Genomic DNA, 56,054 nt, shown 5'->3' with positions numbered 1-56,054 from the left:
GGCGCGTGTCACCGCGCAAGCGTGAAGGTCGCACTTGCAAGGGTTTCAAGCGGCGGGATGAGTTTCGCGGTATCTAGCGATCCAATCCCTGTTGGTGGCGTCTGCCAATTTGCGCACACCGGGGGTGGCGCTATCCGCGCAGGCCGGGTCCTGACCGATAAAGCGGAGAACATCGCGCAGGGTGGCGATGGGATCCTCTGCCAGCGCTTCATAGGTCAGGCGCAGCGGCGTGATCTCTTCCGCCGCGAACCAGTCGCGCCACTTCTGGTCAAAGCCGCTCAGCAGCTGCAAAAGCGCGGTGATTTTGTCCGCGTCATATCCATTGGGCTCGGACGGGGCGATTTGCTCCAAGCTGGTGCCATCGGGCCTGCCATGCCACAGGCCGGTCTGCTCGGCACGCAGATAGGAGACGGCCTCGGCCACTTTGTCTTGCCGCGACAGATGGATGAAGCGCGTGGGGCCAAAGGCGGCCTCAAACCGAGCCGCACATGAGAGGGCATTGGGGTGCCGCCGCCCAAGCCAGTCGCACGCCACGTCCAGGTCAGGACCCATGATGCGGACGCCCAGAACGCCGTTTTCCCCGCGTCTGTGGTGCTCCACCGCGGCAAAGTATTCCGACGTGAAGGCGGCATCCTGCAGATCAACAGGCTGTGTGATCTGCCACTCCGCACACCAATCCTCAAAGCTCTTTTGTCTGAAAAACGAATTTGGCCAGCCCGCCACCCCGGTTTGGGTCAGCAGATCGCACAGCAGGGTCGTGCCACTGCGCGGCGCGCTGCACAGAATGTATGCTGAGCGGGATGCGGTCATGCGCTAGGGGTAGCATTGGCGCTGCGTGCATTCCAACAGATGTTCACAATCATCATGAGAATATTGACGCCCCCTGCCCCTCGTTCTTGGTCGCTGGCTCACCTAGGGTGCGCTTGGTCGCGGATGAAGCGCCGGAAGTCGAAAAACGGCGCTGTGATTGGCTTTGCAACCGATACACAGCGAGAAAAGCAAGCAGAGGAATCACCATGCCTGACGTCACCATCGTTTACTGGCGCGACATCCCCGCCCAAGTGATTGTGGGCAAGGGGCGCCGTGGGTCAAAACGTCAATTGCCAGAACGGTTTGAGCAAGCGATTGACCGCGCGGCGATGAAGGTTGGCGCAGAGGATACAGATGCCTATCTGGCCGAATGGCGCAAGGCTGATCCGGTCGCCGTGGAAGGGGATCCTGACGCCATCGCCGATGCTGAGGCGGCGCGCCTGGATGCTGAATACGACAAAGAGCGCATCAAAGCGCTGATCGCAAATGACGGTTGGGCCGCAGGCGCTGACGCCTAAGGCTTTTCGGATGATAAGGGAGACCATCATGGCTTTATTGAACTTCCGCCGCAAAGATGCGGCAGAGGCCCCTACCGCTGGCGCTGAGGTTGAGGCGTTTCTCAAGGAGTATTCCATTGAGGTGATGCCCCGCACGGCGGAAAAGGTCGAAGATTTCCGCGCGATCCTGCCTGCGCAGACCCGGGTCTATATCGCTCACATCGAAGGCACCCCCATTGAGGATATGGTGGCGACGGCCAAGCGGTTGAATGCGGATGGGTTCAAGGTCATGCCGCATTTCCCTGCGCGCATCATCAAGGACAAGGCCACACTGGCCGACTGGATTGCCCGGTATCAGGGCGAAGCGGATGTGAAACAGGCGCTGTTGCTTGCCGGTGGCGTGAGCAAGCCGCATGGCGATTTCACCGACTCCATGCAGTTGATGGAAACCGGGTTATTTGATGAAGCAGGCTTTGAACGCCTGCACGTCGCGGGCCACCCAGAAGGCAACCGCGATATCGACCCTGATGGCGGTATGGCCCAGGTGGATGCGGCGTTGAAATGGAAGAACGATTTCCAGACCCGTACAGACGCTGAGATGGCGATTGCCACCCAGTTCGCCTTTGATGCAGGCCCCATCATCGAATGGGCCGACAGCCTCAAGGCCCAAGGCATCACCCTGCCCGTCCACATCGGCATCGCGGGCCCTGCCAAGCTGCAAACGCTGATCAAGTTCGCCATTGCCTGCGGTGTTGGTCCATCGCTGAAGGTGCTGCAAAAGCGCGCGATGGATGTGACCAAGCTGCTGCTGCCATATGAGCCGACCGACGTGCTGAACGCGCTCGCCGCGCACAAGGCGGCGAACCCTGATTTCAACATCTCCCATGTGCACTTCTTCCCGCTGGGCGGGATCAAGACCAATGCCAATTGGGCCATCGAAAACGGCGGCAGCTCTGCCGTCCCTGCAAACGCCGCATGAAGGACCGCCCATGACACGGACAATTGTCAGATCCAAAACCAAGACCGCAGTAATCGGCTTTGACGAGCCTTTTTGCGTCATTGGTGAGCGGATCAACCCCACAGGCCGCAAGATCCTGTCAGAAGAGCTGGAGCGCGGCGATTATTCCCGTGTTGAGGCGGATGCCGTGGCGCAGGCCAACGCGGGTGCCACCGTATTGGACGTGAACTCTGGCGCGGTCTTTTCCAACAAAATGGCTGAAGACCCCCGCTATGCGGACAACAACTTTGTTGAGCCAGTGTTGATGCCTGAGCTGATCAAACGTGTGCAAGCCGTAACCGATCTGCCGATTTGCATCGACAGCTCAGTCCCCGGCGCGCTTGAGGCGGGGCTTGAGGCCTGTGAAGGCCGTCCTCTCTTGAACTCTGTCACCGGCGAAGAAGAGCGGCTGGAGCAGGTGCTGCCGCTGGTCAAGAAGTACAACGTGCCCGTTGTGGCGATCTCTAACGATGACACTGGCATCTCTGAGGACCCGGACGTGCGTTTCGCCGTGGCCAAGCTGATTGTGGAGCGTGCCGCAGATCACGGCATCCCGGCCCATGACATCGTGGTGGACCCGCTGGTCATGCCCATCGGCGCGATGGCGACAGCCGGTCACCAGGTCTTTACGCTGGTGCGCCGCCTGCGCGAAGAGCTGGGGGTGAACACCACCTGCGGCGCCTCCAACATCTCATTCGGTCTGCCCAACCGGCACGGCATCAACAACGCCTTCCTGCCCATGGCTATGGGCGCCGGCATGACCTCAGCGATCATGAACCCGGTGGCCTTGCCGGTGAACGCCAAGAAGGTCGCAGAAAAGCGTGCTGAGGTCGAAGCACTGGGTGTTGTTCTGCCCGAAGGCATGGACGATGAGGCCTTTGTTCAGCTTTTCGGCATGGGATCGACCCTGCCCCGCCCTGGCAAAGAGATGGAAGCGATTCGTGCGGCGAACTTCCTGTTTGATCGCGATCCGCATGGGGGCGAATGGATCCGCTTTAACAAAGCGCCGCCAAAGCCCGGTGAAGAAAGCAGCGGAGGCCGTCGTGGCCGCGGTGGCCGTGCCGGTGGACGCCGCAGAGCGTAACGAAACCTGAGTTTTCCCGATGAAAGCCCCGCCATTGCGCGGGGCTTTCGCGTCTGTTGGGGTAAAATGATCCTGAGCCCGCTGACAGTAACCCGGAATTAACAGCCTGGCCCCTAGAACCTGCGCAACCAAGTCCGATGCGGAGCGTTCTATGCAAGAAACTGTCCCCTCAACGCCTGATCCTGCAGCGGACAGCGTTTCCCCGGTCGGGAAGCTTGATCTGGTGGCCGCAAAATCCTTTCACGCTGAAATGCTGGACCGTTCTGGCGGTGATATCCGGCTGGATTTGTCCGGTGTGACACTGCTGGGCGCGCTTTGCGCGCAGATTTGTCTGGCAACGGCGCAAAGTCTGCAGCGCGCGGGCCACACCCTGACCATCACTGACATCTCAGAGGCGGCGCATGCGCATCTGGTCAGCATGGGGTTAAGCCCTGAGAAGCTTTGTGCAGGTGCGCCATGAGCCTTGAAATCCTTGCCGTCGACGACAGCCGCACCATGCGCGATATGATCCGCCTGGCGCTCTTGCCCTCAGGGTTCACGGTGCACACCGCAGATGATGGGGTGCACGGCATTGAGGTGTTGGACGGGATCACACCAGACGCGATCATCACTGACATCAATATGCCCCGGATGGATGGATTTGGCTTCATTGACGCCGTGCGCGAACAGGACAAACACCGCGCGACACCGATCCTCGTCCTGACCACCGAAGCCGCCCCAGAGCTTAAGCAACGCGCCCGCCTTGCCGGGGCAACCGGGTGGATTGTGAAACCGTTTGACCCTGAAAAACTGGTCAAAGCCCTGCAAATGGTCGCGGGATAGGAGGCAACGATGTCAAACGATCCAATGGCAGAAATCCGCGCCTCCTTCTTCATCGAATGTGAGGAATTGCTGGAAGCCCTGCAAGATGGCTTGCAGATGATGGAGGACGGCGAAAACGATGCTGAGACAATCAACATCGTCTTCCGCGCGGTACACTCGATCAAAGGGGCGCTGGCGCCTTTGGCCTGGAAGGGTTGGTGCGGTTTGCTCACCGATATGAAACGGTTCTGGATGAGGTGCGCGCGGACAGGTTGCAGGTGTCGCCGGAGGCGCTGAAGGTCTTCTTTCAAGCCGCAGATCACCTTGGCGATCTGGTCCGCATTTCCCGCGATGGCGCAGCCTTGCCTCAGGAAAAGACCGCCAGTCTGCTGGTCGCGCTGGATGCCTTCCTGGGGGATGTCCCGGCGGAAGAGGACGCACCAGAGGAAGAGATTGAGTTTCAGCCCATGGGCTTGTCTTTGGATCTGGGGTTGGACGATGGCGCCAATCAGGATGCACCCTTCCAGCTTGATGACCTGCCGCCGCCAGAACCGATAGGGACCGCAGAAGATGCCGCTGGCGTCTATGAGATCGAATTCACCCCGCAGGCCGACCTTTTTGAAACCGGCAACGAACCCATGCTGCTCTTGCGCAATCTGCAAGAGCTGGGGGAGGCAGAGGTGACATGCACGCTGCGCGACCTGCCTGATCTTGCCCAGCTGACACCGGAAGTACCGCATCTGTCATGGCGCATCGCGCTGCGCACTGACGTTGACGAAAGCGAAATCGCCTCTGTCTTTGAGTTTGTTGAGGGGTTGTGCACCCTCACCATCGAGCGGCAAGCCTCTGAGGCCGCGCTGCCAGACCCCGATGCGCTGCCTGATCCGCTCCCAGATGCGCCCCAGCCCGTAGAAGATCCCGGGTTCGAGGCGGCCCCGCCGCCAGTGGTGCCCCTTGCGGAGGCTCCTGTGGCGGCTGAACCGGCCCCGGATCCCGAACCAGCTTCCGCGCCCGAACCGGCCTCCGCCCCCGAAGCCAAAGCGGCCAAATCGACCCCTCCTGCCGCGAAATCTGTGGTGCGTGTGGATCTGGACCGCATTGAACGTTTGGTAAACCTCGTTGGGGAATTGGTGATCAATCAGGCAATGCTGAGCCAAAGCCTGGAGCAATCCGGCCTCTCCCCCACTCCGACGCGATGAGCGGTCTGGAAGAATTCCAGCGGCTCACCCGGGATATTCAGGACAGCGTGATGATGATCCGCGCGCAGCCTGTGAAATCACTCTTTCAGCGCATGTCGCGCATCGTGCGCGAAGCCTCCTCAGCCGTGGACAAGGACGTGCGTCTGCACACCTTCGGCGAAGCAACAGAAGTCGACAAAACCGTCATTGAGCGCCTCGCCGATCCGCTGACCCATATGATCCGCAATGCGGTTGACCATGGTCTTGAGACCAAAGAGGAACGCAAGGCTGCAGGCAAACCCGAACAGGGGCGCGTCAACCTTTCTGCCGCGCACCGCTCTGGCCGGGTGATCATTGAGGTGTCGGATGATGGCGGCGGCATCAACCGTCCTAAGGTGCAAAAGCTCGCCGTTGAGCGCGGGCTGATCCCCGCCGACTCGGTTCTCAGCGACAGTGAGATTGATAACCTGCTGTTCCTGCCGGGCTTTTCGACCGCTTCTGTGGTGTCAGACCTATCTGGCCGGGGTGTTGGCATGGATGTCGTGCGCACCGCGATTCAGGCCCTTGGGGGCCGCATCACCACCACGTCTGAGCCAGGCAAGGGCACGACCTTCTCCATTTCCTTGCCGCTGACGCTGGCGGTTCTGGACGGCATGGTGATCGAAGTGGCCAAGGAAACGCTCGTCTTGCCGCTCAATCTGGTGGTTGAGACGCTGTCGCTAAAGCAATCGGACGTGCAAATGGTGCGCCCCGGTGCCCATGTTGTTGAGGTCCGCAATGGTTTCGTACCGATCTTCGATCTGGGTGCCGCCCTGGGCTACCGGCCCGTCACAACGGATTTCGATGGCGCGGTGGCGCTGCTGATCGCCTATGACGATGAAAGCAGTGCTGCTCTGGTCATCGACGACATCCTGGACCAGCGCCAGGTGGTGATCAAAGGGCTGGAGGACAGCTTTTACCGCGCCCCTGGCATCGCCGCTGCGACAATCCTGGGCGACGGCCAAATCGCGCTGATCCTTGATCCATCCGACATCATCAATAACGCGGGCAAGGTGATGCCACCCCTGTCGCCGCCCGCTCAAGAAGGGCTTTCCGCATGACCAAATCCGCCGCGCACATCGAACTGCTCACGTTCTGGATCGCTGAACAAGAATACGCGCTTGATATCATGTCCGTGCGCGAAATCCGGGGATGGACACAGGCCACCGCCCTGCCCCATGCCCCCCATTACATGAAGGGTGTGATCAACCTGCGCGGCACCGTGCTGCCGGTGATGGACCTGTCCAGCCGGTTGAACCTGCCCACCCGCGAACAGACGGAGCGCAATGTGATCATCGTCGTCAAACAAGAAGACACGATGACGGGGCTTTTGGTCGATGCGGTTTCAGACATCATCACGCTGTCCCAAGACGATCTGCTGCCCCCGCCTGAGCTGTCGACGACGGCGGCTGAAGCAGTGGTCAGCGCGCTCACCCTGGTGGATGAACGCATGATCCGCGTTCTTGACCTGAGCACGACAATCAACGCTGTGGATGGAGTTGCTGCATGAACCCATCCGCAACAGCAACCAAGCTGGATCCAGAGAGTTTTCGGGCAATTGCTGAGCTGGCATACGCCGAAAGCGGCCTGACGCTGGTTGAAGAAAAGAGCTCCATGATCTGTTCGCGCCTACGCCACCGTTTGCGCGCGTTGGAATTGGCCGATTTCAGCGCCTATACGGCGCTTTTGAAATCTGATCAGGGACAGGCGGAGCGGCGCCATCTGATATCCGCGCTGACAACCAACGTGTCCCACTTTTTTCGCGAAAATCATCATTATGAGACATTGGCCCAAGAGATCACAAAACGTGCCGCCGACTTGAGATCTGGGAAACAGATGCGGATCTGGTCTGCAGGCTGTTCCAACGGACAAGAAGCCATCTCAGCCGCCATCACCGTGCATGAGACCGTGCCAGATTGTGCTGCCCAGGTGAAAATCCTAGCCACGGATATCGACCCTGAGGTGATCCAGTTTGCCAGCACCGCCCGCTATCCAGAGCGGTTGATGAATGGTGTCGTTGGCCCGCTGCGCAGTAAATATTTCAAACGTGATGACACTGACCCGAGTGAGCCGCACTTCACCCCACTGCCCGCATTGCAGCAGATGGTGCATTTTAAGAAGCTGAACCTGCTGGGGGCCTGGCCGATGTCGCGGCGGTTTGATGCGATATTTTGCCGAAACGTTGTGATCTATTTTGATGCCGAAACCCAGGCCAAACTTTGGCCCCGGATGCACAAGGCGCTCGCCTCGGATGGGGCCTTGTTTTTGGGCCATTCGGAACGCATCGGCGATCCTGAGCAGCTTGGCTTTACCTGCACCGGCCCCACCACCTACCGCCCCCTTTCACACTGACCCAAACATCAAAAGGACACCGCTATGGCATTGCGCGATCAAATACGGATCATGGTTGTGGACGATATGTCCACCAGTCGCGGTTTGATCACCCAGGCGCTTGACGCTTTTGGTGTCAGTCACGTGACAACGGCAGAGAATGGCAAGGATGCCTTGCAAATCCTGGCGCAGAAACCGGCGCATCTGGTGATTTCTGACTACAACATGCCAGAGATGGACGGGCTGCAGTTGCTGCACTACCTGCGCGCCTCTCCCAAAACCAAGGGGGTTGGGTTCGTGCTGATCACCGGGCGGGCGGAACAGCAGATTATTGATCATGGCAAAAAGCTGGGCATGAACAATTATCTCAAGAAACCGTTTCAACCCGAAGAGCTGCGCAATTGCATTGAGGCGGTTGTTGGCCGTTTGTGATGCCTGCAACCGATTTGTCCCTTCAAGACATCCTCAGCCGTGCGTCCGAACATCTGGACAGCCTGGCTGAGGAAGTGCTCGCCGTGGAGCATGCGTTAGGCGAAGAACTGGGGCTGATGCCTCAGAAGCCTGACAATATAGGCCGCTTGCAGCGGCTCGATTATCTGCGGCAGTCTTTGGAAGATGCCGCGATGCTGATGCATATCCTGTCAAAAGAGGGTCAGAACGGTGTTGCCGATGATGTGCAGGGAAAGTTGCGGTTGGAGACAACCCGTGCGCTGCTACGCTCTGGCGTATCGACGGCACCGGCTGCGGCTGCGGGCCAGGTGGATCTTTTCTAAGGCGTAAAGCCGGTCAGCCGTACCGGCAATGTGAAACAACTTCCATTCGTCAGGGTATTGGGCAATTATCTAAAGGCTGTCGCCTTCATCGCTTCACTGGGAAACACACCTTCAGCAACACCGATTTGCACAGTGCAAAGCGTCCAACCCACGGCGAATGCCAGCCACACAGACGTTTGCCAAACGCGCGGCGCATCTAGCCCCGCGCCACAAGCAGCTCCGTTTCAGAACAGCTCCAAATCGTTGCCGGCCGCCGGTTGCGGGACAGCGACCGGTTCCACGACCACTGCTTTGTCCATCTTCAGGCGGACACCGCCCGTTGTGGGTTGAAACACGATCTGCCGCGCCGCTGAACCGCCCAGAGATTCTGAGATGCAGGCGATCCCCTCTTGGGTCAGAAACTGCTTAAGGAACGCTGCATTCTGGGGGCCGATGTCTGACAGGCCCGAAACCATCTGGGCGCCGCCAAAGGCCTTGGCTTGCAACCGCTTGCGATCAGCACCCAGCTTCAAAAGCCCGTTGATCAGCAGCTCCATCGCGTTCACACCGGCCAGATCAGGCGTCGCGCCCGCCCGGCCAGCGCTGCGGGCCAGCAGGATGTGGTTCATGCCGCCCACTTTGGCGATCGGATCCCACAGACAACAGGCCACGCATGATCCCAAAGGGTCACGATCGTCGCCTCGGCGTCTGCGCTGATGCATTGCTCGCCCTGGGTGATGACATGCCGCATCGCTACACCTGCCCCGCCCGCGCCCGGATGGCACGGTTCAGCGCGGTGCCAAACTCAGGCAGGGCCACCTGACGCTCCACCCCGCCAAGCTCATGCGCCACGCGGGGCATGCCGTAGACAACACTGCTGGCTTCATCCTGTCCCAATGTAATGGCCCCCGCATCGCGCAGCGCGCGCATGCCTTGGGCCCCGTCACTGGCCCAACCCGGTCAGAATGCCGGCAATGACCCGTTTGCCACTGGGGCACAGCTGAGCGAAACAGCACATCCACAGAGGGGCAATGCAGCGCATCGGCTGGTTCATCGACAAACCGGCAGGTCCATCGCCCGCCGACGCGTGCCAGTTCCGTGTGTTGGCCCTGTGCGAGGGCCAGTCTGATCTGACCGGGGCCCAATTCCTCATTCGGGCGGGCGATTGCGACGTCTTGGGGCAATTGCCGGTTCAACAACTGGGCGAAGCTGACCAGAAACGCGGCCGGCATATGCTGGACAATCACGATAGGCGGTGCGTCGGGTGCCAGATCGCTCAGCACGCATTCCAATGCGGCCACGCCGCCGGTTGAGGCGCCGATCAGGATGATGGGCAACGGGCCACTGCGGAATGCGGCCACGCCGCCGCGGCGATTTTGCGGTTTGCGCATCACCTGAACAGAGCTGCAAGCAGCAGAATGCACCCGTCTGGTGATGTCCCGGTGCACGGTCTGATCCGCCAGCGTGCTGGGTTTTAGGATGCAATCCACGGCCCCCAATGACAGCGCTGTGATCGTGGCATCCGAATTGGCGCGTGTCGCCCCCGAGATCATGACAACCGGCAAGGGGCGCAGCGTCATGAGCTTTTCCAGAAAAGCCAGGCCGCTCATCCCCGGCATTTCGATGTCGAGTGTCACGACATCGGGGTTTGTCTGTTTGATGATGGTGCGGGCTGCGGCGGCGCAATCGGCCTCGCCCACAACGACAAGCTTGGGGTCCGCTTCCAGGATCACCCGCAGCCATCCCCGGATCGTGCGCGAGTCGTCGACAATCACGACCTTCTTTTTGGGGTAATGCCCTGCCGCTCGGTGGGTCATGCCGAAATCACTTGTCATATGCCCCTCACACGCCGTTTTGGCGTGGTATGTCTGACAAGAATGAATGGCGGGTTAAAAAGTTCGAGCGGACGTATCACGCGGGGGCATTGGCCCCCGCACGCCGTTACCCAGGGCGTAGCCCGCGCCGCGCACGGTGCGGATGGGATCCTCAGCAACCGCTTGGGTCAGCACCTTGCGGAGCCGGGCGATGTGCACGTCAACGGTCCTTGTGTCCACATAGATATCGGTGCCCCAGACCAAATCCAAAAGCTGATCACGGCTAAAAACGCGGCCTGGTTTTTCCAGCAAGGTCACCAACAGCCGGTATTCTGTCGGCCCCAGCTTCAGCTCTTGTCCTGCACGGGTCACTCTATGGCGTTCAGGATCAAGTGAGATGTCCTGATAGTTCAACGTTTCACCGCTGGCCCCGGGGCGCGAGCGGCGTAGCTGGGTGCGCACCCGCGCCATCAGCTCGCGCAGGCTATAGGGTTTGACCACATAATCATCCGCGCCAGTTTCCAGCCCGCGCACGGTGTCCACTTCTTCGGACCGGGCAGAGAGCATGATGATGGGGATGTTGCGTGTCGCTTCACGGGTTTTGAGCTGCCTGCACACCTCAATCCCGCTCATCAGGGGCATCATCCAATCCAGGATGACCAGATCGGGCGTGATTTCGGCCACTTGCAGCATCGCGTCTTCGCCGTTCTCCGCCCGGCTCACGGAATAGCCTTCGGCCTCCAGGTTATAGGCCAAGACCTCGCGTTGCGCAGGCTCATCTTCAACCAACAACACATGGGGTTGGGTGACGGACATGACTTACACCTCAGTGGAGACAGACGTCTTATCGGCCTTGGGTCGGTTTTCTTCGGGGTGTTCCCCCGTCACCAGATAAACGACCTGTTCCGCGATTGAGGTCACATGATCGCCCATGCGTTCCGTGTTCTTGGCGATGAAATGCAGGTGCATACAGGCGGTGATGTTGCGCGGGTCCTCCATCATGAACGTCAGGAATTCGCGGAAGAGCGCGTTATACATCTGATCGACGTCTTCATCGCGGCTGATCACATCCAGCGCCAGTTCCGCGTCGCGTTGGATATAGGCATCCAGCGCGCTTTTCAGCATCCCCTCCACCGCTTGCGCCATGCGCCGGATGGATCCTGCGCTGTCGTTCACGGGCGGCAGGCTGGCCAGCACGCCTGTGCGCTTGGCCATGTTTTTGGCATAGTCACCGATGCGTTCGAGGTTGGCGCTGATCTTGATCACGCTCAGCACCAAACGCAGGTCAATCGCCGTGGGTGCCCGCAGGGCGATCACGCGGGCCGCACTTTCGTTGATCAGATCTTCGAGCGCATCAATCGCTTTGTCATTGGCGCGCACGGTTTCGGCCAGCTCTTCGTCGCGGGTATCAAGCGATTTGGCGCCGAGGCGAATGGCGTCTTCGACCATGCCACCCATCTTCATAATCTGGGCCTGAACGGCCTCCAGGTCGCGGTCAAAGGCTGAGGCAATGTGTTGATCTTGCATGAGGATTATCCAATCCGTCCAGTGATATAGCTTTCGGTGCGGTCGTCTTCGGGCGCGGTAAAGATCTTGTCGGTATCGCCAAACTCCACCAGGTTCCCGAGGTGGAAAAAGGCGGTCTTTTGGCTTACACGCGCGGCCTGTTGCATAGAGTGGGTCACGATCACCACGGAATAATTCTGCCGCAGCTCATCAATCAGCTCTTCGACCTGGGCGGTGGCGATCGGGTCAAGGGCTGAGCATGGCTCATCCATCAACAACACCTCAGGCTCTGTCGCTACAGCCCGCGCGATGCACAGACGCTGTTGCTGGCCACCCGACAAGCCGGTGCCGGGGGCGTGCAAGCGGTCTTTGACCTCATTCCAGATTGCACCGCGTTTCAGCGCGCGTTCGACGATCTCATCCAGCTCAGCCTTGTTGCGGGCCAGCCCGTGGATGCGGGGACCGTAGGCTACGTTGTCATAGATCGACTTGGGGAAGGGATTGGGTTTTTGAAATACCATCCCCACCTTGGCACGCAGCTGCACCGGGTCGACCTCTTTGGCATAGATGTCTTCGCCGTCGATGTGGATGTCCCCCTCAACCCGGCAAATGTCGATGGTGTCATTCATCCGGTTGATACAGCGCAGAAACGTCGATTTGCCACAGCCCGAAGGGCCGATAAAGGCGGTGACGGTCTTGTCCTCGATGTCAACGTCTACGTCTTTGATGGCGTGGTTGTCGCCATAATAGACCTGCACGCCGCGGGCCGCGATTTTCACGGTGTCTGTGGTCACGTCGTCTGTCTCCGCTTGCAAATTGTCTTTCATCACTGCGTCTCCTTACCAGCGGCGCTCAAAACGGCGGCGCAGGATGATGGCGAGTATGTTCATGGAAAGCAGGAAGATCAGCAAGACGATGATCCCGCCCCATGCCTTTTCGTAAAACCCCGCATCCGCGCGCGCAGCCCATGTATAGATCTGGGCGGGCATGGCAGAGTTGGGATCGGTAAAGCCCGCGATCACCCCCTCAGGGTAGCCGCGCGCGACAAAGCCCACCATCCCAATGAGCAACAGAGGTGCTGTTTCACCAAGCGCCTGCGCCAGACCGATGATCGTGCCCGTCAGGATGCCCGGCATCGCCAGGGGCAGCACATGATGGAACACCGTCTGCATCTTGGAGGCCCCAACGCCAAGGGCCGCTTCGCGGATGGAGGGCGGCACCGCCTTGAGAGAGGCGCGCGTTGAGATGATGATCGTGGGCAGCGTCATCAGTGTCAGCACCAGACCACCGACCAGGGGGGCGGATTGCGGCAGGTGCATGAACTGGATAAAGACCGCCAGCCCCAGGATGCCAAACACAATCGACGGCACCGCCGCGAGGTTTGAGATATTCACCTCAATCAGGTCGGTGAAGCGGTTTTGCGGGGCAAATTCTTCAAGATAGATGGAGGCCGCAACGCCGATGGGCAGCGACAGCACCAGCACCACCAGCATCATGAAAAACGACCCCACCACAGAGGCCCCGATGCCAGCACCGCCTGGGTTGTCCACGCCTGAATCCGCACCGGTGATAAAGTTCCAGTTAAACACCCGCTTGATCACGCCCGCCTCAACCATCGCGTCAATCAGATCGAGATCAGACAGCATCATGAACCGGCTGTCTTGGAGCGTGTCGCGGGTGACGCGCCCGGTCAGATAGCCATCCACGCGCGAGGCTGCGGCCAGCTCAAAGTCCACTGGCTGACCCAGATCGCCCGGATTAGCGCGATAATGCTCGCGCAGCATTCCGCCGGGCTTGCCCAGCAAGCGACCAATCGCCTTGGCATCCACGGCCACATCCAAACCAGCGCTCGACAGGGCGGCGGTGATCTCTTCGATCAGTAGCCCCTCATAGGCTTTGGTTTTGAAAAGCTGGCCTTCGGCGTCGTCAAATTGTTCCTGGCTCAGCGTGAACTCCACCCCCACCACCGTGTGGGTAAAGGCAGGCAGGCCCGAGCGGATGATCGAGAAGGCCAGCACCACCAGAAAGAAAACGCCCACTGCAATCGCGGCAATCCCGTAGGCGCGAAAGCGTTTTTCGGCCGCGTTGCGTTTGCGGGTGCGCGCGTCTTCGGCCAAAAGCGATTTGGCCTTGGGGGCTGCGGGGGCCGCGCTGTTCATGCTTGCATCAGACATCAGTCATATTGCTCCCGATACTTGCGCACGATGAAGAGCGCGAAAACATTGAGCGCCAGGGTGATCACGAAAAGCGTCATGCCCAGGGCAAAGGCCACCAGCGCCTCGGGGCTGGCAAAATCCGCGTCGCCCGTCAGCTGGCTTACGATCTTGGCGGTGACGGTGGTCATCGCGTCAAAGGGGTTCATCGACAGCCGCGCTGCGGCCCCTGCCCCCAGCACCACGATCATCGTCTCGCCAATGGCGCGGGAAGCGGCCAGCAGGATCGCGCCCACAATGCCCGGCAAAGCGGCGGGCAGGATCACCTGTTTGATCGTCTCCGACTTGGTCGCGCCCAGCCCGTAAGATCCATCGCGCATGGCCTGAGGCACTGCGTTGATGATGTCGTCTGACAGAGAGCTGACAAAGGGGATCAACATCACCCCCATCACCAGACCCGCCGTCATCACCGCCGTGCCCGCCTGCATAATGCCCAGGCCGTCGCGCCCAAAGACCGACACCAAAAGCGGGCCCACCGTCAGCGGGGCAAAAAGCCCGTAGACGATGGTGGGAATGCCCGCCAGCACCTCCAACAAAGGTTTCGCAACCGAGCGGACCCGGGGGCTGGCGTATTCCGACAGATAGATCGCGGCGAAAAGGCCAATGGGGATCGCCACCGCGAGGGCCACAAGCGAGATGTAGAAGGTCCCCCACAAAAGCGGCAGCACACCAAGGTCAGAGGCCCCGCCCCGGCCCGAAAAGCTGGGGGCCCAGTTCAGACCGAAAAAGAAATCAGACGCGGGATAGAGCCGGAAGAACTCAACCGTGTTGAACACCAGCGACAGCACAATCCCGATCGTTGTCAGGATCGCGATGGAGGCTGCAGCGATCAGCAAATAGCGCACCGCCTGTTCAACCACATTGCGCGCGCGGTAGGCGGGATAGGCCTGGCGCAGGCCCCAAAGCGCACCAATCAGGGCGATGACGATCACAGCCAGGCTCATCGCAGAATACCCTGCAGCAGTCATCGCGCGAAAACGCTGTGCGGCCTGCAGGATCGGCGCGGTCAGCTCTGAGGTGATGATGGCACCTGCCTCTTGCAGGGCGGCGCTGATGTCGGCCAGGGGGGCCGATGGGTTGGCGGCTGCGGTCTCATCCATCACACCTGCGGCGACGGCCATGTCCAAACCATCCGCGGTGCGCCGCACCTCAGACAGCACCAGGCTGCGCGATGAGCTGTCGGCAATGGCGCTGTCCGGGATCAATGCAGAGACGGCGTTGTTGACGTAGAGCGGCTGCGCCAGCAACCACAGGATCATCAAAAGAAACGCAGGCACGGCTGCTTTGATCGCGACGTTGCTGCCGTAATAGCTGGGCAAAGAGTGCATGGTCCGCTGGTCGCCGCCTGCGTGTTTCATCACCCGCGCCCGGCCCAGCACATAGCCGCATGAGGCCACTGCCAGCACACTCAAAAATAGCCAAAGTAACGGCATCTTGCCCCCGCCCGTTTCTTCGAACCTAGGTCCGTTTCGTCACTCAGGGGCGGCACATTGGCCGCCCCTGACATCTTGTTCTCAGCTTAGGCTTTAAGAGCCTGCGCCGATGGTCTCTTCGTTCTCAACCAGCGCCTGTGTGTCGGCCAGCTCTGGGTCAGAGACCAGACCGTAGGTGGCCAAAGGACCGTCCGGGCCTGCCAGCTCATCCGCGACAAAGAACTGCGCATAAAGCTTCAGGCCTGGGATCACGCCGATATGCGCCTTCTTGACGTAGAAGAACAGCGGGCGTGACACCGGATACTGGCCAGAGGCAATGGTCTCTGTAGACGGTGCTACACCGCCCATGGTCGCCACTTTCAGCTTGTCTGTGTTGTTTTCATAAAACGCCAGGCCAAAGACACCGATGCCATTGGTGTTGGCGTCGATGCGGGCCAGGGTTTCGGTGTAATCACCGTCGATGTCCACGGATTTGCCATCTTGGCGCACGTCCAGGCAGGCATCCTCTGCGTCATCTTCGGACATGCCAGCGGCCATCATGGCCTCCATGGCACCGGTGGCCTCACAGCCTTTGAGCAGCACCTTGTCTTCGAACACTTCGCGTGTGCCGTGCTTGGTGCCGGGGATGAACATCGCGATCTCTGCATCGGGCAGGTCGCTGTTGAACTCAGACCAGCTGCTGTAGGTGTTTTCAACCAGCGCGCCGTCTTTGAGGACCTTGGCGCCGATGGCGTTAAAGATGTCGGCGGCTTCAAACGCGGTAAAGGCCGGACCGTTCGTCTGAGAGGCGAAGACGATGCCGTCATAGCCGATGCGCACTTCGATGATGTCGGTTACACCGTTCTCGGCGCAGGCCTTGATCTCTTTCTCGCGGATCTGACGTGAGGCATTGGCCACGTCGATGGTGTTTTCGCCCACCCCCTCGCAGAACCGCTTGAGCCCCGCAGAAGAGCCGCCGGATTCAACAACTGGTGTTGGGAAGTCGGTGTTTTCGCCAAAGGCTTCCGCAACGATGGAAGCATAGGGCAGCACAGTGGAAGAGCCTGCAACCTGCACCTGGTCGCGCGCAGCGGCGGTGGTGGCGGAAAGGGCGGCAATTGCCAGTGCGGATGTGGTGAGTTTTGTCAGTGACATGATGTCTCCTGTCAGTCGGTAAAGATGACCACCCCCATGGTGATCTTGATGCCCGATTTAGGCAGCGGGTACGCAGCTTTTGTGACAGTTACATTACAGTTTTATGACAGCCCTTAGGGCATTGATTTTTAGCGATTATTTCACTGGTTTCCTGCGCCGGGATTCGCAGTCGGCAAGATCACGGTAAACGCAGCCCCCTCGCCCAGCTCGGAACTGATCCGCAGCCGTCCCCGGTGCCGGTTGAGGATGTGTTTCACAATCGCCAGCCCCAGCCCCGTACCGCCCAAGGCGCGGCTGCGGTGGCTGTCGGCGCGGTAGAACCGTTCGGTCAGACGCGGCAGATGCAGGGGATCAATGCCCGGGCCATAATCGCGCACCGTAACCTGCACCGAAGCCATGCGAAGTGCGGGATCCCGGTCAAACCTTTCGACACTGATGTCCACCCGCCCTTGCTGGCCGCCGTATTTGATCGCGTTCTCGATCAAATTGGTAAAGACCTGCTGCAACTGGTCCGCATCCCCCAGCATTTCATCCGGGGCATCCTCAAGCCGGGGTTGCAAGGTGACGTCGTTCTCCACCGCCAGCGGGTTGAGGTTGCGCAGCGTGGCCTCCAGAATGCCGCGCAGATTGACCACATCGGTGGGTCTGACCCGTTCCTCTGCCTCCACCCGGCTGAGCGACAAAAGATCGCCTACCAGCCTGTTCATGCGCCCCGCCTCGCCCGCCATGATCCCCAAGAACCGCTCCCGTGCGGCGGGATCGTCCTTGGCCGGGCCGTTCAGCGTCTCAATAAAGCCCATGAGCGCAGTGAGCGGCGTGCGCAATTCATGGCTTACATTGGCCACGAAATCGCGCCGGATCTGCCCGGCCTCCGCTTGATGGGTGATGTCATCAAAGCTGAGGATAAGGGCCGGGCTGGCAGGCACAGCGCGCAGTGAGACCTGATAGGTCAGCTCTTTGCCCACATCACCTGCCAGATAGGTGGCCGTGCGGGGCTGAAGATCCCGCAAACACTGCTCCACCGTTTCCACAAGCGTGGGCTGGCGCAACGCGGTTACAAAGTGCCGTCCCCGCGCCCCGGTTCCGATCAGCGCCTCAGCAGCGTCATTGATCGCCACAATCCGTTCAGCAGGATCAATCGCCAAGGTGGGCAGCGGCAAGGCCGCCAGCAGATCAGAAAGAAGATCACGCTCTGCCATGGCCTAGACCTGGCGCAGATCCTTGCGGAACCTTTCGGCGTTTTGCTGATAGGACAGCGCGCTCAACGTCAGGCGTTTGGCCGCGTCCTCATCCAAGGTGCGCACCACCTTGCCCGGCGCGCCCATCACCAGTGAATTGTCCGGGATTTCCTTGTTCTCCGTGATCAGCGCACCCGCGCCAATGAGGCAGTTCTTGCCAATCTTGGCGCCATTCAGGATCGTGGCCCCCATGCCGATCAGCGTATTGTCCCCAATGGTGCAGCCATGCAGCATGACCTTGTGGCCGATGGTGCAATTCTCACCAATTGTCAGGGGAAAGCCCATATCGGTGTGCAACACGCAGTTTTCCTGAATGTTGCTGCCCTTGCCCAGATGGATCACTTCGTTGTCCCCGCGCAATGTCGCGCAGAACCAGACGGAGGACTGAGCCTCAAGCACGATTTTGCCAATCACATTGGCATCTGGCGCGACCCAAGCGGTTGCGTCCACGGTGGGGCTGGCATCGCCCAGGGCGTAAAGGGTCATTGCAGTTCCTCAAATTCAGTTTGCAGAGCGCGCACATGGTCGGACAAGCGGGGTTGCTGCGCGAACTTCAGGCGTTCCGCCATGATAATGGTTTTAAGCCGTTCTTCCGTCACATCCAGATCGTCATTCACCAGCACATAGTCATAGCCATCCCAATGGCTGATTTCATCCCAAGACTTCTGCATGCGCTTCTGGATCGTCGCCTCATCATCCTGACCGCGAGAGACCAGCCTGCGGTGCAATTCAGCAATCGACGGTGGGAGAATGAAAATGGACAGGGTGTTAGAGCCCAGCACCGAATTGCGGATCTGTTGGGCACCCTGCCAGTCAATATCAAACAGAACATCCCGCCCCGCGCTGATCGCCTCTTCCACCGGCATCATCGGTGAGCCGTAGAAGTTTCCGAAGACATGCGCGTGTTCCAGCATGTTGCCGTCCGCCACCCAGTTGCGAAAGGTCGCGTCATCAACAAAGTGGTAGTGCTGGCCGTCAACCTCACCTGGGCGCATGGCGCGGGTGGTGGCTGAGACCGAGAATTGCAAGGTTGCGTCCCAGCTCATCAGCCGACGCGCCAAGGTTGATTTGCCAGCCCCAGAAGGAGAGCTGAGGATGATCAAGAGGCCCCGGCGGTCTGCACTCTTCTTGCTCATGGTCTATTCCACATTCTGAACTTGTTCGCGCATCTGGTCGATCACAGCCTTCAGCGATAGACCTACCTGCGTCAGGGCCTGATGCTGGGCCTTGGAACACAGGGTGTTGGTTTCGCGGTTGAACTCTTGCATCAAGAAATCCAGCTTGCGCCCCACCGGACCGCCTTCGGCCAACAAGGCACGGGCCGCATCCACATGGGCACCCAGGCGGTCAATTTCTTCGGTGATGTCAGCCTTGACCGCGATCAAGGCCAGTTCCTGTGCCACGCGATCAGGGTCAAACCCATCGGTGTTCTGAGCGACCTTGGTCAGATTGGCTTTAAGACTGTCGGCCATGTCAGACTGGCGGGCGGGCACGAGGCCTGCAGCCTCAGCCGTCAGGGCCTCAATCTGGGCCAGTTGGTCGGACAGGACGTCTTTTAACGCCTGACCTTCGGTATGCCGCATCGCAACAAAATCCGCGAGCACGGGGGCAAAATCCTTGAGCAGCACTTTGCACAAGGCGGCGGCATCGTCTTCGGCCGCACTTTGATCCAAAACGCCGCGCATGGTGGCGATGTCCGTGGCCTTGGAGGGGGCAAGCGAGACGCCTGCGTCCATGGCTTGCGCTTCGATCTCATGCAAGGCGGCCAGAATGGCTGTCAGATGATCGCGGTTAACCGTCAGACTGCCGCCGCCGTCTTCGCGCGACAGGCGCAGATTGCAGGTGACATTGCCCCGGTCTGCTGCCGCACCTATGGCTTTGCGCAACCCGGCTTCCAGCCCATCGACCCAATCAGGCACCCGCAGGCGCAGATCCAGGCCCCGCCCGTTCACGGAACGCAATTCCCAAGTCCAGCTAAAGGGGCTGTCCGCCCCGCTGGCAGAGGCAAAAGCCGTCATCGATTTGATCATCGCGTCCCCCCGATTTGCGGTTGCACCGCAATAGGGCGAAACCCGCCACCGGGGCAAGCCCCAGGCGTCTTGGGCTGGGTGATTAACCAGTCTGACAGGTTGGCCATGAATTTCAGCAAATTTAGCGTATTAGTAATTTGGAAAGGGTACTAGGACGGTTCCCACACCCCCAGACGCGTGCCTTCGGCAGAAGTCGCAAAAACGCGCTCAAGTTGAACCGTTAAGGGAAGGCTCATGGACAAGCCGCCAGAGAATGCGCAGAGTGTAATTGCGATGTCTAATCATCTTACAGAAACCGGCTATGCCGCCATTGCCCAGGTCGATGCTTATTGGGACGCGCTGAGGGGCAGCAGATTGTTGCCCAGCCGGTCCGATATTGATCCGCGTGGGATTGAGCAAGCGCTTGAATATGCTTTCATATTAGAGCGTATCGCGCCCGGTGTGGCCCGCCACCGGATTGCGGGCAGTCATCTGAATGATCTGCTTGGGATGGAAGTGCGGGGCATGCCGTTGACGGCGTTCTTTACCGCCGCCGCGCGGGCAAGCGTTTCAGATCTGCTTGAGGACGTGGCCCAGAGGCCTGCGAAATGCACGCTCAGATTGCGCAGTGGCGCAGTTGGAGCAAGCCCGGTCCTGGAAGGCAAGATGATTTTGCTGCCGCTCAAGAGCGATCTGGGCGATGTCAGCCGCATTCTGGGATGTCTGGTCACAAAAGGCCCCATCGGCAATGCGCCGCGCCGTTTTGATATCCAAGGCAAACAGCTGGCACCGATCCTGCCTGGGGCCGCGGCCTTGCCACAAGACCTCTCTGCAGAGCAGCCGGGCGTGCCGACACCGGCCCCCGCCCCCGCGCGCGGCTTTGCTGAGACGCAGCAGTCTTTTGCGCCTAAGGGGCCGCAAAAGGGCCGCCCCCCTTATTTGCGTCTGGTGAAGACGGACGAATAGAGGGGCCTGCGGTGAGGTCATTTGGCGCTAGGTGCCGGTGAATGCGCTGTCCTCGCCTGAGAAGGTATCCGGGCGTGAGGGTAGATTAAGTTATAGTGGAAAGATGAAGCGCGGGGTGGTTTTCTGCCCCGCGCTTGGTCGTTTGGCGCGCGCCTTGGGTGTTGGTGCTTTTAGCTGTCGAGGTGGAGATAGACGCGGCGGTTCATCCGGCCTTTCTTTTCAATCTTGCCCAGACGCAGCGCACCGATTTCACCGGTGCGGGCCACATGGGTGCCGCCGCAGGGTTGGATATCAATCCAGTCATCCTCTGGCCCGATGCGCACCAGCCGGATCTTCCCGGCCCCCCGTGGCGGTTTGACGGCCATGGTTTTCACCAGCTGCGGGTTGGCGTCAAGCTCAGCCGAGGTGATCCAGTCTTCGTAAACGGGTGCGTCGAAGGTGACAAAGCTGTTGAGCACATCCTCAATCTCATCCCGGTCTGTGGGGGCTTCGGGCATGTCAAAATCCAGCCGTCCGTAGGTGGCTGAAATCTGTCCGCCAGTCACGCCAAAGGGAATGGCCACCGACAAAAGATGCAGGGCGGTGTGGACGCGCATGTGTTTGTGGCGGCGTTCCCAATCCAGCCGCTGGGTGATTTTGGCCCCAAGGGGCGGCAGCTGGCTGGCTTCTGCGGGGACCACGACGATGTCGTCTCCGTCGCCCTTCACGGTGGTGGCGATGGGCATTTCCAACCCGTCCCAGGCAATCCAGCCGGAATCGCCCGGTTGCCCGCCGCCTGTCGGATAGAACAGGCTTTGCGACAGGATGATACCGCCCTCAGGGGTGATGCCGGTGACGGTGCTGGGGGCTTCTTTCAGGTAGGGGTCCGCGCGGAACTGCATTTCAGTCACGTCTCGTTCTCCTTACTGTCTGGGGCCTTGGCCTGTTGCAGGGCTTCGGGGTTGCGCAGCCACAGATCCCGCTGGGCAAAGGGGATTTCAATCCCTTCCGCGGCAAAGCGTTCGGCGATTGCGTGGTTGATGTTGTTTTTCACCACCATCATCCAGTTCACATCCCGCAAGAAGCACCGGACCTCAAATTCCAGCGCATCTGCCCCGAAGTTCAAAAACAGAACCGCCGGGGGTGCTGAAAGCACCATGGGCTGGGCTTCTGCGATCTCTTTCAGGATGGCCTCAACCTTGCGGGTGTCGGTCCCGTATGCCACACCAACCGACACGATGACCCGGCCGATGGTGTTGCCGCGGGTGTAGTTTGTGACCGTGCCGCTGATCAGATCGGCGTTGGGCACGATGACATCGGACTTGTCAAAGGTCTCAATCCGGGTAGAGCGCACGGAGATGTTGCGCACATAGCCCATCTTGCCGCCCACATCGATCCAGTCGCCTTCTGAGATCGGGCGTTCGATCAGTAGGATGATGCCAGAGACGAAGTTGTTGACCACGTTTTGCAGGCCAAAACCAATGCCCACCGACAGCGCGCCCGCCACGATGGCGATGGAGCTAAGATCAATGCCCGCCCCGGTGATGGCCGCCAAAGCAGCAAGGAAAATACCGACGTAGCCCAGACCCGCGACAATGGCGTTTTGCCCGCCCACATCGATGCGTGTCTTGGGCAGCACATTGGTGCGCAGCGCGGATTGCACCAAACGGGTCAGCACATAGCCAATCGCAAAGATCACCGCAAAGGCCAGGAAATCCGTGGGCGAGATCCGGCTTTCGCCAATGGCAAAGCCACGCCCCAAAGCGGCCCAAAGCTCCGTCAGGTCGGTGACCCGCATCCCCCAGACCAGCGCCAGCACCGGCAGCGTGCCCAGCAACAGCACAATGCCCAGCAGAACAGGCATCAAGGTATCGCGCGCCGCAGCCCCTGCCCTGTGATGGCACCAAAGACATCTGCGCCAAAGCGTTGCAGCACGATGACCAGCCCCAGCATCACCAGCGTCATGATATAGGGGGGCAGCAGCCCATCGGCGGCGTTAAAATAGCCAGCCGCCATCATCAGCGGTGCCGCACAGGCCACAACGATCCCGCCGGTGCCCAGGGTCCGCACCACGCGGCTAAAGCTCGTGGTGCGCTGTTCGCTGGGGTCTTCGTCTTCTTGTACCGGGTCGCGGAAGGCGCGCAGCAGGACGCTGATCCGAAAAAGCGCGATGCTGGAGACCAGAAAGAACGGAAATACCAGCGCTGATTTGGAGGCGGCGGCCGGATAGCCGCTGTCAACGACAAGCGACGCCAGCTCGGACAGGATGATCATGAAGGTGATCAGGCTGACGTAGAACCGGACCTCTGCGCGGTTGCGCATCGGCAAGGCGATCAGCGCCTCATCGTCATCGCGCGAAAAGACCCGTTCAGTCACCCAGCGCACCACCAGCATGACACCGGCCAGGGCCGAGATGGTCAGGATGATCTCATTGCCAGAGGGGCCAAAACGTTCGGTGGAGATGACAGCGATGCCCAAAAGCCCGATGCCCGCCACCGGCAGCGCAATGCTCAGCAATGAGACAACGAACCGCCAGATGCCAAAGCCGCGCGCGCCCCATTGGCGCATCCGCCGCACAATGCGGTGCGACCACAGCCGCCCGCGCCACACCAGCACCAGGCCGATGAGGCCAAAGATGATCGCCAGCGGCAGGTCTTCGCGCAGATCGGGCGTGTCGTCATCCACATCGCTTTGTGGCGGTTCCAGCCACAAAAGCCGCGCGCTAGCCATCAGATCATCCAGCGCGCGGGGCCACACCGCTGGGTTCAGCGGTGTTGGCGTGACCTCAAACAGCTGATCGGTTTGCCGGTTGCGCAAAATGCGGTCGATTTCGCTCACAATGGCTTCGGCGCGCACAAAGGCGGCTTCGGCGCGCTGCACCGGCACCAGCGCGGTGTTGAGCTGTTCGTTTAGGTCCGCGCGGGTTGCGGCCACATCAATGGGCTCTTGCAGATCACCTTCGGGCGGCGGCCCCAGGGCTGCAATCTGTTCGCGCAGCGTGCTGATGCGCGTGGCGTTCTGGTTGCGGGCCTGTTCAAACTGGGTCCGGTACTCAATGACCGAGCTGCGCAGCGTCTCAAACACCGCGTTGCTGGTTTGCCCCCGGTCCACGGCGGCCTCGGCGCGGGTGGCCAGCGTTTCCCAGGCGTCAAAGTTCTGGGCCAGACCAGCTGTCACCAAACACCATAGGGCCAGGATGGCCCCCAGGATCAGTTTCAGGTGGCTGCGCATCAGCTGTCTTCGAAAACCGTGGGCAAGCTCAGCGGCGCGCTGTCCAGCCATGCGGGCACGGGCAAGCCCTTTTCCTTTAGGAACGCCGGATTAAAGAGTTTGGATTGATACCGGGTGCCAAAATCACAAAGGATCGTGACAATCGTATGCCCCGGCCCAAGTTCTTTGGCCAACCGCATCGCCCCCGCCACGTTCACGCCAGAGGACGCGCCAAGGCAGAGCCCTTCGTTCTGCAAAAGGTCAAAGACGATGGGCAAGGCTTCGGTATCTGGAATGTTATAGCTGAAATCGGGCTTTAACCCTTCAAGGTTCTTGGTGATGCGCACCTGGCCAATGCCTTCGGCGATAGAGCCGCCTTCGGTGGCCAGCTCACCTGTGGTGTAATAGCTGTGCAGCGCCGCGCCATCCGGATCGGCCAGCGCGATTTTCACGCCTTTGGGCTGCAGTGCCATCGCGATGCCAGCAAGCGTGCCGCCAGACCCTACGGCACAGCAGAACCCATCGACCTTGCCGCCGGTTTGTTCCCAAATCTCGGGGCCGGTGGTCTCAATATGGGCCTGACGGTTGGCCACATTGTCAAACTGATTGGCCCAGATCACCCCTTCGTTGGTGTTGCGCGCCAGTTCATTGGCCAAACGCTCAGAATAGCGGACAAAGTTGTTGGGGTTTCGGTACGGGGCTGCGGGTACTTGCACCAGTTCGGCGCCCGCAAGCCGCAGCATGTCTTTCTTTTCCTCAGACTGGGTTTCCGGGATCACGATCACTGTCTTGAACCCCATCGAGGATCCCACCAGCGCCAGACCGATGCCGGTATTGCCTGCCGTGCCTTCCACGATGGTGCCACCGGGCTTCAGGGTGCCTTTTTCAATGGCGTCCCTGATGATGAAAAGTGCGGCACGATCCTTGACCGATTGACCGGGGTTCATGAACTCAGCCTTGCCCAGGATGTTACATCCCGTTGCCTCACTAGGGCCGCGGAGCTTGATGAGTGGTGTTTTGCCAACAGCGTTGGCCAGATCGGATGCGACGTGCATGATGCCCCCCGGGGTCGTGTGATTACCCTGTCGGTGTAACGCCCGGCCCTTCGGACCTCAAGCGGTCGCGGTGATGGGATAAATAGTAAGCCGCCAGCGCCAGCGGTGCATTGGCCACGTCAAGCTGTGCCACCCGCGCCATTAATGCCTCAAACGACATCAGGTGGGAGCGGATATCCTCATGCTCCGCCTCCAACCCGCCCGCGCCAGCGCTGTGGTCCGGCAGATCCGCCAGGCCAAGGTAGAGATAGTAAAATTCCGTCGAGGTGCCGGGGCTGGGATAGACCTCGGCGATGGTTTCCAGCCGGTCCAGCGTGATCCCCGCTTCCTCCTCCGCTTCGCGGCGCGCGGCGTCTTGCGGGGTTTCGCCCGGGTCGATCCGGCCCGCGATGGGCTCCAGTTGCCAACAGGCGCGGTCGCCCCGGCCAATTGGGCCCAGACGAACCTGCTCCACCAGCAGCACCCGGTCGCGTAAGGGATCATAGGGCAGCACCAACGCCGCATCTGCCCCCACAAAAACCGCACGATCCAGAACTTCTGACATACCGCCGCCAAACTGTGCGTGGCGCAGCTCCAGATCATCCAGCGCATAGAACTTGGCATAGGCGCGCACCCGTGAGAGCACTTCAATCGTGCCCTGAAACCCATCCCTGCTGTGATGTGAGCCTGCCGCACGGACCTGAGACGCCGCCCGCGCGCGGATCATCGGGAACATCTGCGCCACCTCTTCGCGGCTGCGCGCGCCGTAGTATCCCATCACCTCGGTCGCGGCATAGAGCGTCATGTCACCCCAAGCGTCCAACCAATCCTGCAAAGACCACGGGCCATCCGGCGTCCACAAACCCGGCGTTGGCAAATAGACCTCCGCCGCTTCTCCGTCCTCAAGCGTCACAGCCGCCAGATCATAGGCAAAGCTGCCTTCGTAGAAATTGAGCCGGTCCACATCCTGCGCAGATAGCCCGCGCACCACCAAGCCATTGGCCACAGCATCCGTGCAGGCGGCAATCATAGGAAACGGGCCTTCGGCCACCGCAGACACGGTATAGTCGGTCAACCGGGCTGGTGCCGCGTCGATCTTGGCGGCGGACCGCCCCAAGACCAGCTCCAACAGCGGCATGTGCCGCAGCGTGCCGTAAAAGAACAGTGTTTTCATTCAGCTACCGCCAACGGTTGCCTGCAAATTCCGTCAGCAACCCCGACACCAGCGCACCGGCCAGAAAGGCGATCCCGATCGTTGGTGTCGCGATGATCAGCGCGTATTCGGCCCCAATCTGGAAGATGGCGATGATCGCTTCAAACGGGCCATCGTAGCGGTTGCGCATGGCCAGGCGCATCATCTCATTGATCGCTTGCACGCCGATGCCCCACAAAAACAGGACAAACATCCCCGTCAGCCCGTTGTTAATGGCGTTGGTGGTCCCGCGTCCAACGCGGGGGCCCATCACGCTCCAGCCGACAACAAGGCCGATGATCAGGTTCACATAGACGAAATAGCCGAAATTCGTGCTCTCAGGCATCAGGGGCATGACCAGGAATGAGATGCAATACCCTGCCACTGCCAAACATATCGCAGCCATCAATCGCGCGGCGGTGGGCATGGAAAGCTCCCTTAGGTCTGGTGTCTAGCCGGGTCGCCTAATCGTAATCTGCGTGACGTCACAATTTCCACTGTCAAATGTGGCCGCGCAGGAAGTGAGGTAAAAATTCCACATGCGACGGAACCGGTCATCAAAGCCAAGCGCGGTGATCTGGTCCCATTTGGCATTGAAGGTCTCATGCCAACGGCGCAGCGTGATGTCGTAGCTTTTGCCAAATTCGATGGATTTGTCCACGACCAGTCCCGCACGCTCAACCTGTTCACGCAAGACCTTAGGGGACGGCAGCATCCCACCGGGAAATATGTATTTCTGGATGAAATCGACACCGCGTTTGTAGACATCCCAACGGGCATGATCGACGGTGATGATCTGCAACGTGGCCGCGCGGCCCGGTTTCAGCCGCTCACGTACGGTGTCAAAGTAGACGGGCCAGTATTTTTCGCCCACGGCTTCGAACATCTCAATGCTCGCAATGCCGTCATAGTGCCCGCGTTCATCCCGGTAGTCTTGAAGTTTAAAATCAACTTGGCCCGAAAGCCCCGCCTTTTCAATGCGTTCCTTGGCGTACTTGAACTGCTCTTCTGAGATGGTCAGCCCAGTGACCTTGAGCCCGCGTTCCTTGGCAGCGTATTCGGCAAACCCGCCCCAGCCGCAGCCGATCTCCAGCACATGATCGCCGGGCTTGACGCCCATCTGGTCCACCATGCTTTTGTATTTCGCCGTTTGCGCCGCCTCTAACGATTGTTGGGCGTCTTTTTCAAACAAGGCTGAGGAATAGGTCATCGTTTCATCCAGCCACAGGCTGTAGAAATCATTCCCCAGATCGTAGTGATAGCTTATGTTCTTGCGCGCTTGCGTCTTGGAATTGCGCTGCAGCCAGAAGCGCAACTGCTCAAACCGGCGTACCAGACCCATGCCCGGAAAGCCATCATAGACGTTTTCATTGCCGTGATGCACCAGATCCATAAAGGCCTGCAGATCCGGTGTGGACCAATCCCCATCCAGATAGGCGTCACAAAAGCCCAGATCGCCCTCGCGGATCAGCCGGGCGAAAAGATCCTCGCTTTTGATCTGAAGCTCAGCCACATGGCCGGGCTTGGCCCCTTCGGCGCGAAAAACCCGGCCGTCGGGCAGAACAAAGTCGATGCGACCGTTCTGCATTTCCTGCGCCATGCCAAAAACACGCGCAAAGTAACGCGGCAGATTTTTCTGCCCCTCGGTACTTGTCAAAATCATCGTGCCACTCCCCGTGGATTTGCGACAGTTTAGCCTGTCATTTTTCATTTACAAACCTTAAAAGCCCCGGTTTTCATAGGCTTCCAAGGCGCGCTTGCGTCCGTCTTCTGGGGATACGACGGGGCGCGGATATGGATCACTTGGCGCCAGCCCCAGGATTTGGGTATGGCGTCAAAGTAGGAACGCGCATCTTCATGCGGGTTGGCATAGCCTTCGGCGATCCACCGGCTGACATAGCGGCGGTCTTTGTCGAATTTATCCAGCTGCGTCACCGGATTGAACACCCGGAAATAGGGCGTTGCATCGGGGCCAGAGCCTGCCGACCATTGCCAGCCCATCGCGTTGCTGGCCGGATCCCAATCAATCAGGCAGTCTTCGAACCATTTCAGGCCAATGCGCCAATCGGTAAGCAGATGTTTGGTCAGATAGCTTGCGACAATCATGCGGCCCCGGTTGTGCATGCGCCCCGTGACATAAAGCTCTCGCATCGCGGCATCGACAAAGCGAATGCCGGTGCGCCCCTGTTTCCAGGCCAGCACATCCGCGCGGTTTTCATCGGTGTTCCAGGGAAAGGCTTCCCATTCCTCGCGCCAATTGCTTTTCAGGATGCGGGGCGTGTGGTGCATCAGGTGATAGGCAAACTCACGCCAGACAAGTTCTTTGAGAAAGGTCTCAGCCCCTGCCTTGCCCTCTTCACGGGCGCGCTGACCGGCGTGCCAGCACTGATGCGGGCTGATCTCACCCAAAGCGAGGTTTTCAGACAGGTTGGAGGTGCCATCCATGCCGGGGATGTCGCGGTTGCTCTGATAGCCCGCGACGCCAGCCTCCAGGAAATGCGCGAGCCGGTCCTGTGCGGCATCCTCGCCCAGTTGCACATAAGGGCGGACCACCGCAGCCCCTCGGCGCATGGCCGCTCCCATGGCCCAGCTGTCCAATGCGTCACTTTCTGGCCAGGCGTTCGGGGCCGCGATATTGGCGGGCGCGATGAGCGGCACATCGACAGAGCGCCCTTTCACCGCATTCCAGAAGGGGGTGTAGACCTTGTAGAACCCGCCGGTCTTTGTCTCAACCGTCCAGGGTTCAAACATGACGTGACCGCCAAAGGACCGCGCATCAACACCACCCGCCTTCAGCGTCTGTTTGACGGCCGTGTCCCGCGCCACGCTTTCAGGATCATAAAGCCGTGACCAATAGACCCCCTGCGCCCCGGTCTCCGCTCTGAGCTGTTGCAGTTCGGCGAGGCTGTCTGTGGTGCGCCGCAAGATCAGCTTGCTGCCGCGCGCCTCAAGTGTCTTTGCCAGCGCAGACAGCGCCAGCCCCAAGCGCCACTTTGGCGCCGCCCCCAGTGCCGCAACGCTGTCGTCATGCAAAAACACCGGGATGACAGGCCGCCCGGTTTCGCAGGCCGCGCTTAGCGCTGCGTGATCAGACAGGCGCAGATCGCGTCGAAACCAAACCAATACCGGTGCGCTTTGTGACATGATGGGGCCTTTTCTGCTGCTCTTTGAGGCAGATAGCTCTGAAGTGCGGCATTCAAGGCGTGGTGCTTACAAAACGTCGTCCAGCGCGTTGAGAAGCTGATCCATTTCCGCCTGGCTGGTGTAATGCGTGAAACTCAGGCGCAGCACGCCCTTGTCCATGTCCACACCCATCGCAGACAGCGCACGACCGGCATAGAAATCACCACCCCCGCCATGATCCCGCGCGCGGCCAAAGCCGTCGCGGCCTCAATCCCCGGCACGTTGAGCGCCAGTGCCACGGTCGGCGCACGGCCTTCCGCAGCCTCTGGCCCCACCAGACGCACAGCATTGCGGTTCTTCATGGCATCCAAAAGCGGTTGCAGCAGGGCTGTTTCATGGCCGCGCATCAGATCATGCACCGCGGTGGCGCGCCCTGCGGCATCCGCCTGCCCTGCGATATGGTGGGCATAGGCGGCATCGATATAATCCGCCATCCCGGCGCAGGCCGCGACCTGCGCATGATCCGGCCCCGCAGGGGTGAAGCGTTTGTAAAGCGTGTCGCCGTTAAAGCTGTGGCCCTGATTTGGCAAAAATTCCCCCAAGGCGCGGCGGATGACCATGATGCCCTGATGGGGCCCATAGGTCTTGTAGGCAGAGAACAGGTAGATATCCGGCCCCAAGGCCCCCACATCCGCAAACCCGTGCGGCGCATAGGATACGCCATCAACACAGACAAAGGCCCCAGCGGCATGGGCCAGTGCTGTGATTTCGACCACCGGATTGACCTCGCCCACCACGTTGGAGCAATGCGGGAAACAGACCAGACGCACGTTTTCATCCAGCAGATTGGCCAGATCATCGGTATCCAGATGCCCCGTATCGGGGTTCATCTGCCATTCGCGCACCTCAATCCCGCGCTCAGCCAGACGCCGCCAGGGGCCGGAGTTTGCCTCATGGTCCTGGTTGGTGACCACAATCGCCTCGCCCGGTTGCATCATCTGGCCAAAGGCCTGTGCCAGCACATAGGTGTTTTGCGTGGTGGAGGGACCAAAGCTCAGCTCATCCGTCTCCACCCCCAGCATGGCCGCCAGGCGCATGCGCGCCTCGTCCATCTCTTCACCGCCCAGCGTGCTGGCGGCATAGGGCGCATAGGGTTGGACTTTGCGCTCTGTATAAAACCGGTGCAGCCGGTCGATCACCGGACGGCAAGCATAAGAGCCGCCTGCGTTTTCAAAGAAGGCTTGGCCCTGCAAAGCGGGCACATCAAAGGCGGGGAATTGGGCGCGCACCCAAGGCGTATCAAGCGTTGTCGTATCAAGTGTCATGGCGCGACCCTGTGCCGAAACGTCTGGGGCGTCAAATGCAAAAGCCCCGGCGCGCGATGGCACCGGGGCTTTCCTTTGGATCTGTCAGATCAGGTTATTCCGCAGGCACGGACCCGTCGATGTCAGAGGACAACGTGGGCACGCCCGCCGCTTCGCGACGGCCATCGTTCCAGATCGCCTTGATCAGCGACAGGCACATCAGCACCATCACGATGGAGAAGGGCAACGCCCCGATCACCATCGCCGTCTGAATGGCCGATGTCCCGCCTGAGATGAGCAAACCGCCCACCACCAGCGCCAGCGCCGCACCCCAGAACAGGATGTGTGGACGCGCCTTGGGGCCTTCATCACCGGCCGCATTGATCGTGTTCACGATCAGCACCGCAGAGTCAGCAGAGGTCACCAAGAAGGTCATCAGCAGCACCACGATCATCAGCGCAAAGCCCCAGGCCAGCGCCTGGCTGATGGGCGACAGCATGAATTCGGTCATGGCAAAGATCTTGTCGCCATTGGCCGCATCCAGGATCAGGCCACCGGCCCCGCCGTTCAGTTCCAGGTCAATCGCTGTGCCACCGGCCCAAGCGAACCAGACAAAGCACATCAGCGCCGGTACGATCATCGCGCCCAGCACGAATTCACGGATGCTGCGCCCGCGTGAGATACGCGCCAGGAACAGACCCACGAATGGTGCAAATGCGATCCACCAGGCCCAGTAGAACACAGGCCACCAGCCCTGCCACTGCGCCAGCAAGAAGGCTTCAGAGCCGTCCACACCATCAGAGCGGTAGACGTTGAAGCTCAGCCAAGGCAGCGCGATGAGGTATTCATAGATACCTACAAAGAACGCCCAAGCGCCAAACCAGGTTGCGCCAAAGATGATGAAGAAGCCCAAGAGGACAATCGACAGCACCATGTTGATGTTGGACAGCCACTTGATGCCCTTACCAACCCCTGACAGCGCCGACAGGGTTGAGGCTCCCATGATCACCAGAAGGGCCACGATAATGCCCAATGTGGTCGCACCGCCATCTGCCTGCATCAAGCCGCCAATGCCGATCCGCGTGAGGCCCGCAACAAACTGCTCAACGCCAAAGCCCAGGGTCTGCGCCACACCAAGGATGGTCGCCACAACTGCCACGATGTCAATCAGGTGACCCAGCGGGCCAGAGAGTGATTTGCCGAACAGTGGTGTCAAAGAGGACCGGATGGTCAGCGGCAATCCGCGCCGGTAGCAGAAGAACGCCAGGCCCAAACCAGCAACCGCATAACACGCCCATGCGCCCAGACCCCAGTGCAGATAGGACCAGACGTAGGCAGGCAGCAGGTTGTTTTCGCTCAGCGCGTCTGACGCCCCTTGGATCACTGATGGGTTGTTTTTGAAATGCGCCACAGGCTCAGCCACGGCCCAGGTCAACATGCCCACACCGATACCGGCACCGAACATCATAGAGAACCATGAAAAGTTGCTGAACTCTGGCTTTTCGCCGTCCTGGCCCAGGTTCAAGCGTCCTGCTGTTGGCCAAAGTGCAAGCCCCAGACAGGTGATCACGAAGAAGGCCACAACCCAGATGTACCAGGCGGCAAAATTCGCCAAAATCGTTGAGTTCCAAGCGCCCAGCACCTTGCCGGCCCACTCTGGCCAGACGATGGCCCAGACCACCAGTACGGAGATAATAATCTTACTGATAACGGTAACGCTAACGCTGAAACCGCTATAAAAGCCCTTGTCCGCCGTGTTGATCGGCAGATCTGTAAGGGGTGGTTTGATAGCCATAACACATGTCCCTGTTGTTTTTATGGTAAAGGAAAGCCTACTGCGACAGAACGTCACCACCAAGTTAATTAACCCATTGAAAATCAATGAGTTGCGATAAATTGATGATTCTTGCTCAACGGGTATGCTGAGATTTTGGGCAATCTTAAGATGGCGGTGCCAGGCGGCGAGCGGGGTGGGCTGAAAACACCCTTTGGCCAGTGTCCATCAGTGTCGTAGCTCCCTGCCCGCAACCGGGCCGCTTGTTGGCCTTTGCGGATGCGGTCGCCGCCCCGTATCGGCGCTCAGCCGCGGTCTTTCCACCGCACCATCTGGCGCATCATGCCGTGCAGCATCTGCACATCCGCACGCGTCAGCGGCATGCGCGACCACATGTTGCGCAGATTGGTTTTCATCGACGCAGCCTTGTGTTCAGGGAAAAAGAACCCTGCCTCGTCCATACGGTCCTCATAATGACTGGCCAGATGCTCCACCTCGGCACCTGTGGCCCAGTCCGTACCTGCAAGCCCGTCGTCCTGCGCTAGCACCTCACCGGTTTGACGCATCCATTCATAGCCCACAAGCAGCACACATTGCGCCAGGTTCAAGGACGGAAAGGCCGGATTGACCGGCACGGAAACAATCGCATTGGCGCGCGCGATGTCGTCATTTTCCAATCCAGCGCGTTCCGGTCCAAAAAGCACGGCAACCCGCTGGCCTGCGGCAATCCGCTTGGCCGCGTCTTGCATGGCAGCCTCTGGGCTGAACACCGGTTTGGTCAAATCGCGGTCCCGCGCGGTGGTGGCAAAGACGTAATCGGCATCGGCCAGCGCCTCTGGCAGGTCCGCGCACAGCCGGGCCTCATCCAGCAACCGCCCAGCACCTGAGGCCATCGCCACTGCAGCAGGGTTCGGCCATCCGTCGCGGGGGGCGACCACGCGCATGTGATCCAGGCCAAAGTTCCACATCGCGCGCGCAGCGGCACCGATGTTTTCACCCATCTGCGGGCGGACCAGGATCATCGCGGGGATGGCGGGGGCGTGAACGGCTTGAGACATGTGCGCGGCATAGCTCGGTCCTGCCAGCCCCGCAAGCCAGGACACACCTGCGGCTTGATTGTGCCAAGGGAGTTTCTTTTTGTCCGCCCTTGGGTTACTCACCGCGCAAGAGGTCAAAGGAAGCCCCCATGGACGCGCCAGAACAGCCGCAAATCTATTTGATTACCCCCGCAGAGATTGACCTAAACAGCTTTTCCCAAAGTCTTGCCGCCGTCTTAGACAGCCATGACATCGCCTGCGTGCGTCTGGCCCTGTCCACGCGGGACGAAGACCGTCTGTCGCGCGCAGCAGATGCGTTGCGCGAAGTGGCCCATGCGCGGGACGTGGCGCTGGTGATCTCTGATCATGTGATCCTGGCGGAACGGCTGGGGCTCGACGGCGTGCATTTAAGCGACGCGGCACGCTCAGTGCGGCATGCGCGCAAAGAGCTTGGCGAAGACGCCATCGTCGGTGCGCATTGCGGTCCTTCCAAACACGACGGGATGACAGCTGGTGAAGCGGGCGCTGACTATGTCAGCTTTGGCCCGGTGCAGGCGCATGCCTTGGGCGATGGCTCCTTTGCACCGGCGGATCTGTTCCAATGGTGGTCTGAGGTGATCGAAGTGCCCGTGGTTGCCGAAGGCACGCTGGACGCGCAGATGGTGTCAGAGCTGGCCCCATACACGGATTTCTTCGGCATCGGGGATGAGATCTGGGGCGAAGATCAGCCCGCAGAGGCGCTGGCCGCGCTCAAGGCCGCCATGGCCTGAGGGCCATCAGGGTAGCGCATCAAAGACCCCTAACACCCGCTGCGCACAAAGCAGGTGATGCCCCGCCACATCCGGCCAAATACCGTTTCAGACGTGTTCCGACCGGTGCCAACCGCAATCTCGGGGCTGGCATCGCCGCCATAAAGATAGCCGGTGAAAGGCGCATCCACCCCTTGCTGGCGCAGCACCATTGCACCACTGCCCTGAGGCCAGGACACCACCGCAACGGCGGCATTTGCAGGCACGGGCCCCGTCAGCGTCCATTCCGACACCCGCGAAAGCTCAAACCCCAGCCCTTCTGGCACCACCACGCCCGCACTTGTCAGCACCACGCCAGTTCCATCCACGCGCAATAAGGGCTGCGCGTTCCATGCGGCCAAAAGCTCTGGCGCGCGGGCGGCGATCTCATCAACGGTGAGCGCGCGCAGCGCATCATAATCAGCCGCATTTTCCGCATCGTTGATGTCATCCAGCGCATCCAGATTGACCTGCGCCAGAAACGCTTCGATATTCAGACGCAGAACCAGCGTTGCCGTACCATCAGCGACGCTCAGATCCGCAATCGTTGGCTGCACTTCATGCGCCCGCAGGCTGCTTGCCATGCCCAGCGTCAGCGTTGACAATGCCAGCAAACAGACCAGCTTAACCCCGGCAAGAATGAGAGATTTCAACATGTTCCTATCCCGTCTACTGCCGTTGGTGTTTTGCGTTTTGCCGCTTGGGGCCATGGCGCATGAATTCTGGATTGAGCCTGAGGCCCACGTGGTGCCCTCGGGCGGCACGCTGAAGGGGTATTTCAAGAACGGCGAGAACTTCAAGGGGGCGACCCTGTCTTATTTCGATCGCAGTGCTGCGCGTTTTGATATGGCTGCGGCAGGCGAGGTGACAACGCTGTCCCCGCGCGCAGGAGATTCCCCCGCCCTCGACGTGCCCGCCCCAGTGGCTGACGGCCTTGTCACTGTGGTGCATGAAACAACGCCATCGTTTGTGAGCTACAAAGAATGGCCCAAGTTCATGAAATTCGTGGCTCACAAGGATTTCGCCACGGCTGAGGCTGATCACCGCGCGGCGGGGTGGCCTGAGCAGAACTTTCGCGAACGCTATACCCGCCATGCCAAGGCGCTTTTTGCGGTTGGCAGCGGTGCAGGGGCTGATCAGGTGATGGGGCTGAAGACCGAATTCACCGCGCTCAGCAATCCTTATGCCGAAGGTTTTGACGGGGTCATGCATGTCGCCCTCAGCTTTGAAGGTGCGCCGCGCCCCAATGCCCAGGTTGAGGTCTTTGCGCGCGCGCCGGACGGCGCTGTGGCGGTCACGCTGCACCGCACCGATGCGGACGGACAGGCCCGGATCCCGGTCAACCCGGGCCACCAGTATCTTTTCGATGCGGTGGTGCTGCGCCCGTCGACCGATGTGGGCGACAAACCCGAACGTCCGATCCTGTGGGATACCTTTTGGGCCGCACTGACCTTTGCGGTGCCGCAGCAATAGCTTGCCTCTTGCGTTTGCGCATCCTACCACCGCGCTATGACATACGTACCTGAAATTCTTTGCATCGGCTCTGTCCTGTGGGACGTGATTGGCCGGTCAGAAACCGCGATGCGCCAAGGCTCTGACATGCCGGGCCGCATCACCCGCCTGCCCGGCGGTGTGGCCCTGAACATCGGCATGGCGCTAGCGCGCTTTGGGCTGAAACCTGCCCTGCTGAGCGCGGTGGGCCGGGACGCCGAAGGCGATGAGCTGATCACAGCCTGTGCGGCCCGCGCGCTGATCACCGATTATATCTACCGGTCTGAGGATCTGCCAACAGATCGCTATATGGCGGTCGAAGGCTCAAACGGGCTGATCGCGGCGATTGCCGATGCGCATTCGCTTGAGGCTGCGGGCGACAAGATCCTGCGTCCTTTGCAAGACGGCACCCTGCCCGCGCCCTACCGGGGGGCGGTTGCACTTGATGGTAACCTCACGCTTGATCTGCTCAGCCAGATGGCACAAAGCCCGCTTTTGGCCTCGGCTGATCTGCGCGTGGCCCCTGCCTCACCCGGCAAAGCGGCGCGGCTGGCACCTTTCGTGCAAGCGCAACGCGGCACGCTCTACGTTAACCTCGAAGAGGCGGGCGGCTTGTGCCAGACCACATTCGCCCATTCCCGCGACGCGGCTGAGGCGTTGCTGGCGCGGGGGGCCAAACGCGCGGTTGTCACCTCAGGCGGGGCCCCCGCCACTGTGGGCAGCAGCGATGGGCTGATCACCCAAACACCCCCCGATGTGCATGTCGCGCGCATCACCGGGGCGGGCGATACCTTTATGGCCGCGCATATTGCGGCAGAACTGAAAGGCCTGGGCGCTAAGGCGGCCCTCGATGACGCGCTCAAAGCCGCGGCGCTTTATGTATCAGGAGAGACCAAAATATGATCCAGGTGACATACAGCGCCGAGGTGGCAGAAGCGCGTGCAAAAAACGGACCCGTTGTGGCGCTGGAAAGCACGATCATCACCCACGGCATGCCCTACCCGCAGAACCTTGACGTGGCCCGTCAGGTTGAAGCGGACGTGCGCGCGCAAGGGGCTGTACCGGCCACCATCGCGGTCATGAACGGCAAGCTGCATGTCGGCTTGGAAGACACTGAGCTTGCCAGCTTGGCGCAGGCGCAGGGCGTGGCCAAGCTAAGCCGGGCCGATATGGCCGTGTGCATCGCCACAGGCGGCACCGGTGCCACCACGGTGGCCGCGACAATGATCGCGGCACATCTGGCGGGCATCGCAGTCTTTGCCACGGGCGGCATTGGCGGCGTGCACAAAGGGGCCGAGCACAGCTTTGACATCTCCGCCGATCTGATGGAGCTGGCGCAGACCCCGGTGACCGTCGTGGCCGCCGGGGCCAAGGCCATTCTGGATGTGGCCAAAACACTCGAAGTGCTGGAAACCCAAGGCGTGCCGGTCATTACCTACGGCCAAGACAGCTTTCCTGCTTTCTGGTCGGCCAGTTCCCCTTTGAAATCACCGCTGCGGCTGGATGACGCCGCAGACATCGCCCAAGCGCACGCCACGCGCGCGGCCATGGGGTTGCCGGGAGGGCAGCTGATTGCCAATCCGATCCCTGCCGCGGACGAAATCCCCGCTGCCGATCTGGCCCCGATCATCGCGCGTGCGCAGGCCGATGCAGATGCGCATGGGATCGTTGGCAAAGCGGTCACTCCCTACCTGTTGCAACGCATTTTTGAGCTGACAGAGGGGCGGTCCCTGACGGCCAATATTGCACTGGTGCGCAACAATGCCCGCCTTGCAGCCCGGATTGCGCAAGCGCTGGCAGGACTTGGGTGATCAATTCGGTGGCACATACCTGAAAAATGCGCCCTGCTTTCCTTGGTGCCATTGTGGTGGTCTGAAAAAGCCCCTAGCTAATACTGACTATTTTCGGGACCCATCCACCCAATGAACACGCCTTTTGATGTTGAACCCCCTACGCCGCGACGCGGCAGTCTGATCAGTTCCTTGCGCGCCTCTTTCCTGACCGGTCTGGTGGTGATCGCCCCTGTCGGGCTGACGATCTGGCTGATCTGGACCGTGGTAGGCTGGATCGATGGCTTTGTGCTGCCGCTGGTGCCTTCCGCCTATCACCCTGACCGGTTGCTGCAGGACTATCTGGGCCTGGATCCCTCGGTGCAGATCAACGTGCGCGGGCTAGGGGTGGTGATCTTTTTGATCTTCACCATCATCGTGGGCTGGATGGCCAAGGGTTTTCTGGGCCGCTCCTTTATCCGCTTTGCCGAAGGGCTGGTGGAACGCACCCCGGTGGTCCGCTCCATCTATTCCGGCATCAAACAGATATCTGAGACGATCTTTGCCCAGTCTGAGCGCAGTTTTGAACGCGCCTGCCTGATTGAATACCCCCGCCGGGGCATCTGGGCGCTTGGCTTTATCTCAACCCATGCCAAGGGTGAGGTGGCGGATAAAACCGGTGCGACGCCTGAGGAGGAAATGGTTTCGGTCTTTGTGCCCACAACGCCAAACCCGACCTCAGGCTTTTTGCTGATCTTTCCAAAATCAGACGTTGTGGAGCTGGACATGTCGGTGGAGGACGCGGCCAAGCTGGTGATCTCTGCCGGGCTTGTCTATCCCTCGGACAAGGGCAAAGAGCTGGCTGATAAGCTGGCCGAAGACGCCAAAGCGCTGTCCTAGTAGCTTTGAAGCGCGTGTGAAGAGGCGTGAAAGCGCGCGCCCAGCCAGATCATGCCACAGGCCAACGCCCCCCTGCCCGCAATCCCCAAGCTCCTTAGACGCCCACCAGATCAGCTGAACATCGCGCGCAGATCAACGCTGCTGTGCACGCCGATGTCATCCTTGTGATCGCGCAAAAACTCCTCTGCCGCCTTGATCCCGGCTGTCTTGAGGGTGCCGATGATCGTGGGGTTTGGCACCAGCTTTGTGGCCACCGACAGCTGCGCCATCAGCGCATCATCGGCAATCATATGCACCCGAACGCGGCTCATACTGTCAGGATCAACGGCCCCTTTGTCCAAAAGACGTTGCACAAAATCAATCGCACGCAACTCTCTCAGCAGGCTGGAGTTGAAACTGATCTCATTAATCCGGTTCTGGATTTGCTTGGGCGTGACGGGCAGTTCTTCGCGTTCCAACGGGTTGATGTTGATGATGACAATGTCATCGGCCACATCCCCGCTATAAAGCGGAAAAAGCGCCGGGTTCCCGGTATAGCCACCGTCCCAAAACGCCTCCACCCGGTTGGTGGAAGGATCAAAGATCTCAACCGCTTTGAACACGGTCGGCAAACAGGCAGATGCCATGATCGCATCCGCACTGATCTCATTGCCGGAGAACACTTTGATTTTGCCGTTGCGCACCCGTGTGGCGCAGATGTGCAAATGCGGTGCGACAGAATTGCAGACCTGATCGTAATCGAACTTGGCCACAATATCGCTCAGCGGGTTGCGATAGAACGGGCCCAAGCCGTAAGGCGTGGCCATCCCAGCAGCCGCATCTGCCATCGCGACGGGCCAGGAATATTCGATGGCATGGCTCAGCGCGCCGATGCCAAAGGGGGCCATCCATTGCATAAGCGTATCATCTGACACGCCCGCCACCTGTTCCCAAAGCCAGGTCAGATTCTCGCGCGCGCCCTCAGCCCCGCCTTTCACCCAGCCCGCCTTGAGCGCCGCACCGTTCAGAGCACCGGCTGAGGTGCCTGAGATGCCGGTGATCTCAAGCTCAGGTTCTTGCAGCAGACGGTCCAATACGCCCCAGGTAAAGGCACCATGGGCACCGCCCCCCTGAAGGGCCAGGTTAATGCGTTTTTTGGCTGGCATGGGCTACAGCGCCGTCCAACCACCATCGACACTGACAGTCGTGCCGGTGATCTGTGCCGCGGCGTCTGAGCACAGGAAGGTCACCGTGCCGCCAAGCTGTTCTACTGTGGCGAAATCCTTAGACGGTTGCCGCTCCAGCATGACTTTCTTGATCACTTCCTCTTCGGTCATGTCGTATTTCGCAGCCGTATCGGGGATCTGCGCCTCAACCAGCGGCGTGCGAACGTAGCCGGGGCAGACAGCATTTGCCGTGATCGGCTCTTGTGCGGTCTCCAGGGCAACGACCTTGGTCATGCCGACCACACCATGTTTGGCGGCGACATAGGCGGATTTGTAGGGCGATGCCGTCAACCCATGCGCAGACGCGATGTTCACCACCCGGCCCCAGCCTGCGGCCCGCATCATGGGCAGGGCTTCGGCTGTGGTGTGAAAGGCGGATGACATGTTGATGGCCACAATCGCGTCCCACTTTTCAATCGGGAACTCAGGCACCGGGGCCACGTGCTGAATACCGGCGTTGTTGACCAGGATATCACAGCGCCCCGCTTGCGTGATCAGCTGGCGGCATTCCTCACCCTTGGACATATCGGCCTTGATATAGCGCGCGCTTACCCCTGTGGCGTCGGCGATCTCACGGGCCAGCGCGTGATCTTCTTCGCGGTCAGTAAAGGAGTTCAACACAACATCAGCCCCCGCGCGCGCCAGCTCCCACGCTACGCCCAAGCCAATCCCGGAATTGGATCCCGTGATGACTGCGGTCTTGCCTGCCAGGTCGATTGTATAGGCCATGCCTCTCTCCTTTTGGTAATGCTGCGGGTGCATAATGACCTGCCGCGCCGGGGAAGGAAACGGCAGATCGTACAGGACAGGATCACAAATATCTGCCAGGCTCAGGCAAAAAAAAACGCCAGCACGAAGCTGGCGTTAAGTTATTGAGGCAGGTTTCATACAGGCAAGAAACCTATCGAGCAGTGACACCCTTATAAGTGATGAACGGCCTTTCGCCAAGCCTAAAGTTTTGACTCCCGCCTGCGCGCGCAGCGCGGTAGGGTCAAGAAAACAAGGGCAGAGCAGGATTGTTGCTGATATGGGGATGGATTTTTTCCTGAGGCTGCGGGGCGTTGTAACGGCTTCTTCACTGATTCTTTGCGGCGGTCTGGCGCAGGCCGAACCGCAGCATGGGCTATCTATGTATGGCGATCCAGCATTGCCACCGGATTTTGTGTCCCTGCCCTATGCCAACCCTGATGCGCCCAAAGGGGGGCGATCACGCTGGGCAACACCGGCGGCTTTGACAGCCTTAATCCTTTCGTGCGCAAAGGCTCGGTGCCCTGGCAGCTGCGCTTTTTCACCCATGAAAGTCTGATGGGCCGGTCCTGGGATGAACCCTTCAGCCTCTATGGCCTGCTGGCCGAATCGGTTGAAGTGCCGCCATCTCGCGCGTGGGTTGAATTTACGCTCAGGCCAGAGGCCGCCTTTTCCGATGGCAGCCCTGTAACGGTCGAGGATGTGATCTTTTCCTACGAACTTTTGGGCACCGAGGGGCATCCGCGCTATCACGGTCTTTATCGCCAGATCGACAGCATTGAGGCGACAGGCCCGCGCAGCGTCCGCTTTACCTTCAATACCGAAAACCGTGAACTGGCACTTTTAGCCGGGATGCGCCCCATCCTCAGCAAAGCGCAGTGGGAGGGTCAGGATTTTGCCAATGCCCCCCTGCAAGAGATCCCGCTGGGCACAGGCCCCTACCAGATCACCGATTACGATGCAGGCCGCCGCGTGGTGCTCAGCCGCAACCCCGATTACTGGGGGGCCGATGTGCCGTTCCGGCGCGGCACCCATAACTTTGATCAGATCACGCTGGATTTCTACGGCGACGGCAATGTTCTGTTTGAGGCGTTCAAAGCAGGCGAAATTTCAGCGGGGCGTGAATTCAACGCGGAAACTTGGGCCACGCAATATACCTTCCCCGCGATCCAACGCGGTGAGGTCATCAAATCCACCTTCCCCCATCAAAAGCCGTCCGGCATGACGGGCTTTGTCATGAACACCCGCCGCGCGCCGTTTGATGACTGGCGGGTGCGGGATGCGCTGATGCAGGCGTTTAACTTTGAGTTCATCAATGAAACGCTCACCGGCGGCGCGCTGCCCCGCATCACCTCCTATTTCTCCAACTCCAGCCTTGCGATGCAGCCCGGCCCCGCACCGGATGAGGTCGCGGCCCTGCTGAAACCTTTCGCAGACACCCTGCCCCAAGGCACGTTGGAGGGCTATGCCCTGCCCGTATCTGACGGCACTGCCCGCAACCGGGCTGGCATCCGTGCCGCTATGAAACGTCTGCAAGAGGCAGGCTTTTCCGCCCAAGACGGGACCATGCGCGCACCAGACGGCAGCCCGCTGAGCTTTTCGATCCTGGTGTCAAAAGGCAGCGCACAGGATTTCTCCAATTCCGAAAAAGCCGCAGAGCTTTATGTGCGCGCCCTCGAACGCCTTGGCATCGACGCACGGGTTGAGGTTGTCGACAGCGCCCAAGCGGTGCAACGGCTGGACCAGTTTGATTTTGACATCACAACCTTCCGCCGCGCGCTGTCTCTCAGCCCTGGCAACGAACAGCGCTTTTATTGGGGGTCAGATGCCGCAGATCAGCCAGGGTCGCGCAACATGATGGGCGTGCAAAGCCCCGCCATCGACGCAATGATTGACACCATGCTCACCGCGCGCACGTCAGAGGATTTTAACGCCGCCACCCGCGCGTTGGACCGGTTGCTGACCGCGGGCCGCTATGTGATCCCGATCTGGGAGTTCAACGAAGGCCGCATCGCCCACCGGGTTGAGATGAAATACCCGAAGGTCATCCCGATCTACGGCGACGGCCCAAACTACATGCCTGAGGTTTGGTGGTGGGACGATACAGCGTCACAAGATTGAAACATCCCGCCGGTAGCAGCCTTCTGGTGCACATCAAGTCAGGAAAGTCATCATGATCCGTCGTCTAAGCGCCGAGGCCCTTGGCACTGCCTTTTTGCTGATCGCCGTCATCGGTTCTGGCATCATGGGAGAGACTTTGGCAGGCGGCAATGTGGCCATCGCGCTTCTTGCCAATGCCATTGCGACGGGGTGTATGCTCTATGCCATTATCACGGTGCTTGGCCCAATTTCCGGCGCGCATTTCAACCCTGCGGTCAGCTTGGCGTTTTTTCTGCGCGCGGAGCTAAGCGGCAAAGACCTGTGCGCGTATGTGCCTGTCCAGGTGCTGGGCGCGGTGCTGGGGGTCTGGGCGGCGCATCTGATGTTTGATCTGCCGATCTTGCAAAGCTCTCAGACCCTGCACCGCACGGGCGGCGCACAGTGGTTCTCAGAAGTTGTCGCAACTTTCGGCCTGCTGTTCGTAATCTTCGGTGGCCTACGCGCACGGGCGGATGCGGTGCCCACTTTGGTGGCGCTTTATATCACGGGGGCCTATTGGTTTACGTCCTCCACCAGCTTTGCCAACCCAGCCGTCACCATTGCGCGCGGATTTTCTGACACCTTTGCGGGGATTTATCCCGGCCACATCGCGATGTTTGTGGTGATGCAATTGGTTGGGGTGGCGGTGGGCCATGTGGTGCTCAAGGCGCTTTTTGCGCAGGATCAAGGGTGACACGCCCATCGCGCATCCAAACGCCTGATCGTTAAAGCTCCGCACGCTGCGACACCAAATGCGTTGACGTTGAAATCGCTCAACAAAGGCGATGTGTCCCCGCGGGGACAGATGTTTTTCCCCCAATAGCGGCTCAATTGGTAAATGCTGCACTACATTCCGGCACATCTGAGGACGCTTACACTAGCGAGGTCACCCACAAAATCGTCGCGTCCTCAGCACTGATTGAGACAACGTTGTGCCCCATCGTCCCATCGTAATAGGCGCTGTCGCCCCGGCGCAGCTCAACGGGTTCATAAAACTCGGTATAGAGCATGATCACCCCGGTCAGCACATAGAGGAACTCCTCTCCATCGTGCCGCACCCAGCCCTCAAATTCTTCCATATCACGCGCGCGGATGCGGGCGCGGTAGGGCAGCATCTGCTTTTTGCGCAGGCTTTCGCCCAGAAGCTCATGTTCATATGTGGTTGTGGCTTTGGCGGTGCCTTCACCGGTTTTGGTCACAGCCATGCGCCCGTTGATCTTTTCGGCCGCTGGCGGTGTGAAAAGCTGCGGCACAGAGATTTCCAACCCAACGGCCAGCTTTTTAAGCGCGTCATAGGTGGGCGACATCTGCCCGTTTTCAATCTTGGACAGGGTGGAGCGCGCCAGCCCCGCTTGCTTGGCCGCTTGCTCTAGCGTCCATTTGCGGCCTTTGCGCAATTCACGCACGCGCGCGCCCAGGTCAACCGGTGGCACCGTGTCTGAGCCGCTGCTTTCGCGGGCCAGTTGGATCATCTTGGGCGCGTAATCTTTGTTCATGCGGGAGATATATCTGGCTCTACCGATGCTTGCAACGCGCGCGCGGCTGGGCTAGCGGCAAAGCATGTCTGCATCTGTCTGTCCCAGCCCCTTCAACCTTGCCGCCTATGTGCTGGCGGCAGGCCGCGCGCACCCCGATAAGATCGCGCTGTCGCTGCTGTCCCAAGAGGGCGCGGAAGACTGGCGCTACGCCGACCTCATCCAGGCGGTCTTGGGCACTGCAACCGGCCTTTTGGAGCGTGGTCTGGAGCCGGGGGACAAGGTGCTGATGCGGTTGGGCAATACGGTGGATTTTCCCGTGGCCTATCTAGGGGCACTGGCCGCTGGGTTGGTGCCTGTGCCAACGGCGGCTGCGCTGACGGTGCCTGAGGTGGCAAAAATCATCGCCCAAGTGGCCCCCAAGCTGATCCTGCGCGCAAGCGATGTCGCCTGCCCCGATCACCCGGCCCTGCTGGATTTGCCTGCCCTGCGCGCCATGCGGGAGTTGCCACAGGCGGCCCCTGATATGGGGGATCCCAACCGCCTTGGCTATATCATCTACACCTCAGGCACGTCAGGCACCCCCAGTGCTGTGATGCATGCCCACCGCGCCATCTGGGCGCGGCGGATGATGTTTGAGGGCTGGTACGGGCTTGGGGCCGATGACCGGGTGTTGCACGCGGGCGCTTTCAATTGGACCTATACGCTGGGCACCGGGCTGATGGATCCCTGGACCAAGGGCGCCACGGCCCTGATCCCCGTGCCCGGCACCCCGGCGCAGGCATTGCCCGCCCTTTTGGCGCGGCATGAGGCCACGATCTTTGCCGCCGCGCCGGGCGTCTATCGCCAGATGCTGAAAGAACATGACCGGCTGCACCTGCCCCAGCTGCGCCACGGCCTAAGCGCAGGCGAAAAGATGGCCGGCCCCGTGCGTGAGGCCTGGCACGTGGCCACCGGCACCGCAGTTTATGAAGCGTTCGGGATGTCGGAGTGTTCCACCTTCATTTCAGGATCGCCCGACAGGCCCGCCGCCCCGGAGCCATTGGCGCAGCCCAACCGGGCCGCCGGGTTGAGATCATGTCAAAGGACGGCCCTGTCCCCGCGGGGACACCCGGCACGATTGCGATCCACGCCAGCGACCCCGGCTTGATGCTGGGCTATCTCGACGCGCCGGATCAGACAGCGGCCCGGTTTCAGGACAATTGGTTTCTGACCGGGGATCAGGGCGTGCGCGATGAGACCGGCCAGATCACCTATCTGGGGCGCAATGATGATATGATGAACGCAGGCGGCTTTCGTGTCTCCCCCCTGGAGGTTGAGGCGGTTCTGGCCAAAGCCCCCGGCATTACCGCTGTTGGGGTGACTTCGGTTGAGGTGAAAGCAAACGCAGAAGTGATTGCCGCCTTCTATACCAGCCCCACATCCCCTCTGGACGAGGACGCACTGCGCGCCTATGCCCAAGCCAACTTGGCGCGCTACAAACAGCCGCGCCTGTTCATCCCGGTTGACGCCCTGCCCTTGGGCGGCAACGGCAAACTGTCGCGGCGCAAGCTGCGCGAAAGCTACAAGGCCCGCCATGACCCAGAACATTAAGCTCGATATCCTGTCCGACCCAATCTGCCCCTGGTGCTATATCGGCAAGACCCATCTGGACAAGGCGCTGGCCGATCATCCCGATCATCCCTTTGTGATTGAATGGCATCCGTTCCAGCTGAACCCCGACATGCCCGCTGAGGGCATGGACCGGCGCGCCTATCTGGAAGGGAAGTTTGGCGGCAAGGAAGGCGCGGTACGTGCCTATGCCCCGGTTGTGGAGCATGCCGAAAAGGCCGGGCTGACGATCAATTTCGAAGATATGCAGCGCACGCCCAACACGCTTAACGCGCACAGGCTTATTCACTGGGCAGGGATTGAGGGGCGCCAAACTGCAGCGGTCTCCGCGCTCTTTACCGCGTATTTCGTGGAGGCGCGCGATATTGGCGACGCAGAGGTGCTGGCCGATATCGCAGACAGCATTGAGATGGACGCCGCTGTGGTGACACGTCTGCTGGGTACGGATGAGGATATGCAAAACATCCGCGACCGCGATGCGCACAGCCGTCAGATGGGCGTGAACTCAGTGCCCACGTTTGTGGTGGGCCAACAGCATGCCGTGCCCGGCGCGCAACCGCCTGAGCTTTGGGCGCAGGTGATTGCCGACATCAAAGCGCAGGCAGAAACAGCCTGATCCGCCGCTTAATGAGTATGGCAAACGCGCCACAGGTGTTGACGCAGCGACAACATCTCTTTGCCATGCATCAACGCCTCGCCTAACGTCTTGGCACAAAGAGGCAAAGACCTCTCATAGGCGGAAAGAGCAGGCACATGAAAAGCAATGACGCGGCACCCCAGACGGTGCGCCCGGCAGCCACAGGCGTTTTCTTATCAAAAAACCATTCTTGGCCCCCTCAGCAGGATGGTGTTTCAACCACAGGCCCGAAAAGGTCCTGAGATTACAGCCGTTTGGCTGACAGAGAGCGGCACATCCCCCGTGACAGGCAGTACGTGCCTGCCATGATCCGGTCCCTGCCCCCCGCGTCGTGTTGACCTACGGCAGGTTTGACGGATTTCACCAAGGCCATGCACAATTCCTGCGGAAATTGGCCACGCAGGGCGATGAATTGATCGTTGGCTGTGCCACTGATGCCTTTGCACACAGCCAGTCCCAGCCCTGCGCTTTTCCCTATATTGAACGCCGCGCGGTGTTGGAAAGCTGTCGCTATGTGTCTCGGGTGATCTCTGAGGCATCGCTCATGCAAAAGCGCACGGACATTGTGAACTACAACGTCAGTGTCATCGCTGTCAGTGATCAGGAAATCGGCCAGTGGGATCATCTGCGCGATGTCGCACAGGTTATCTATTTGCCGCGTCTGATTGCACAATCTGTCAGCACCCCTCCGGCAAGGTTTGCAACTAAAGCGGCAGTTGGTCACTCATTCTGACCATTAGGCATTGTAGCTCTTACAACCATACGTTACGTCTGACCCCACGGCGCATCACGGCTTGCTGTGCCTGAGGGAGCATCCATGTCAGACCCCAAATCAACTTTCCCCGTGGGACGGGCAGAGTTCATTGCGATCGTGGCAATGATGTTTGCAACGGTTGCGTTTTCCATTGATGCAATGCTGCCGGCCCTTGATGAAATCGGTGCCGCCCTCGCCCCCGGTCAGGCCAACAAAGTGGCCCTGATCCTGACCACTTTCATACTGGGTCTGGGGATCGGCACCTTTGTTGCGGGCCCGCTGTCGGATGCATTTGGCCGCAGGCCGGTAATTTTTGCAGGCTCCGCTCTTTATATCGTGGCCGCGGCGGCCGCCTGGATGGCGCAAAGCCTTGAGCTGATCCTACTGGCGCGGGCGGTGCAGGGTTTGGGGGCTGCCGCTCCTCGGATCGTTGCGGTAGCGCTGACGCGGGATTTGTTTGCGGGCCGCGAGATGGCCAAAATCGTGTCCATCATGATGGTGATCTTTGCCATGGTGCCTGCAATTGCGCCGTTGTTGGGCAGCTTCATTGTCGAAGGGTTTGGATGGCGGGCGATCTTTTTGTCTTTTGTGCTGTTCTCATTGTTCGTGGTGACATGGTTCGGGCTGCGCCTGCCAGAAACGCTGACCGCTGAGAACCGGCGCCCCTTGAAGCTGGCTTTGATCAAAGGCGCCTTGGCGGAGCTGATGCGCCACCCGGCTGTGCGGATCTCCATCCTCGTTCAATCGCTCGCCATGGCGATACTCTTTGCCACGCTGATGCAGGTGCAGCCGATCTATTATGACGTCTATGACCGCGCGGCGAGCTTTCCGTATTGGTTTGCGCTTGTTGCCATCATCGGCGGAAGCGCCAGCGTGTTGAATGCGATGCTGGTGGAACGGCTGGGGATGCGGTTTCTGGTGCGTGTGACGCTCAGTGGCCAGATCCTGCTGTCCACGGCGATGGTTGTGTTCGGCTTGGGCGGATTGCCGGAACCTTTTGGATTTGCTTTCTTTTTGACCTGGCAGATCAGTATCTTTTTTCAGGCCGGGCTGACCTTGGGTAACCTTAATGCCATCGCGATGGAGCCGATGGGGCATATCGCTGGGATGGCGGCATCGGCTGTTGGCGGGATCTCAACAGTGATGGCGGCTTTTCTGGCGTCCCCGGTGGCGCTGCTTTTTGACGGCACGACCATGCCGCTGATCTACGGCGTTTTGGTGATGGCGACGGCGGCGCTGGTGTTGATGTTGAACCTGATGCGGGTTGAACAAAAGCTTGAGGCAGATCAAGCCGCGTAAGGCGCGCGCCGCGGTAAGGCAAACGCCTTAGGCGGAGGAGCCTTGCCCCTTAAGCCGCTGCACCCTTTGCCTTTTTGGCCTGCTTTTCCCGTGCGATCACATGTTCAGCCAGATCGCGGGCGATGGCAAAGGCGCCTTTGATCTTATCGGCATCTTTCTTCCAGTCGCGGCGCACCACGATCTTGTTGTCCTTAACCTTGGCCAGGCCGCGCTGATCCTGGATGAATTTCACCAACCCTTCGGGCGAGGCGAATTTGTCGTTGTGGAACTGAACCGTCGCCCCTTTTGGCCCGCCATCCAGCTTGGCGATGCCCGCGCGCTTGCACATCGCCTTGATGCGCACGACGAGCATGAGGGTATTCACCTCTTTGGGCAGCTTGCCAAAACGGTCGATGAGTTCGGCTGCAAAGCCTTCAAGCTCCACCTTGGTCGACAGGCCCGACAGGCGGCGGTAAAGGCCCAGACGCACATCGAGGTCGGGCACGTAATCTTCGGGGATCAGCACGGGAACGCCCAGGTTGATCTGCGGCGCCCATTGATCATCGGCCTCTGACAGGCCCTCCATCTCACCCGCTTTGATCTTGGCGATCGCCTCTTCCAGCATGGATTGGTAAAGCTCAAAGCCCACATCGCGCATCTGGCCTGATTGTTCCTCACCCAAGAGGTTCCCGGCCCCGCGAATGTCCAGATCCTGCGAGGCAAGCGTAAAGCCCGCGCCCAAAGTATCCAGGCTGCCCAAGACGCGCAGGCGCTTTTCGGCAAGTGGTGTCAGCTTGGCGCGGGGTTTGGTGGTCAGATAGGCATAGGCGCGTGTTTTGGAGCGGCCCACGCGCCCCCGGATTTGATAGAGCTGGGCCAGGCCAAACATATCCGCCCGGTGCACCACCATCGTGTTGGCGGTGGGGATATCCAGCCCGGATTCAACAATCGTCGTGGCCAGCAGGATGTCGAACTTACCGTCATAAAAGGCGTTCATGCGGTCATCCAACTCTCCGGCGGCCATTTGCCCGTGGGCCACAACATAGGTCAGCTCTGGCAGTTGGTCTTTCAGGAATGCCTCAATCTCTGGCAGGTCAGAGATGCGCGGGACCACATAAAACGACTGCCCACCGCGATAATGTTCGCGCAAGAGCGCCTCGCGCAGGGTGACGGTGTCAAATTCGCTGACATAGGTGCGGATCGCCAGACGGTCCACTGGCGGGGTGCCAATGATCGATAGATCGCGCACGCCCGTCAGGCTTAGTTGCAGGGTGCGCGGAATGGGCGTGGCAGTCAGGGTCAGGACGTGAATGTCGCTGCGCATCTGCTTAAGACGCTCTTTGTGCTGCACGCCAAAATGCTGTTCCTCATCGATGATCAACAGGCCCAGGTTCTGGAACTTGATGGTTTTGGCCAAGAGCGCATGGGTGCCGATGACGATGTCCACTGTGCCTTTGGTCATGCCGTCCTTGGTCAGGTTTGCCTCTTTGGTTGAGACAAAGCGTGACAGCTGGCGCACGTTGATGGGAAAGCCGCGAAACCGTTCGGCAAAGCTTTTGTAGTGCTGCCGTGCCAGAAGCGTGGTGGGCGCGATCACCGCCACCTGCACGCCGGACATCGCCGCGACAAAGGCCGCGCGCATCGCCACTTCGGTTTTGCCAAAGCCCACGTCGCCGCAAATCAGCCGGTCCATCGGGTTGCCGGAGGTCATATCGTCAACCACATCACCAATGGCGCGCAGCTGATCATCGGTTTCGGAATAGGGAAAGCGCGCGGAAAACGCGTCCCACATGCCGGGCGGTGGTTCCAGCACCGGCGCCTTGCGCAACGCCCGCTCTGCTGCGATGCGGATAAGCTTGTCGGCCATCTCGCGGATGCGTTCTTTGAGCTTGGCCTTTTTCGATTGCCAGGCCCCGCCCCCGAGCTTGTCCAACAGCCCCTCGTCGTGGCCGTATTTGCTGAGCAGTTCGATGTTCTCAACCGGCAGGTAAAGCTTGGACTGTTCGGCATATTCCAACAGTAGACATTCGTGTGCGGCCCCGGCAGCGGTGACCACCTCAAGCCCCAGATAGCGGCCGATGCCGTGATCGACGTGCACGACCAGATCACCGGGCGTCAGGCTTTGCGTCTCGGTCAGGAAATTTTCGGCCCGGCGCTTGCGTTTGGGGGCGCGGATCAGACGGTCGCCCAGGACGTCTTGTTCTGAGATGACGGTCAGCGTGCGGTCGCCCAAGGGCGCTTCAAAGCCGTGCTCCAGCGCCCAGACCGCCAGGTGTAGCCCGTGTTTGCCAATGCGCTTGGCTGAGGTGACGGGGATGGCTTCGGCCAGACCTTCGTCCTCAATCAAGCCGGTCAGACGTTCACGCGCGCCGTCAGAATAGCTGGCGATGACCACAGGGCCGTCCTGCAGCTTGGCTTTCACATGGGTGGCCAAGGCCCCAAAAAGACTGATCGATTCCTGTTGCCGCTCTGGCGCGAAATTGCGCCCAATACGCGCACCTGCGTCCAAGGCACCGGGGCCTGTGGGCTGGGGCAAGGTGGCAAACTGGACCACACGCCGCTCTACCGTCGCCAGCGCCCAAGCCTCATCATCCAGGTACAGCCCTTCGGGTGGCGCTGGTTTATAGACGCTGTCCATCTTGGAGCGGTTCGCCATGGCGATTTTGCGCGTCTCATATTGATCTTCAATGCTGTCCCAACGCGCCACACGCGCGGGGGTCAGCTGATCATCCAGGGTGATTGCAGCCTTTGGGGCGTAGTCAAAAAGCGTTTCCATTTCCTCATGGAAAAACGCCATCCAATGCTCTGCCCCTTGATGTTTGCGCCCCGCTGAGATCGCCTCATAGAGCGGATCGTCGGTGCCGGCGGCGCCAAATTCGATGCGGTAGTTCTGGCGAAAACGCGTGATCGCGGCCTCATCCAGGATCACTTCGCTGACGGGGGCAAGCTCCACCAGATCCAGCTTTTCGGTGGTGCGCTGGGTGGCGGGATCAAAGCGGCGCGCGCCGTCCAGCACATCGCCAAAAAGGTCCAGACGCACAGGCCCCAGATCACCGGGCGGGTAGATGTCGATGATGCCGCCCCGGATCGCATAGTCACCAGGTTCCATCACCGTGGGGCTTTGCACAAAGCCCATGCGCACCAGAAAGGCGCGTAAAGCCCCTTCGTCAATGCGGCTGCCCACGCTGGCCGAAAAGGCCGCATCGCGCAAAAGCGCGCGCGCAGGCACGCGTTGGGTGGCCGCGTTCAGCGTGGTCAGCAGTATGAACTGATCTGGCATCCCATGCACCAGCCCCGCCAGCGTCGCCATGCGCTGCGCTGAGATGTCCGCATTGGGAGAGACCCGGTCATACGGGAGGCAATCCCATCCGGGAAAGGTGACCACCGGCATGTCGGGGGCAAAAAAGCTGAGCGCGGCTTGTAATGCGGCCATACGCTTGTCATCGCGGGCCACATGCATGACCGCACCGCTGCGCGCGACCTCATCCAGGATCGCGCGGGCGTCAAAGCCTTCGGGCACGCCCGACAGGGTGATGTGTTTCTGCTCAGCCATGCGCCCTCAATTGGCTCTCACCGGGCCGGTGTCAACCGCCCAGAACGCCAATAGTCAGGTTCTGGTACATCCCCCAAAGGGCGGTCACGAAAATTGAGATCATGCCGATGATCTGGGTATAGAGCCGGTGCCGGTTCAGCCGCTTCACCAACACTTCGCCCGTGGCCTGCTGTTCCTGGATTAGCCGCGCGGTGGACAGGCTGAGCATACCGACAAGCGACAGCGGAAAGCCCAGCAGGAACAGCGCCTGGGCAAACTCAACCTCATAGATGAACCCCAAGAGCGCCAGCATGGTCAAAAAGAAACAGGCAAAGCCCGCCAGCCACAGGCCAGACACGCTGCCGATAAAGAGCAGGCGGTTGACGTTGATGCGCACGATGTCTTCCAAGTCCACTTCGGCCTGACCGCCACTGCGCTTGGCGCGCAGCACCATGTCATAGGGCACGCCCAGCACCCAATGGCTTGCCGTGGACCAGATCACCGCAAGGACAATCCAAAACCACAGATTGGAGAATGACCGCATGTCGATCAGTTCAAATATGGTCTGATACCAGTCCAAGGTGCCCCCTGAGCGATGAAAGTGCGCCGGACATACCCAAGCCCGGACGCAATTCCTACCCTTGAGCGGTCAGATTTTTCGTGTGAAGACTTGGGAGACGCAAACTGAGGTATTTTTGCATGAATCCGGTCCAAGCCCCCTTCCCGCTCACCCGTTTGCGCCGCACGCGCCAAAGCCCGGCTTTGCGCGCATTGGTCCGCGAAAATGCCTTGGAACTGGGCGATTTGATCTGGCCGGTGTTTGTCCGCTCAGGTGAGGGTATTGAAGAGCCTGTGCCCTCTATGCCTGGCGTGATGCGGCGGTCGGTTGATAAAGTGATTGAGGCCGCAGGCCAGGCTCATGCGATGGGCATTCGCGCGATGTGCATCTTCCCCTACACCGGCCTTGAGGAACGCACCGAGGATTGCGCAGGGGCCTGGGACCCGCAAAACCACGCCAACCGCGCGATTGCAGGCATCAAGGCGAAATACCCCGATATTGCGCTGATGAGCGATGTGGCCTTGGACACCTATAACATCAACGGCCATGACGGGTTTGTTGAGGATGGGATCATCGTGAACGACCGCACGGTTGAGGCGCTGGTCAAGATGGCCTTGGCCCAGGCCGACGCAGGTGCCGATATCATTGGGCCATCAGATATGATGGACGGGCGCATTGGCGCGATCCGTAACGCGCTGGAGCATCGCGGCCACAGCGATGTGATGATCCTGAGCTATGCGGCCAAATATGCCTCGGCCTTTTATGGCCCCTTCCGCGATGCGGTGGGTGCCTCTGGCGCGCTGACAGGGGACAAAAAGACATACCAGATGGATCCGGCCAACAGTGACGAGGCGTTGCGCCTGGTCGCGCGTGATTTGTCGGAAGGCGCGGATATGGTCATGGTCAAACCCGGCCAGCCCTATTTGGATATTTGCCGCAGGGTCAAAGACGCCTTTGGCGCGCCCACCTTTGCCTATCAGGTGTCCGGTGAGTTTTCGATGATCAAGGCGGCAGCCGTACAAGGTTGGATTGATGAAGAGCGCGTGATGATGGAGAGCCTGATGGCTTTCAAACGCGCAGGCTGTGACGGGGTGCTGACCTATTTTGCGCCAGCGGTCGCTGAAGTGATGAATGGATGATTTTTAACAACCAGGGATAGTGATGTGGAATTTAAGAAGCACGTCGTAAAGAAAGGCGAATTTCTCTCAAAAATTGCGAAGCAATATGGCTACAAGGGCAGCAGCGACTGGAAGAAGATCTATGATCATCCCAAGAACGCGCCCCTGCGCAAAAAACGGCCCAACCCGGATGCGATTGAGCCTAAGGATGTTATTTTCATCCCGGCCAAGCCTGCCAAGGAAATCGACGACGAGTTGGCGCAGCTCAATGGAATGCTGACCCAGCTCAAGGCGATGCCGCCTGCGCTCAAAAAGATCATGATGGAATCCAAGCGGATGGCAAAAGAGGCCATGCGGATCACCAAGTCAGGCGAGCTGATCAAGCAAGACATCGCCATGCTGCGGGGGATGCAGGCTGTGCACCGGGCTGAGATCACGCGGATCGACGTCATGGCCAAAGCCTCGCAAAAGGGGGGCAAGAAAGGAGCCGGATCCAGTGCGCAGGCCTTTGAGAAATTCAAACAGCGCCAAGAGCAATTGGCCAAGCTGATCAACACCTTGAACACGATTGAGGATGCTGAGAAGCACATGCTGCGCGATCCGCAAAAAGCCATGCACACCATGGGGTCACTGGGGCAAGATACGGTCAAGATCCAGAAACTGACGCAGGAATGGACCAAGGCCCATGCCGATGCGGTCAAGGACATTGAGGGGCGCATCAAAAAGCTGGGGGCGGAAAAGAAGCAGTCGCTTTGAGCGTCTGAGGGCCTCGCTGATGTGTGATGCAGGGCGGTCACAGCGTGCCCGGACCGGGCACCTTTCCGCGCACGTCCATATCCCGCATGACAGCACGCAGAAAACCGCCTATACTGCGGCCAAGTCGGAAAACCGGCACAGGCAAACATACAGGCAGAGCAGATGAGCAATCCTCTTTTTTCGCGCCGGGCTTTTGGCCTGAGCGCTTTGGCGGCAACCAGCGGGTTGGCCGCATGTGGCAATGGTGTGGGCGGACGCGGATCCCAGCTGATCGACGCGCGGGTAAGCGCCACTTTGGATGAGATGTACCGCAGCTATCCCAACACCGTGCAACTGGCTGAGAAAGCCAACGGCATGTTGGTCATGCCTTTGGTGACAGAGGCCGGGCTGGGTTTGGGCGGCGCTTATGGGCGCGGCGCGCTTTTGGTGGGCGACATTACGGTGGATTACTATTCGGTGGTCAAAGGCTCTGGCGGGCTGCAGATCGGGGCGCAGCAATACGCGCATGTGCTGTTTTTCATGACTGAAGCCGCCCTGTTGGAGTTCCGCCGCTCCCCCGGCTGGGCTGCGGGCGCGGATCTGGAATATGTCATCTCAGACCGGGGTGACAGCGTGGCGGCGGACACCACAACGGTGCTGGCCCCTGTGCTGGCGGCGGTCTTTGGCCGTGCAGGGCTGCGCGTGGGCGCAACCCTTGAGGGGACGAAGTACACGCGCATTATTCCCTGAAGGTGTCGCGCATTGCCAGATTTACGGGGCCGTCCTGATGTGGGGCGGCCTTTTTGGTTTTGGGGTGAAAGGTATGGGAAACCCATGCGAGGTTGGTGTATTTCGCGCGGTTTTTTTTGAGTTTTATTGGAAAGATGAAGCGCAGGGTGGTGGTTCTGAGCGGGCTTTGGCTTTTGGGGCTGCGGTTTTGAGGGGGTGCCCCGGGGCGGTGGTTTGCCCCGAGGCTTTTGGAGCTAGTCCAGCGCGCGCAGGCGTTTGATGAGGCTTGAAGTATCCCAGCGGCCGCCGCCGAGTTTTTGCACGTCTTTGTAGAATTGATCGACAAGGGCGGTGACCGGCAGGCTTGCGCCGTTTTCATCCGCCGTACTCAGGCAGATGTTGAGATCCTTGCGCATCCAGTCAACCGCAAAGCCGTGATCAAAATGATCCTCCAGCATCGTTTCATAGCGGTTGACCATCTGCCAGGACCCGGCAGCCCCCTGGCTGATCACTTCGACCACCGCGCGCCCGTCCATGCCCGCCTTTTCAGCGAAATGCAGCGCTTCTGAGAGGCCCTGCACCAGACCGGCAATGGCGATTTGGTTGCACATCTTGGTGATCTGGCCAGCACCGCTGTCGCCGATGCGGCGGCAGATCTTGGCGTAGATCTCCATCACCGGCAGTGCGCGTTCAAAAGCGTCCACATCACCGCCGCACATGATGGAGAGCTGTGCGTTTTCCGCCCCGGCTTGGCCGCCCGAGATGGGCGCATCGATGAAGCTGATGTTGTGATCTGCGGCTGCGCTGTAAAGCTCTGCCGTGACTTTGGCAGAGACAGTGGTGTGATCCACAAAAAGGCTGCCCGCGTCCATCCCGGCAAAGGCACCATCTGCCCCCAAACAGACCGAGCGCAGATCATCGTCGTTGCCCACGCAGGCCATGACCATGTCGGCCCCTGCGGCTGCGGCGCGGGGGTGGCGGCATGGCTGCCGCCATGGGCCTTGACCCAGGCTTCGGCCTTGGCCGTCGTGCGGTTATAGACGGTCACGTCATGGCCTGCCTTTTGCAGATGGCCCGCCATCGGCCCGCCCATTACGCCTAGTCCCAAAAATGCGAGCTTTGCCATCTGCTT

53 protein-coding genes and 6 pseudogenes are annotated in these 56,054 nt (G+C 60.1%); 27 read left to right on the top strand and 32 right to left on the bottom strand.

The window, feature by feature from the left end; all coding sequences use genetic code 11:
- Window positions 1-45 precede the first annotated feature (45 nt).
- Window positions 46-810: a Stf0 family sulfotransferase gene (locus ACZ1HM_RS11300; RefSeq protein WP_472742860.1), complete on the bottom strand. Its 765-nt coding sequence runs from the start codon at window positions 808-810 to the stop codon at window positions 46-48.
- 206 nt (window positions 811-1,016) lie between these two features.
- Here ACZ1HM_RS11300 and ACZ1HM_RS11295 point away from each other — a divergent pair, with 206 nt between their 5' ends.
- From ACZ1HM_RS11295 to ACZ1HM_RS11240, 12 genes are all read left to right on the top strand, one after another.
- Complete coding sequence (locus ACZ1HM_RS11295; RefSeq protein WP_472742859.1) at window positions 1,017-1,328, top strand: virulence factor; 312 nt, start codon at window positions 1,017-1,019, stop codon at window positions 1,326-1,328.
- A gap of 28 nt (window positions 1,329-1,356) precedes the next feature.
- Window positions 1,357-2,286 carry a methylenetetrahydrofolate reductase gene (locus ACZ1HM_RS11290; RefSeq protein WP_472742858.1) on the top strand — a complete coding sequence of 310 codons (930 nt, stop codon included), beginning with the start codon at window positions 1,357-1,359 and terminating at the stop codon, window positions 2,284-2,286.
- A 10-nt stretch (window positions 2,287-2,296) separates the two neighbouring features.
- Window positions 2,297-3,388, top strand: a complete 1,092-nt coding sequence (locus tag ACZ1HM_RS11285) for a methyltetrahydrofolate cobalamin methyltransferase (protein WP_472742857.1) — start codon at window positions 2,297-2,299, stop codon at window positions 3,386-3,388.
- Between the two features lie 151 nt (window positions 3,389-3,539).
- Window positions 3,540-3,848 (top strand): STAS domain-containing protein, encoded by a 309-nt coding sequence (locus ACZ1HM_RS11280; protein WP_472742856.1) that lies wholly within the window; start codon window positions 3,540-3,542, stop codon window positions 3,846-3,848.
- On the top strand, window positions 3,845-4,210 hold the full coding sequence (locus tag ACZ1HM_RS11275; RefSeq protein WP_472742855.1) for a response regulator: 366 nt from the start codon (window positions 3,845-3,847) through the stop codon (window positions 4,208-4,210). Before ACZ1HM_RS11280 ends, ACZ1HM_RS11275 begins: the two co-directional genes overlap by 4 nt.
- A 9-nt stretch (window positions 4,211-4,219) precedes the next feature.
- The gene (locus tag ACZ1HM_RS11270; protein ID WP_472742854.1) at window positions 4,220-4,486 is read left to right on the top strand and encodes an Hpt domain-containing protein; all 267 of its coding nucleotides are present in this window, start codon (window positions 4,220-4,222) and stop codon (window positions 4,484-4,486) included.
- Complete coding sequence (locus ACZ1HM_RS11265) at window positions 4,408-5,388, top strand: hypothetical protein (RefSeq protein WP_472742853.1); 981 nt, start codon at window positions 4,408-4,410, stop codon at window positions 5,386-5,388. Before ACZ1HM_RS11270 ends, ACZ1HM_RS11265 begins: the two co-directional genes overlap by 79 nt.
- The gene (locus ACZ1HM_RS11260) at window positions 5,385-6,467 is read left to right on the top strand and encodes a chemotaxis protein CheA (protein WP_472742852.1); all 1,083 of its coding nucleotides are present in this window, start codon (window positions 5,385-5,387) and stop codon (window positions 6,465-6,467) included. The genes ACZ1HM_RS11265 and ACZ1HM_RS11260 overlap by 4 nt, the downstream gene beginning before the upstream one ends.
- On the top strand, window positions 6,464-6,916 hold the full coding sequence (locus tag ACZ1HM_RS11255) for a chemotaxis protein CheW (RefSeq protein WP_472742851.1): 453 nt from the start codon (window positions 6,464-6,466) through the stop codon (window positions 6,914-6,916). The genes ACZ1HM_RS11260 and ACZ1HM_RS11255 overlap by 4 nt, the downstream gene beginning before the upstream one ends.
- On the top strand, window positions 6,913-7,758 hold the full coding sequence (locus ACZ1HM_RS11250; protein ID WP_472742850.1) for a CheR family methyltransferase: 846 nt from the start codon (window positions 6,913-6,915) through the stop codon (window positions 7,756-7,758). The genes ACZ1HM_RS11255 and ACZ1HM_RS11250 overlap by 4 nt, the downstream gene beginning before the upstream one ends.
- A 24-nt stretch (window positions 7,759-7,782) precedes the next feature.
- On the top strand, window positions 7,783-8,169 hold the full coding sequence (locus ACZ1HM_RS11245; RefSeq protein WP_472742849.1) for a response regulator: 387 nt from the start codon (window positions 7,783-7,785) through the stop codon (window positions 8,167-8,169).
- Window positions 8,169-8,510, top strand: coding sequence for a hypothetical protein (locus ACZ1HM_RS11240; RefSeq protein ID WP_472742848.1), 342 nt, complete (start codon window positions 8,169-8,171; stop codon window positions 8,508-8,510). The genes ACZ1HM_RS11245 and ACZ1HM_RS11240 overlap by 1 nt, the downstream gene beginning before the upstream one ends.
- A gap of 224 nt (window positions 8,511-8,734) precedes the next feature.
- Here the strand turns inward: ACZ1HM_RS11240 and ACZ1HM_RS11235 are convergent, their stop codons facing one another.
- The 13 genes and pseudogenes from ACZ1HM_RS11235 to ACZ1HM_RS11175 form a co-directional block, all read right to left on the bottom strand.
- A complete protein-coding gene (locus ACZ1HM_RS11235; protein WP_472742847.1) occupies window positions 8,735-9,118 on the bottom strand; it encodes a chemotaxis protein CheD in 384 nt (127 codons plus the stop codon).
- A 124-nt stretch (window positions 9,119-9,242) separates the two neighbouring features.
- Window positions 9,243-9,419, bottom strand: coding sequence for a chemotaxis protein CheB (locus ACZ1HM_RS11230; protein WP_472742846.1), 177 nt, complete (start codon window positions 9,417-9,419; stop codon window positions 9,243-9,245).
- A 110-nt stretch (window positions 9,420-9,529) separates the two neighbouring features.
- Window positions 9,530-10,306 (bottom strand): annotated as a pseudogene (locus ACZ1HM_RS11225) (response regulator); the annotation flags it as partial.
- A gap of 72 nt (window positions 10,307-10,378) precedes the next feature.
- On the bottom strand, window positions 10,379-11,119 hold the full coding sequence (gene phoB, locus ACZ1HM_RS11220; RefSeq protein WP_472742845.1) for a phosphate regulon transcriptional regulator PhoB: 741 nt from the start codon (window positions 11,117-11,119) through the stop codon (window positions 10,379-10,381).
- A gap of 3 nt (window positions 11,120-11,122) precedes the next feature.
- On the bottom strand, window positions 11,123-11,830 hold the full coding sequence (phoU, locus tag ACZ1HM_RS11215) for a phosphate signaling complex protein PhoU (protein ID WP_472742844.1): 708 nt from the start codon (window positions 11,828-11,830) through the stop codon (window positions 11,123-11,125).
- A 5-nt stretch (window positions 11,831-11,835) separates the two neighbouring features.
- On the bottom strand, window positions 11,836-12,636 hold the full coding sequence (gene pstB, locus ACZ1HM_RS11210) for a phosphate ABC transporter ATP-binding protein PstB (protein ID WP_472742843.1): 801 nt from the start codon (window positions 12,634-12,636) through the stop codon (window positions 11,836-11,838).
- Window positions 12,637-12,648: 12 nt separating this feature from the next.
- Window positions 12,649-13,983, bottom strand: coding sequence for a phosphate ABC transporter permease PstA (gene pstA / locus ACZ1HM_RS11205; RefSeq protein ID WP_472742842.1), 1,335 nt, complete (start codon window positions 13,981-13,983; stop codon window positions 12,649-12,651).
- Window positions 13,983-15,455 carry a phosphate ABC transporter permease subunit PstC gene (gene pstC / locus ACZ1HM_RS11200; protein WP_472742841.1) on the bottom strand — a complete coding sequence of 491 codons (1,473 nt, stop codon included), beginning with the start codon at window positions 15,453-15,455 and terminating at the stop codon, window positions 13,983-13,985. Before pstC ends, pstA begins: the two co-directional genes overlap by 1 nt.
- 93 nt (window positions 15,456-15,548) lie before the next feature.
- Window positions 15,549-16,589, bottom strand: a complete 1,041-nt coding sequence (locus ACZ1HM_RS11195; protein WP_472742840.1) for a substrate-binding domain-containing protein — start codon at window positions 16,587-16,589, stop codon at window positions 15,549-15,551.
- Between the two features lie 140 nt (window positions 16,590-16,729).
- A complete protein-coding gene (locus ACZ1HM_RS11190; protein WP_472742839.1) occupies window positions 16,730-17,788 on the bottom strand; it encodes a sensor histidine kinase in 1,059 nt (352 codons plus the stop codon).
- A 3-nt stretch (window positions 17,789-17,791) separates the two neighbouring features.
- Complete coding sequence (locus tag ACZ1HM_RS11185; RefSeq protein WP_472742838.1) at window positions 17,792-18,313, bottom strand: gamma carbonic anhydrase family protein; 522 nt, start codon at window positions 18,311-18,313, stop codon at window positions 17,792-17,794.
- Window positions 18,310-18,963: a guanylate kinase gene (gene gmk / locus ACZ1HM_RS11180; RefSeq protein ID WP_472742837.1), complete on the bottom strand. Its 654-nt coding sequence runs from the start codon at window positions 18,961-18,963 to the stop codon at window positions 18,310-18,312. The genes ACZ1HM_RS11185 and gmk overlap by 4 nt, the downstream gene beginning before the upstream one ends.
- Window positions 18,964-18,966: 3 nt before the next feature.
- Window positions 18,967-19,857, bottom strand: a complete 891-nt coding sequence (locus ACZ1HM_RS11175; protein ID WP_472742836.1) for a YicC/YloC family endoribonuclease — start codon at window positions 19,855-19,857, stop codon at window positions 18,967-18,969.
- Window positions 19,858-20,091: 234 nt separating this feature from the next.
- Here ACZ1HM_RS11175 and ACZ1HM_RS11170 point away from each other — a divergent pair, with 234 nt between their 5' ends.
- Complete coding sequence (locus tag ACZ1HM_RS11170) at window positions 20,092-20,802, top strand: PAS domain-containing protein (RefSeq protein ID WP_472742835.1); 711 nt, start codon at window positions 20,092-20,094, stop codon at window positions 20,800-20,802.
- Between the two features lie 170 nt (window positions 20,803-20,972).
- Here the strand turns inward: ACZ1HM_RS11170 and ACZ1HM_RS11165 are convergent, their stop codons facing one another.
- The 11 genes and pseudogenes from ACZ1HM_RS11165 to ACZ1HM_RS11115 form a co-directional block, all read right to left on the bottom strand.
- Entirely contained in the window at window positions 20,973-21,692 is a 720-nt protein-coding gene (locus tag ACZ1HM_RS11165; RefSeq protein ID WP_472742834.1) for an alanyl-tRNA editing protein, read from the bottom strand.
- Window positions 21,689-22,645, bottom strand: coding sequence for a mechanosensitive ion channel family protein (locus ACZ1HM_RS11160; protein WP_472742833.1), 957 nt, complete (start codon window positions 22,643-22,645; stop codon window positions 21,689-21,691). Before ACZ1HM_RS11160 ends, ACZ1HM_RS11165 begins: the two co-directional genes overlap by 4 nt.
- Window positions 22,645-24,063, bottom strand: coding sequence for a DUF3772 domain-containing protein (locus ACZ1HM_RS11155; RefSeq protein WP_472742832.1), 1,419 nt, complete (start codon window positions 24,061-24,063; stop codon window positions 22,645-22,647). Before ACZ1HM_RS11155 ends, ACZ1HM_RS11160 begins: the two co-directional genes overlap by 1 nt.
- Window positions 24,012-25,046: a cysteine synthase A gene (locus ACZ1HM_RS11150; RefSeq protein WP_472742831.1), complete on the bottom strand. Its 1,035-nt coding sequence runs from the start codon at window positions 25,044-25,046 to the stop codon at window positions 24,012-24,014. Before ACZ1HM_RS11150 ends, ACZ1HM_RS11155 begins: the two co-directional genes overlap by 52 nt.
- A 22-nt stretch (window positions 25,047-25,068) precedes the next feature.
- Entirely contained in the window at window positions 25,069-26,199 is a 1,131-nt protein-coding gene (locus ACZ1HM_RS11145; RefSeq protein WP_472742830.1) for an NUDIX domain-containing protein, read from the bottom strand.
- A 4-nt stretch (window positions 26,200-26,203) separates the two neighbouring features.
- Window positions 26,204-26,644, bottom strand: coding sequence for a TrgA family protein (locus ACZ1HM_RS11140; RefSeq protein ID WP_472742829.1), 441 nt, complete (start codon window positions 26,642-26,644; stop codon window positions 26,204-26,206).
- A gap of 24 nt (window positions 26,645-26,668) precedes the next feature.
- Window positions 26,669-27,880: a class I SAM-dependent methyltransferase gene (locus ACZ1HM_RS11135; RefSeq protein WP_472742828.1), complete on the bottom strand. Its 1,212-nt coding sequence runs from the start codon at window positions 27,878-27,880 to the stop codon at window positions 26,669-26,671.
- 57 nt (window positions 27,881-27,937) lie between these two features.
- Window positions 27,938-29,361 (bottom strand): annotated as a pseudogene (locus ACZ1HM_RS11130) (cryptochrome/photolyase family protein).
- Window positions 29,362-29,427: 66 nt separating this feature from the next.
- A pseudogene (locus ACZ1HM_RS11125) lies at window positions 29,428-30,665 on the bottom strand (aminotransferase class V-fold PLP-dependent enzyme).
- A gap of 94 nt (window positions 30,666-30,759) precedes the next feature.
- The gene (locus tag ACZ1HM_RS11120; RefSeq protein ID WP_472742827.1) at window positions 30,760-32,439 is read right to left on the bottom strand and encodes a BCCT family transporter; all 1,680 of its coding nucleotides are present in this window, start codon (window positions 32,437-32,439) and stop codon (window positions 30,760-30,762) included.
- 284 nt (window positions 32,440-32,723) lie between these two features.
- Window positions 32,724-33,476 (bottom strand): RNA methyltransferase, encoded by a 753-nt coding sequence (locus ACZ1HM_RS11115; protein WP_472742826.1) that lies wholly within the window; start codon window positions 33,474-33,476, stop codon window positions 32,724-32,726.
- A gap of 128 nt (window positions 33,477-33,604) precedes the next feature.
- Here ACZ1HM_RS11115 and ACZ1HM_RS11110 point away from each other — a divergent pair, with 128 nt between their 5' ends.
- Window positions 33,605-34,225: a thiamine phosphate synthase gene (locus tag ACZ1HM_RS11110; protein ID WP_472742825.1), complete on the top strand. Its 621-nt coding sequence runs from the start codon at window positions 33,605-33,607 to the stop codon at window positions 34,223-34,225.
- Window positions 34,226-34,254: 29 nt separating this feature from the next.
- Here the strand turns inward: ACZ1HM_RS11110 and ACZ1HM_RS11105 are convergent, their stop codons facing one another.
- Window positions 34,255-34,899: a hypothetical protein gene (locus ACZ1HM_RS11105; RefSeq protein ID WP_472742824.1), complete on the bottom strand. Its 645-nt coding sequence runs from the start codon at window positions 34,897-34,899 to the stop codon at window positions 34,255-34,257.
- Between ACZ1HM_RS11105 and ACZ1HM_RS11100 the strand changes: the two genes are divergently transcribed.
- The 4 genes from ACZ1HM_RS11100 (at window position 34,898) to ACZ1HM_RS11085 (ending at window position 38,403) form a co-directional block, all read left to right on the top strand.
- A complete protein-coding gene (locus ACZ1HM_RS11100) occupies window positions 34,898-35,716 on the top strand; it encodes a DUF4198 domain-containing protein (RefSeq protein WP_472742823.1) in 819 nt (272 codons plus the stop codon). The two genes, ACZ1HM_RS11105 and ACZ1HM_RS11100, sit on opposite strands and share 2 nt — an antisense overlap.
- Before the next feature lie 36 nt (window positions 35,717-35,752).
- Complete coding sequence (locus ACZ1HM_RS11095; protein ID WP_472742822.1) at window positions 35,753-36,637, top strand: PfkB family carbohydrate kinase; 885 nt, start codon at window positions 35,753-35,755, stop codon at window positions 36,635-36,637.
- Window positions 36,634-37,545 carry a pseudouridine-5'-phosphate glycosidase gene (locus tag ACZ1HM_RS11090; RefSeq protein WP_472742821.1) on the top strand — a complete coding sequence of 304 codons (912 nt, stop codon included), beginning with the start codon at window positions 36,634-36,636 and terminating at the stop codon, window positions 37,543-37,545. Before ACZ1HM_RS11095 ends, ACZ1HM_RS11090 begins: the two co-directional genes overlap by 4 nt.
- Window positions 37,546-37,656: 111 nt before the next feature.
- Window positions 37,657-38,403, top strand: a complete 747-nt coding sequence (locus tag ACZ1HM_RS11085) for a DUF502 domain-containing protein (RefSeq protein WP_472742820.1) — start codon at window positions 37,657-37,659, stop codon at window positions 38,401-38,403.
- Between the two features lie 110 nt (window positions 38,404-38,513).
- Here the strand turns inward: ACZ1HM_RS11085 and ACZ1HM_RS11080 are convergent, their stop codons facing one another.
- Complete coding sequence (locus ACZ1HM_RS11080; RefSeq protein ID WP_472742819.1) at window positions 38,514-39,548, bottom strand: patatin-like phospholipase family protein; 1,035 nt, start codon at window positions 39,546-39,548, stop codon at window positions 38,514-38,516.
- Between the two features lie 3 nt (window positions 39,549-39,551).
- Window positions 39,552-40,325, bottom strand: coding sequence for a 3-hydroxybutyrate dehydrogenase (locus tag ACZ1HM_RS11075; protein WP_472744604.1), 774 nt, complete (start codon window positions 40,323-40,325; stop codon window positions 39,552-39,554).
- A 310-nt stretch (window positions 40,326-40,635) separates the two neighbouring features.
- On the opposite strand from ACZ1HM_RS11075, the pseudogene ACZ1HM_RS11070 reads away from it, so the two are divergent.
- Together ACZ1HM_RS11070 and ACZ1HM_RS11065 are read left to right on the top strand one after the other, a co-directional pair.
- A pseudogene (locus tag ACZ1HM_RS11070) lies at window positions 40,636-42,476 on the top strand (extracellular solute-binding protein).
- Window positions 42,477-42,525: 49 nt separating this feature from the next.
- Entirely contained in the window at window positions 42,526-43,188 is a 663-nt protein-coding gene (locus ACZ1HM_RS11065) for an aquaporin (RefSeq protein WP_472744603.1), read from the top strand.
- Between the two features lie 178 nt (window positions 43,189-43,366).
- Here ACZ1HM_RS11065 and ACZ1HM_RS11060 read toward each other — a convergent pair whose 3' ends face one another.
- Complete coding sequence (locus ACZ1HM_RS11060) at window positions 43,367-43,966, bottom strand: helix-turn-helix domain-containing protein (RefSeq protein ID WP_472744602.1); 600 nt, start codon at window positions 43,964-43,966, stop codon at window positions 43,367-43,369.
- Window positions 43,967-44,054: 88 nt separating this feature from the next.
- Between ACZ1HM_RS11060 and ACZ1HM_RS11055 the strand changes: the two are divergent.
- From ACZ1HM_RS11055 to ACZ1HM_RS11040, 4 genes and pseudogenes are all read left to right on the top strand, one after another.
- Window positions 44,055-45,562 (top strand): annotated as a pseudogene (locus ACZ1HM_RS11055) (class I adenylate-forming enzyme family protein).
- On the top strand, window positions 45,546-46,196 hold the full coding sequence (locus ACZ1HM_RS11050; protein WP_472742818.1) for a DsbA family oxidoreductase: 651 nt from the start codon (window positions 45,546-45,548) through the stop codon (window positions 46,194-46,196). The pseudogene ACZ1HM_RS11055 and the gene ACZ1HM_RS11050 overlap by 17 nt, the downstream one beginning before the upstream one ends.
- A gap of 355 nt (window positions 46,197-46,551) precedes the next feature.
- Window positions 46,552-46,950, top strand: coding sequence for an adenylyltransferase/cytidyltransferase family protein (locus tag ACZ1HM_RS11045; RefSeq protein ID WP_472742817.1), 399 nt, complete (start codon window positions 46,552-46,554; stop codon window positions 46,948-46,950).
- A gap of 84 nt (window positions 46,951-47,034) precedes the next feature.
- A complete protein-coding gene (locus ACZ1HM_RS11040) occupies window positions 47,035-48,270 on the top strand; it encodes an MFS transporter (RefSeq protein ID WP_472742816.1) in 1,236 nt (411 codons plus the stop codon).
- 49 nt (window positions 48,271-48,319) lie between these two features.
- Here ACZ1HM_RS11040 and mfd read toward each other — a convergent pair whose 3' ends face one another.
- A complete protein-coding gene (gene mfd / locus ACZ1HM_RS11035; RefSeq protein ID WP_472742815.1) occupies window positions 48,320-51,802 on the bottom strand; it encodes a transcription-repair coupling factor in 3,483 nt (1,160 codons plus the stop codon).
- Between the two features lie 31 nt (window positions 51,803-51,833).
- A complete protein-coding gene (locus ACZ1HM_RS11030; protein WP_472742814.1) occupies window positions 51,834-52,361 on the bottom strand; it encodes a component of SufBCD complex in 528 nt (175 codons plus the stop codon).
- Between the two features lie 119 nt (window positions 52,362-52,480).
- Here ACZ1HM_RS11030 and hemB point away from each other — a divergent pair, with 119 nt between their 5' ends.
- The 3 genes from hemB (at window position 52,481) to ACZ1HM_RS11015 (ending at window position 54,943) form a co-directional block, all read left to right on the top strand.
- A complete protein-coding gene (gene hemB, locus ACZ1HM_RS11025; protein WP_472742813.1) occupies window positions 52,481-53,479 on the top strand; it encodes a porphobilinogen synthase in 999 nt (332 codons plus the stop codon).
- Between the two features lie 24 nt (window positions 53,480-53,503).
- Complete coding sequence (locus ACZ1HM_RS11020) at window positions 53,504-54,214, top strand: LysM peptidoglycan-binding domain-containing protein (protein ID WP_472742812.1); 711 nt, start codon at window positions 53,504-53,506, stop codon at window positions 54,212-54,214.
- Between the two features lie 162 nt (window positions 54,215-54,376).
- The gene (locus ACZ1HM_RS11015; RefSeq protein WP_472742811.1) at window positions 54,377-54,943 is read left to right on the top strand and encodes a lipid-binding SYLF domain-containing protein; all 567 of its coding nucleotides are present in this window, start codon (window positions 54,377-54,379) and stop codon (window positions 54,941-54,943) included.
- Window positions 54,944-55,176: 233 nt separating this feature from the next.
- Here the strand turns inward: ACZ1HM_RS11015 and ACZ1HM_RS11010 are convergent.
- Window positions 55,177-56,048: pseudogene (locus ACZ1HM_RS11010) on the bottom strand (NAD(P)-dependent oxidoreductase).
- Between the last annotated feature and the right edge of the window lie 6 nt (window positions 56,049-56,054).

It is taken from the genome of Sulfitobacter sp. GN1-4 (assembly GCF_055693825.1).
This window is presented reverse-complemented; position numbering and strand designations above follow the sequence as displayed.

Excerpts from the sequence above, each read along its gene's own strand:
- ACZ1HM_RS11040 (WP_472742816.1), top strand. The coding sequence starts at position 47,035 with ATGTCAGACCCCAAATCAACTTTCCCCGTGGGACGGGCAGAGTTCATT.
- ACZ1HM_RS11240 (WP_472742848.1), top strand. The coding sequence starts at position 8,169 with ATGCCTGCAACCGATTTGTCCCTTCAAGACATCCTCAGCCGTGCGTCC.
- pstB (WP_472742843.1), bottom strand. The coding sequence starts at position 12,636 with ATGAAAGACAATTTGCAAGCGGAGACAGACGACGTGACCACAGACACC.
- ACZ1HM_RS11120 (WP_472742827.1), bottom strand. The coding sequence starts at position 32,439 with ATGGCTATCAAACCACCCCTTACAGATCTGCCGATCAACACGGCGGAC.
- ACZ1HM_RS11285 (WP_472742857.1), top strand. The coding sequence starts at position 2,297 with ATGACACGGACAATTGTCAGATCCAAAACCAAGACCGCAGTAATCGGC.
- phoB (WP_472742845.1), bottom strand. The coding sequence starts at position 11,119 with ATGTCCGTCACCCAACCCCATGTGTTGTTGGTTGAAGATGAGCCTGCG.
- ACZ1HM_RS11290 (WP_472742858.1), top strand. The coding sequence starts at position 1,357 with ATGGCTTTATTGAACTTCCGCCGCAAAGATGCGGCAGAGGCCCCTACC.
- ACZ1HM_RS11300 (WP_472742860.1), bottom strand. The coding sequence starts at position 810 with ATGACCGCATCCCGCTCAGCATACATTCTGTGCAGCGCGCCGCGCAGT.
- ACZ1HM_RS11190 (WP_472742839.1), bottom strand. The coding sequence starts at position 17,788 with ATGGCAGAGCGTGATCTTCTTTCTGATCTGCTGGCGGCCTTGCCGCTG.
- ACZ1HM_RS11235 (WP_472742847.1), bottom strand. The coding sequence starts at position 9,118 with ATGAACCACATCCTGCTGGCCCGCAGCGCTGGCCGGGCGGGCGCGACG.
- ACZ1HM_RS11160 (WP_472742833.1), bottom strand. The coding sequence starts at position 22,645 with ATGCCTGTTCTGCTGGGCATTGTGCTGTTGCTGGGCACGCTGCCGGTG.
- ACZ1HM_RS11155 (WP_472742832.1), bottom strand. The coding sequence starts at position 24,063 with ATGGCTGGACAGCGCGCCGCTGAGCTTGCCCACGGTTTTCGAAGACAG.
- ACZ1HM_RS11260 (WP_472742852.1), top strand. The coding sequence starts at position 5,385 with ATGAGCGGTCTGGAAGAATTCCAGCGGCTCACCCGGGATATTCAGGAC.
- ACZ1HM_RS11185 (WP_472742838.1), bottom strand. The coding sequence starts at position 18,313 with ATGACCCTTTACGCCCTGGGCGATGCCAGCCCCACCGTGGACGCAACC.
- ACZ1HM_RS11115 (WP_472742826.1), bottom strand. The coding sequence starts at position 33,476 with ATGTCTCAAGCCGTTCACGCCCCCGCCATCCCCGCGATGATCCTGGTC.
- ACZ1HM_RS11085 (WP_472742820.1), top strand. The coding sequence starts at position 37,657 with ATGAACACGCCTTTTGATGTTGAACCCCCTACGCCGCGACGCGGCAGT.
- ACZ1HM_RS11095 (WP_472742822.1), top strand. The coding sequence starts at position 35,753 with ATGACATACGTACCTGAAATTCTTTGCATCGGCTCTGTCCTGTGGGAC.
- ACZ1HM_RS11135 (WP_472742828.1), bottom strand. The coding sequence starts at position 27,880 with ATGATTTTGACAAGTACCGAGGGGCAGAAAAATCTGCCGCGTTACTTT.
- ACZ1HM_RS11015 (WP_472742811.1), top strand. The coding sequence starts at position 54,377 with ATGAGCAATCCTCTTTTTTCGCGCCGGGCTTTTGGCCTGAGCGCTTTG.
- ACZ1HM_RS11255 (WP_472742851.1), top strand. The coding sequence starts at position 6,464 with ATGACCAAATCCGCCGCGCACATCGAACTGCTCACGTTCTGGATCGCT.
- ACZ1HM_RS11110 (WP_472742825.1), top strand. The coding sequence starts at position 33,605 with ATGGACGCGCCAGAACAGCCGCAAATCTATTTGATTACCCCCGCAGAG.
- gmk (WP_472742837.1), bottom strand. The coding sequence starts at position 18,963 with ATGAGCAAGAAGAGTGCAGACCGCCGGGGCCTCTTGATCATCCTCAGC.
- pstA (WP_472742842.1), bottom strand. The coding sequence starts at position 13,983 with ATGTCTGATGCAAGCATGAACAGCGCGGCCCCCGCAGCCCCCAAGGCC.
- ACZ1HM_RS11090 (WP_472742821.1), top strand. The coding sequence starts at position 36,634 with ATGATCCAGGTGACATACAGCGCCGAGGTGGCAGAAGCGCGTGCAAAA.
- ACZ1HM_RS11280 (WP_472742856.1), top strand. The coding sequence starts at position 3,540 with ATGCAAGAAACTGTCCCCTCAACGCCTGATCCTGCAGCGGACAGCGTT.
- ACZ1HM_RS11150 (WP_472742831.1), bottom strand. The coding sequence starts at position 25,046 with ATGCACGTCGCATCCGATCTGGCCAACGCTGTTGGCAAAACACCACTC.
- ACZ1HM_RS11100 (WP_472742823.1), top strand. The coding sequence starts at position 34,898 with ATGTTCCTATCCCGTCTACTGCCGTTGGTGTTTTGCGTTTTGCCGCTT.
- mfd (WP_472742815.1), bottom strand. The coding sequence starts at position 51,802 with ATGGCTGAGCAGAAACACATCACCCTGTCGGGCGTGCCCGAAGGCTTT.
- pstC (WP_472742841.1), bottom strand. The coding sequence starts at position 15,455 with ATGCCGTTACTTTGGCTATTTTTGAGTGTGCTGGCAGTGGCCTCATGC.
- ACZ1HM_RS11245 (WP_472742849.1), top strand. The coding sequence starts at position 7,783 with ATGGCATTGCGCGATCAAATACGGATCATGGTTGTGGACGATATGTCC.
- ACZ1HM_RS11175 (WP_472742836.1), bottom strand. The coding sequence starts at position 19,857 with ATGATCAAATCGATGACGGCTTTTGCCTCTGCCAGCGGGGCGGACAGC.
- ACZ1HM_RS11170 (WP_472742835.1), top strand. The coding sequence starts at position 20,092 with ATGGACAAGCCGCCAGAGAATGCGCAGAGTGTAATTGCGATGTCTAAT.
- ACZ1HM_RS11295 (WP_472742859.1), top strand. The coding sequence starts at position 1,017 with ATGCCTGACGTCACCATCGTTTACTGGCGCGACATCCCCGCCCAAGTG.
- ACZ1HM_RS11195 (WP_472742840.1), bottom strand. The coding sequence starts at position 16,589 with ATGTCACTGACAAAACTCACCACATCCGCACTGGCAATTGCCGCCCTT.
- ACZ1HM_RS11145 (WP_472742830.1), bottom strand. The coding sequence starts at position 26,199 with ATGAAAACACTGTTCTTTTACGGCACGCTGCGGCACATGCCGCTGTTG.
- ACZ1HM_RS11060 (WP_472744602.1), bottom strand. The coding sequence starts at position 43,966 with ATGATCCAACTGGCCCGCGAAAGCAGCGGCTCAGACACGGTGCCACCG.
- ACZ1HM_RS11105 (WP_472742824.1), bottom strand. The coding sequence starts at position 34,899 with ATGTTGAAATCTCTCATTCTTGCCGGGGTTAAGCTGGTCTGTTTGCTG.
- ACZ1HM_RS11140 (WP_472742829.1), bottom strand. The coding sequence starts at position 26,644 with ATGCCCACCGCCGCGCGATTGATGGCTGCGATATGTTTGGCAGTGGCA.
- ACZ1HM_RS11275 (WP_472742855.1), top strand. The coding sequence starts at position 3,845 with ATGAGCCTTGAAATCCTTGCCGTCGACGACAGCCGCACCATGCGCGAT.
- ACZ1HM_RS11230 (WP_472742846.1), bottom strand. The coding sequence starts at position 9,419 with ATGCGCGCGCTGCGCGATGCGGGGGCCATTACATTGGGACAGGATGAA.
- hemB (WP_472742813.1), top strand. The coding sequence starts at position 52,481 with ATGAATCCGGTCCAAGCCCCCTTCCCGCTCACCCGTTTGCGCCGCACG.
- ACZ1HM_RS11050 (WP_472742818.1), top strand. The coding sequence starts at position 45,546 with ATGACCCAGAACATTAAGCTCGATATCCTGTCCGACCCAATCTGCCCC.
- ACZ1HM_RS11270 (WP_472742854.1), top strand. The coding sequence starts at position 4,220 with ATGTCAAACGATCCAATGGCAGAAATCCGCGCCTCCTTCTTCATCGAA.
- ACZ1HM_RS11250 (WP_472742850.1), top strand. The coding sequence starts at position 6,913 with ATGAACCCATCCGCAACAGCAACCAAGCTGGATCCAGAGAGTTTTCGG.
- phoU (WP_472742844.1), bottom strand. The coding sequence starts at position 11,830 with ATGCAAGATCAACACATTGCCTCAGCCTTTGACCGCGACCTGGAGGCC.
- ACZ1HM_RS11080 (WP_472742819.1), bottom strand. The coding sequence starts at position 39,548 with ATGCCAGCCAAAAAACGCATTAACCTGGCCCTTCAGGGGGGCGGTGCC.